This is a genomic window from Ravibacter arvi, from assembly GCF_039540405.1.
GTDB lineage: Bacteria > Bacteroidota > Bacteroidia > Cytophagales > Spirosomataceae > Ravibacter > Ravibacter arvi.
In genome coordinates, this window is record NZ_BAABEY010000032.1 from 115,344 (window position 1) to 161,189 (window position 45,846).

The 45,846-nt window shown below is 52.1% G+C and carries 27 protein-coding genes (1 of these 27 cut by a window edge); 6 read left to right on the plus strand and 21 right to left on the minus strand.

Annotated elements, in window-relative coordinates; genetic code table 11:
* The 6 genes from ABD852_RS18590 to ABD852_RS18615 all read right to left on the minus strand — a co-directional run.
* A protein-coding gene (locus ABD852_RS18590) for a GumC family protein (protein ID WP_345031613.1) crosses the window boundary here: on the minus strand, positions 1-1,578 show its 5' portion. It extends 825 nt beyond the left edge of the window; 1,578 of the gene's 2,403 nt are visible here — the first part of the coding sequence; the start codon lies at positions 1,576-1,578; the stop codon falls past the left edge of the window.
* A gap of 25 nt (positions 1,579-1,603) precedes the next feature.
* The gene (locus ABD852_RS18595; RefSeq protein WP_345031614.1) at positions 1,604-2,422 is read right to left on the minus strand and encodes a polysaccharide biosynthesis/export family protein; all 819 of its coding nucleotides are present in this window, start codon (positions 2,420-2,422) and stop codon (positions 1,604-1,606) included.
* A 347-nt stretch (positions 2,423-2,769) separates the two neighbouring features.
* Entirely contained in the window at positions 2,770-3,507 is a 738-nt protein-coding gene (locus ABD852_RS18600; RefSeq protein WP_345031615.1) for a tyrosine-protein phosphatase, read from the minus strand.
* 168 nt (positions 3,508-3,675) lie between these two features.
* On the minus strand, positions 3,676-4,560 hold the full coding sequence (locus ABD852_RS18605; RefSeq protein ID WP_345031617.1) for a S1 family peptidase: 885 nt from the start codon (positions 4,558-4,560) through the stop codon (positions 3,676-3,678).
* A gap of 73 nt (positions 4,561-4,633) precedes the next feature.
* Positions 4,634-5,311, minus strand: coding sequence for a type IX secretion system protein PorG (gene porG / locus ABD852_RS18610; RefSeq protein ID WP_345031619.1), 678 nt, complete (start codon positions 5,309-5,311; stop codon positions 4,634-4,636).
* Between the two features lie 19 nt (positions 5,312-5,330).
* The gene (locus ABD852_RS18615; RefSeq protein WP_345031621.1) at positions 5,331-6,365 is read right to left on the minus strand and encodes a hypothetical protein; all 1,035 of its coding nucleotides are present in this window, start codon (positions 6,363-6,365) and stop codon (positions 5,331-5,333) included.
* A 219-nt stretch (positions 6,366-6,584) separates the two neighbouring features.
* Here ABD852_RS18615 and ABD852_RS18620 point away from each other — a divergent pair, with 219 nt between their 5' ends.
* The 3 genes from ABD852_RS18620 (at position 6,585) to ABD852_RS18630 (ending at position 9,434) form a co-directional block, all read left to right on the plus strand.
* On the plus strand, positions 6,585-7,211 hold the full coding sequence (locus tag ABD852_RS18620) for an ABC transporter ATP-binding protein (RefSeq protein WP_345031624.1): 627 nt from the start codon (positions 6,585-6,587) through the stop codon (positions 7,209-7,211).
* Positions 7,212-7,242: 31 nt separating this feature from the next.
* A complete protein-coding gene (locus ABD852_RS18625) occupies positions 7,243-8,433 on the plus strand; it encodes an ABC transporter permease (protein ID WP_345031625.1) in 1,191 nt (396 codons plus the stop codon).
* Between the two features lie 296 nt (positions 8,434-8,729).
* Positions 8,730-9,434: a LuxR C-terminal-related transcriptional regulator gene (locus ABD852_RS18630; RefSeq protein ID WP_345031626.1), complete on the plus strand. Its 705-nt coding sequence runs from the start codon at positions 8,730-8,732 to the stop codon at positions 9,432-9,434.
* Positions 9,435-9,490: 56 nt separating this feature from the next.
* On the opposite strand, the gene ABD852_RS18635 is transcribed toward ABD852_RS18630, so the two are convergent.
* From ABD852_RS18635 to ABD852_RS18680, 10 genes are all read right to left on the minus strand, one after another.
* Complete coding sequence (locus ABD852_RS18635; RefSeq protein ID WP_345031627.1) at positions 9,491-10,411, minus strand: TIM barrel protein; 921 nt, start codon at positions 10,409-10,411, stop codon at positions 9,491-9,493.
* Between the two features lie 81 nt (positions 10,412-10,492).
* Entirely contained in the window at positions 10,493-13,525 is a 3,033-nt protein-coding gene (locus ABD852_RS18640) for a PVC-type heme-binding CxxCH protein (protein WP_345031628.1), read from the minus strand.
* Positions 13,526-13,615: 90 nt separating this feature from the next.
* Positions 13,616-15,088, minus strand: coding sequence for a neutral/alkaline non-lysosomal ceramidase N-terminal domain-containing protein (locus ABD852_RS18645; RefSeq protein ID WP_345031629.1), 1,473 nt, complete (start codon positions 15,086-15,088; stop codon positions 13,616-13,618).
* A 23-nt stretch (positions 15,089-15,111) separates the two neighbouring features.
* On the minus strand, positions 15,112-16,578 hold the full coding sequence (locus ABD852_RS18650) for a hypothetical protein (protein ID WP_345031630.1): 1,467 nt from the start codon (positions 16,576-16,578) through the stop codon (positions 15,112-15,114).
* Positions 16,579-16,642: 64 nt separating this feature from the next.
* Complete coding sequence (locus ABD852_RS18655; protein ID WP_345031631.1) at positions 16,643-18,094, minus strand: hypothetical protein; 1,452 nt, start codon at positions 18,092-18,094, stop codon at positions 16,643-16,645.
* A 29-nt stretch (positions 18,095-18,123) separates the two neighbouring features.
* Positions 18,124-19,725, minus strand: a complete 1,602-nt coding sequence (locus ABD852_RS18660) for a hypothetical protein (RefSeq protein ID WP_345031632.1) — start codon at positions 19,723-19,725, stop codon at positions 18,124-18,126.
* Between the two features lie 120 nt (positions 19,726-19,845).
* Positions 19,846-21,474, minus strand: a complete 1,629-nt coding sequence (locus ABD852_RS18665; protein WP_345031634.1) for a RagB/SusD family nutrient uptake outer membrane protein — start codon at positions 21,472-21,474, stop codon at positions 19,846-19,848.
* A gap of 202 nt (positions 21,475-21,676) precedes the next feature.
* Positions 21,677-25,132, minus strand: a complete 3,456-nt coding sequence (locus tag ABD852_RS18670; RefSeq protein WP_345031637.1) for a TonB-dependent receptor — start codon at positions 25,130-25,132, stop codon at positions 21,677-21,679.
* A 187-nt stretch (positions 25,133-25,319) separates the two neighbouring features.
* Positions 25,320-26,357: a FecR family protein gene (locus ABD852_RS18675; RefSeq protein ID WP_345031639.1), complete on the minus strand. Its 1,038-nt coding sequence runs from the start codon at positions 26,355-26,357 to the stop codon at positions 25,320-25,322.
* Between the two features lie 18 nt (positions 26,358-26,375).
* On the minus strand, positions 26,376-26,930 hold the full coding sequence (locus ABD852_RS18680) for an RNA polymerase sigma-70 factor (RefSeq protein ID WP_345031641.1): 555 nt from the start codon (positions 26,928-26,930) through the stop codon (positions 26,376-26,378).
* A 285-nt stretch (positions 26,931-27,215) separates the two neighbouring features.
* Here ABD852_RS18680 and ABD852_RS18685 point away from each other — a divergent pair, with 285 nt between their 5' ends.
* The 3 genes from ABD852_RS18685 to ABD852_RS18695 all read left to right on the plus strand — a co-directional run bounded on the left by ABD852_RS18685 (position 27,216) and on the right by ABD852_RS18695 (position 34,479).
* A complete protein-coding gene (locus ABD852_RS18685; RefSeq protein ID WP_345031643.1) occupies positions 27,216-30,293 on the plus strand; it encodes a DUF7133 domain-containing protein in 3,078 nt (1,025 codons plus the stop codon).
* A 67-nt stretch (positions 30,294-30,360) separates the two neighbouring features.
* The gene (locus tag ABD852_RS18690) at positions 30,361-32,676 is read left to right on the plus strand and encodes an alpha/beta hydrolase family protein (protein WP_345031646.1); all 2,316 of its coding nucleotides are present in this window, start codon (positions 30,361-30,363) and stop codon (positions 32,674-32,676) included.
* Between the two features lie 360 nt (positions 32,677-33,036).
* Complete coding sequence (locus tag ABD852_RS18695; protein WP_345031649.1) at positions 33,037-34,479, plus strand: enolase C-terminal domain-like protein; 1,443 nt, start codon at positions 33,037-33,039, stop codon at positions 34,477-34,479.
* A gap of 154 nt (positions 34,480-34,633) precedes the next feature.
* On the opposite strand, the gene ABD852_RS18700 is transcribed toward ABD852_RS18695, so the two are convergent.
* Genes ABD852_RS18700 through ABD852_RS18720 form a run of 5 tightly spaced genes read right to left on the minus strand, consistent with a single transcriptional unit; the run spans position 34,634 to position 45,405 of the window.
* A complete protein-coding gene (locus tag ABD852_RS18700; protein ID WP_345031651.1) occupies positions 34,634-35,689 on the minus strand; it encodes a DUF5627 domain-containing protein in 1,056 nt (351 codons plus the stop codon).
* Positions 35,680-37,446 carry a RagB/SusD family nutrient uptake outer membrane protein gene (locus ABD852_RS18705; RefSeq protein WP_345031654.1) on the minus strand — a complete coding sequence of 589 codons (1,767 nt, stop codon included), beginning with the start codon at positions 37,444-37,446 and terminating at the stop codon, positions 35,680-35,682. Before ABD852_RS18705 ends, ABD852_RS18700 begins: the two co-directional genes overlap by 10 nt.
* 20 nt (positions 37,447-37,466) lie before the next feature.
* Entirely contained in the window at positions 37,467-40,283 is a 2,817-nt protein-coding gene (locus ABD852_RS18710) for a SusC/RagA family TonB-linked outer membrane protein (protein ID WP_345031656.1), read from the minus strand.
* A 26-nt stretch (positions 40,284-40,309) separates the two neighbouring features.
* Positions 40,310-42,121, minus strand: coding sequence for a RagB/SusD family nutrient uptake outer membrane protein (locus ABD852_RS18715; protein WP_345031658.1), 1,812 nt, complete (start codon positions 42,119-42,121; stop codon positions 40,310-40,312).
* 14 nt (positions 42,122-42,135) lie between these two features.
* Positions 42,136-45,405, minus strand: coding sequence for a SusC/RagA family TonB-linked outer membrane protein (locus tag ABD852_RS18720; RefSeq protein ID WP_345031660.1), 3,270 nt, complete (start codon positions 45,403-45,405; stop codon positions 42,136-42,138).
* Positions 45,406-45,846: the final 441 nt, after the last annotated feature.

A 45,846-nucleotide genomic window follows, 5' to 3' on the forward strand; every position in this document is an offset into this window, starting at 1 on the left:
AAGTCGCTCTACTTCTTCACGACTCTGCACCGTATTGTTAAGCATCATCAGCAGGTTAATTAACAATATCGGAATTGCCATCCCGGCCAACAGAGCTCCCAAACCAATAAGGCTCTTTTTCGGCTTTACCGGGATATTGCTTCCCCGGGGTGCGTCAACCAACCGGCTGTCCGTCACGGTCGAGGCAAAAGCCAGGGCTGTCTCCTCCCGCTTCTGGAGCAGGTAAAGGTAAAGGTTCTCTTTGATCGTCTGCTGCCGCTTGATACCCACATATTCGCGCTCCTTTTGCGGAAGGCTCCGCAAGCCGGCCGAGAAGCGGGTATTGATCCCCTCCAGGTTCTGCCGCGTCATGTCGAGACCGCGGCGCATGTTCTGAAGGTTTTCCCGGATCGATTGCCGCGTTTGCGCCACCTGCGTATTCACCGTCTCCATAATGGGGTTATCGGGCTGCAGCGTACGGGCATATTTCTCCTTTTGCAGGTTAAGCTCCGAATACCGGTTGAGCAACGAAACCAGCATAGGATCATTAATCAGGTAGGTGGCGGGCGCCACAGCGCCATCACCGCTGCGACTGATATAACTTTCAACTCCCTCCAATACCCGGATCTGGGTATTGACCTCGTTGAGCTTGGAGTCATTCTCCTTCATATTTTCGAGGAAAAGCTGCGATTCGGCACTCACATCGGTAAGCCCCTTTTGACTCTTATACACCTCCACGTCCTTTTCAACGTCGCCCAACTCGCTGGTAATAAGGCCCAAACGCTCTTCAATGAAGGCCAACGTATTGCTTGCTTCCGTATTTTTATCGGTAATGGAAGAGCCTACGTACACGTCCAGCAGCTTATTGAGGACATCGATACCGCGCTGCGGTGAGGTATCTTCAAAATCCAGCTCCAGTACGGTACTGTTTTTGTTCGACTGCGCAACCGAAAGATTTTTCAGCATATTTTCTACCAGCCGCTCCGGCTTCCTGAAATGCACCGTTACCTCGTCGATTTTTGCATCTCCCGTGCTGTCCCGGAATACCCGTAAGGTGCCCCAGTCCGTATAATAGAGCTTGCCGAATTCGCGCAGCTCGTCATCCTGAGGAATGTTGTAAAAGTCCTTATCCACCAATTCGATCTCCATAGGATCTTCGTAGGCCTTCTCGCTTACCACCTCGGTTACCACCCGGAAAGGACTCTTCTTATAGATATCTATCGTCTTGAGGCCGCTTGAAATGCTATAGCTTACTTCCAGTTTGAGGTCTTTGATCACTTGTTCCATCAGGTTGCGGGAACGGAGAATCTCAATCTCATTTTCCACCAGCTTATTCCCTGAAAAAGAGCTCAGTTCCGAAAGAATATCGTCGGCGCCGGCCCGGACTCCCTTTTTCTCGTCCTTAATCAGAAGCGAGGCTGTACTTTTATAGACCGGCTGCGTAACCTGGAAGTAATACCAGGCCGCTGCCGCCGCCAGGCCAATAAAAAAGGGAAAAAGATACCAGTATCGCAGGTAACGCTGGACGTACTCCCCCAGGTTAAACTCTTCTTCTGTAGAATTGCGCTCCTCGAAGCCGTTCAATTCGGTTGTATTCATAACAGGCTAATGATACGGATTAATGCTATAAAACGCGGGTCAGTATAATGGCGATCACCGAAAGGCTGCTTAATACAAGCGGTAGGATCTGCAGGGTACGATCAGAACTGGTAACCCTGGCTTTGGTCGGTTCTACATAAATCACGTCGTTTTTATGCAGGTAGTAATACGGTGAATCGAATAGTTCCCGTGAGGTAAGATTAACCTTGCCGTAGGTCCGGACCCCATTCTCTTCCCGAATCACCATCACGTTGTCCCGCCGGCCATAAATAGTCAGATCTCCGGCCAGGCTGAGCGCCTCAGGCAACGTGATCCGCTCCTCCGGCACGACAAAAACAGACGGGTTCTTCACCTCGCCCAGCACAGAAATCTTATAGCCTACAAAACGCACCGCAACCGTCGGCTCCTTGAGATATTTCTCCAGCATGGTGCGGATCGTTTTGCTGGCCAGATCGGTCATCAGGCCATCCACCTTAACTTTGCCAATGAGCGGCACATCAATATTGCCCTCTTCGTCTACCACGTATCCGATCGGCTGGATTCTTCCTCCCGCCCCTCCTGCAGCACCGTAGTTCAAATGCGCAGCCGTGGCCATATTCCTTACGTTAAAAATCTCATTCGCCTCGGGGTTTAAGCTCCCGACCACCACAGATAGCACGTCGCCGGACTGGATCAGCGGAATATAGGCCTGCATCCCTTTTCCCCGCTGCGGATTATCGGGAGATTCCTGGAAATAGGTTACCTCTTTTTGAGAAATACAGGAAGCAATGAATAGAGAATACGCCAGCAATACTGGTAATGCAGTCAGGTGACCCCTGAAGTACGGCCAAATTTTTTTTTTCATGTAGGTACTCAATCGATGTGGATGACAAAGCTCTGGATCATCCGGGCGTGGGAAACCCGGAGCCGGCTTTGCTAAAACAAGTAAAATTACAAAAAGTCATGTTAAGGACAACATCCGCCCACGACGGCAATCTTTCCGGAAACTATCGGGACACGCGCAAACCCGTACCACGGCAGCCCCGGGTAATCTTTAATAAAATGCACTCTGTTTCGATGTCGACTATAGAATTATTTCGAACACACATAAACACTTTCTCCGGTATTGAAAAGATTCATCAGTCAGTTAAAGTACAATTATTCGACTCAACAATAGTGCAAACATAACAGATGCAACCGATTTCCCCAGTGTCAAAGTAGAGAAATTTCATTATTAAAAAAAACATAATCCCTTAGCTCCTGCAACTCCATCGCCTTCGCCAGTGCCTTTACGTGGCGAAGATCATGCGCGTCGCTGCCGACAAACGTTACCAATCGTTGCTTCAGGAGCCAACGGGCCATTTTCCGAACCCCCGAGCCATACTGACCCGTCAACGACAGCGCATTGAGCTGCAGCTCGCAGCCCTGCTCTTTCAGCTGCTGGTAGATCTCCGGGGTAGCATGAAAGTAGGTATACCGTTCGGGATGAGCCAGCACCGGTCGATAGCCATAGCCTATAACGGAAAACAGGGTGTCTGTGGTATTCATTAGCGGTGTGGTATAAGGCAGCTCCACCAACAAACGGTTGCCCGGTAAGGTAAGCAGCTCTCCATTCCCGCGGAGGAGCTCCATGAAATGCTCGTCGATAAAGTACTCTGCTGCGGCATCCAGCCTGATATCAATCCCGTTCTCGATACAGGCTTCCCGCACTTCTCCCAGGCCCTTGGTGATTATTTCGGGTGTGTTCTTATAGCTGTCCCACATGATATGCGGCGTGGTAACCAGGTGGTTAAACCCCTGGGCGGCCATCTGCCGGACCATCTCCACCGAATCGGCCATCGTCCGGGCCCCGTCATCAATCCCCGGGATCAGGTGCGAATGAAGATCAAAAGTCACCCTTTCTTGTTGCGGAGCTTTTTTTTGCCCCCAGGAGAAAATTTTATGAAACATTGTTTTTGTAAAATGATACATCGACCCATCCCCGTCATCACATCTCCTCATCACCACACCTCCCTACCCACATCATCGGAGCCCGCAACTTAGCAAATAAATATTTCCCGGGAATAGGTACCCTCAATTTTTCCCATACCCCGATCAAAACGCACAACCAGGGCCGTCCTACTCCTCATAAAAGGGAATGTCATGCATGCGAAGGAACTCCTTGATGACGCGGACGTGCACGCACCTGCCCACATTTAAAAAAGGGTAATTCGATACACGTTTCCTTACGCCGTCGGAGATTACCTCGCGGTTTACCTGGTCAAAGCCCAGGTGCAGGTGTTGCGTAGCACTCTGCATGCCGTATACCACCCCCCTGGTGTCAAAGAGAGGGCCGCCGCTTTGGCCCCGCAGGCCGGGGGTGCTCATTTCTATCCCGAAAATCCCATTCTGATCGGCCACCTGTCGTGTAATGATTCCGTCTATGGGAAAGCCGGGAGTAGCTACACGGCCTTCCTGAGACCATTCTATATCGTCGATTTCGCGGTTGAGCCGGTAGTTTGTAAACTCGGGGAACGGATACCCCAACCGGCATAAGCTTCTGCCGGGACGGACTTTCTGCTCGTCTTTCAGAAACCTGGCAAATTTCCTGTACCTGATTTCCGAGTAACCCACAAAACGGATGATTGCCAGATCATACACAGGATGCCGGTGGATAACCAGCCTGTAGTCGCCCGAAACACTTTCGGGGAAACTGTTTTTTACACGAATCAGCACATCGTGCTTCAGACCATATTTCTCCTCGAGCCGGCGCTTCTCGAGTTGGGCGGTGCGTTCCCGCTCAAACAGCCGGTATTCCCGTTTAAAGCCCAGGTACTTCCCATACACGGCTTCACCGTTTACAAGGTTCTCGGCAACGTGGCGGCATGTCACAGCACAGCCCTGCTCATTCACGAAAAACATGGTCGCTGTTTCGGGAATAATCTCGGCGCTGCCGTAATAACGTGAAATAAAATGGATGGCTCGGGTAAACTGGTCTACTTGCTCTAACGCGTCAACAAACATAAGGTATTCCTGCTGCAGGGCACAAATAAACCTCTAAGATAGGCGTTCGGAAGGGGCCGGCAAAACAGAAATCCTAGGGGCAGACAATTTTATAGAAGGTATAGCTGACATTAACGCCCAGGAAATAATAGATATCTTTCAATGCCGGGTTTCCATTTCCGAATTTGTCGGGTACCACTTCTTTTCCGCCAAAGTTGTCGAGATAGTCGGTAAAAGTTTTTCTCGCACTGAATTCCACACCCACCCCCCAGGGCCTTTTTACCTGGTATTTCAGTCCTACCCCAAAGGGGATAACCAGGGTTGACGTCTTGTAGGAGCCGTTATCCGGCTTGGGCCTGAAGAGCGCATACCCGATTCCTCCCATTACGTACGGTGTCCAATTGAGCGCTTTCCTGCTGTCCCGGTAGTCCAGGAAATTATATTCCGTGGCCAGGTTTCCCTCGAGAACCAGGGTTTTGAACGAAAGGTCACGCTGCTGCTGAAACGCATTGTCGGCATTGCGGTCGGCGGCGGCGATACCTCCGCCCAGGAACTCTGCCCGGAACGAGAATCCGTTTTTCAGGTTATAGCGCGCAAAGAGATTGCCTGCTGGGCGAAAATTTCTGATTTGCAGCTTCCTCGCTATGTCCCCGGTGTAGTTCATGCCGCCCACACCGGCCCCTACTTCCCATTTCTGCCCGAAAACTGTCGGCAAAGGGGCTATCAGAAATCCGGCAAGAAGAGCAAAGAGGAGGTATATACGGTGAAACACAACAAATATGAACTTATCTCTATTTCAAAGGCGGACATTTAACCGACGGACCGAGCACGTAAATCAGTTTGATGGTTCCGGTCATGTAGGAATCTCTCTGCTTACTGTTATTTCCGCGGGTAACCAGGCTCGGATCAGCTCTCAGTTGCGCATACGGATCTTCCGCCTCGGTCAGGCCGAGATACTCGCGGAGGAGAGCCGTCCGGTCCCGCTTCGGGAAACGCGCCGGGTTTACCTCGAACGCGCGCAAGGACATCTGCCGCGCCTGGGCCGGGTCTGCCCCGGAAGCCCATACGGACGGATCCGGGTAAGGCTTGGAAACATCATCCAGATAGTCGGTTGTCGTAAAACGGAACCCCAGCTCAGCCGCAATATCAAACTTCGGATTGATCTTATAACGCAGGCCCACACCCACCGGGATGGCAAGCTTCACCAAAGAATACAATTTTTCCTGCCCTTCTCTTCCCTGTCCTTCCGTACCGAGGGGCTGCAATGCCACCCAGCGCTGTTTTTCGGTAGATCCCGCCTCCACAGGCAGTCGCGCCTTGGGATTATGCGCGAACACTGCTATACCGCCAAAAAGGTAGGCTCCGAATTGGGGACGGCGGTCGTAGCTGCGGCCATCCGGTGTAAGCTTATAAATACCTACTGCCGCCAGTTCCTTCACATCATTCCTGAAATGCAGGTTTCTGATAAAAAAACTCTGGTTTGCATTCCCGCTTTTATTCATTGTATAATCATCGCCCGCAATCCGGATCCAGCTGAGTGAAGCCCTTGCTGCAAACCGTGGTGAAAAATGTCGCGTATATTCCCCGGTCACACTCCAGCGCATCATTCGGAATGTGGAACCAATTACACGCCTGTAAGGCGCGAAATCACCATAATAATTGGCCGTTCCGATCCCGAAACCAACCGTTGAATAGGGTACAAACTGGTTGCGATAACCCTGTCCCAAGGCTTGATTCCCTATAGCGAAGGCCCAAAAACCCACCGCCCATGCGACGATTCTCGTGAACTGAATCTTTTTCTCAGCCTTCCCAAATACTACTTTCATAATTTTCCCTGTATCCCATGGTTTGCCAAATACTTGACTACAACGATATATCCCGAAGCTCTATTGCATTGAAAAAACACAAAGTCGGGATAATCCTTTCGCCCGGGGGCATGCGGTTCTGAAAACGCTGTCCCTGCGGTTGACACGGAAAAAGCCATGCCAGAATGGCCCGGTTTATAGGGATTTGATTAATTTTGACTAGACCAATCCGAATCCGTAATGCTTGAAGCAAAAAGCCTGCAATACGCCTACCAGTCGGCGAGAAAATTCACTTTCCCCGATTTTGCGTGCCCAAACGGACAATCCTTACTCATCCTGGGGCAATCCGGCAAAGGCAAGACTACACTTCTCCATTTGCTGGCAATGCTGCTGAAGCCCGAGAAAGGATCGATTTCCGTGGACGGGCAGGAAGTTACCTCCATGTCACCCCGGTCGTTGGCAAAATTCAGGGCGGAACAGATCGGGATTGTGTACCAGAAAGCCCATTTTGTGAATGCGCTTACCGTACGTGAAAACCTGCTGATTGCCAACTATCTCGCTGATAAAAAAACCGACAGCGCCAAAGCCGAGTTTCTTGCCGGCGAGCTGGGTTTTGCCGAGCATCTCTCGAAAAAGACTTTTCAGCTCAGCCAGGGTGAGCAGCAGCGTGTTTCCATAGCAAGGGCGCTGATGAACGGCCCCTCGGTCATCCTGGCCGATGAACCTACCTCCAACCTCGACGACCTCAATTGCGAGCGGGTTATCCGGCTTTTGAAAGCACAATCGGAAAAAATCGGGGCCAGCCTCATTGTGGTTACCCACGACCAGCGTTTGAAAGACACTTTTACCGACAGGATCTTTCTCTAGATCGACGGACTGTCACAAGCTTTAATTCATTATGAACCTATTGAACCTGAGTTGGGCCAATCTTAAGGATAAAAAACTAAATAGTTTCCTGAGCACGCTCCTGCTTACCCTGGGCATTGGCATTATTTCGCTGCTGCTGCTGCTAAACAAACAACTGGAAGATCAGTTCCGCAAGAATCTGCGCGGTATCGACATGGTAGTCGGCGCAAAAGGGAGCCCCCTGCAGCTCATTCTGTCATCCGTATACCAGATTGACGCACCGACCGGGAACATCCCGCTTGCGGAGGTTCAGAAGCTGTCACGCAACCCGATGGTCAAAACCGCGATTCCACTTTCCATGGGCGACAACTATCATGGCTTCCGTATTGTAGGGACGAATGAAAAATACCCGGAGCATTTTGCAGCGGAGCTCGAAGCCGGCGATCTGTTCGAAAAATCAATGGAAGTAACAGTCGGCTACAAAGTCGCGGAGGGCGCCGGGCTGAAAATCGGTGATTCATTTGCCGGCTCTCATGGATTCGACAAGGAAGGCGAATCTCACGGGAACCACCAGTATACCGTAAAAGGAATTTTCAAACCGACGGGATCGGTACTTGACCAGTTGATTCTTACCCCCATCAGCAGCGTATGGGATATCCACGCAGATCACGAAAACCATGCGGAAGCCGATACCGCCGAAAAAGAGGTAACGAGCGCCCTGATCTCGTTTCGCAATCCGATGGCCATGATGATGCTGCCCCGTATGATCAACGAAAACACCAAAATGCAGACGGCTCTGCCCAGCATTGAAATAAACCGGCTGATCGAACTGCTCGGGGTAGGAATCGATACGCTCCGTGCACTCGCGCTCCTCATCATGATAATTGCGGGTGTAAGCGTATTCGTATCACTGTACAACTCGCTTAAAGAAAGAAAATATGAGATGGCGCTATTGCTTTCTATGGGTGCTACCCGTACCAAGCTCTTTCTTCTTCTCCTCTTCGAAGGCCTTCTCCTCTCTCTGATCGGCTTTTTTGCGGGTACAGGACTGAGCCGGCTCGGCCTGTGGCTATTCAGCCAGACCGCAGAACGGGATTTCAACTATTCATTCCGGAACTTTTCTTTCCTCCCGGAAGAGATCTATCTTTTAGCTGCTGCCATAGCTATTGGCGTAGTCGCCGCTGCAATTCCGTCTATCGGGATTTACACCATTAATATTTCCAAAACCCTGGCTGAAGACTAAAGCTGAAAAGCAAATTTTCCGGTATTTTCCCGACTCGCTTCACTGCCGGCCGGCATATCCATGTCCCTCCTATCCGGCCTTTCATTCAATAAAATCTATCCCGATCAACATAATTGGAGTGATGCTCTATGTCTTCAGGATAAACATATCGTCGGAAAAGTTCATTTTTATCGTAAGACAAATTCTACATTTTATATAAAAAACTCCTATTTTGCCTTATAATTATATAAACAGTTACATCAGAGCGTCGACGACGTTCGTTATACCCTCAAAGACATTAATTAACGACAACAACCATGCGCAAAAATACCCCGGGAAACACCCGTGATCCGGCGAAGCTGAAAATGGCTATTGTTGAAGCAAGGCCAATATTTAGAAAAGGCCTGTTGACCGCGCTGAAAGAAAGCTATACGGAGGTTTCGTCTTTTGAAGCAGACGAAATTGAAGCGTTAAGCGGGCTCGCCAAAGAACAGGCGCCGGAGTTGGTATGGATCGGCATCAACAGCCATGACCACCCGAATATCATCCAGCAAATCGCCGGCCTAAGCGCCCGGTTGCCTTCGGCCAAGGTTATTCTTTACGATTATAAAAGTGACCTGAAAACCATTCCGCGCCTGCTGCGCCTGGGTATTGCCGGCTACCTGGTCGCCGATTTTGACGTGCCCGAGCTCCTGTTATGCGTCAATACAGTCCTCGACGGGAAACGATATATCAGCAACGAGATAATATGGAAATACCTCAATAATGAGTCGGAAGAAATTGAACCGCCAAAAACAAACCTTTCAAAAATGGAAGAGGTAGTGGCCAATTACCTTACGCAGGGCATGAGCGTTTCGCGGATAGCAGAGGTCATGAACAGGCAGATTTCGACCATAAGCACGGTAAAAGCAAAGGTGTTCAAGAAAATGAACGTGGCCAATGTATTGGATCTGAAGGATAGGCTTCATAGAAGCACGACGTCGGATGAGGCAGCTGCACCATTCAATCCGGACGTGCGCTGATAATCAAAAGAACGCGTCTCCGAAAAGCCCGGAAACGCGTTCTCTCTGGTCGCTCTCTATTTCGCGTCTATTTGCCGGTAAGCATTGAGCGTAATCATTTCTCCCTCCTTCCCCGGCTTACTTGTTCCGTGCTCCATCCCGACAAAACCCCTGTAGCCTTTGTCGTAAACGTGTTGCAGGATATTTTTAAAATTCACTTCTCCTGAGGTCGGTTCGTTTCTCCCGGGTGTGTCCCCTATCTGTATGTAGGCAATTTCATCCCAGGCGTAGTCAAGTGTCGGAATAATATTTCCTTCCTGGATCTGGACATGATAGAAGTCGAACAGCACCTTCACGCTCGGGCTATCAGCACCTTTGGCAAGTGCATAAGCCTGGGGAATAGTATGCAAAAACATACCTGCATGGTTAATCTTATGGTTCATGGATTCCATCACCATTACCATACCATGCGGTTCGTAAATCTCGGCCGCACGCTTCAGCAGCTCAATCGCGTTGGCCATCTGAAAATCCCACGGCAGGTTGGGATCGGCTTTACCCAGCACATTGTGGATAATTTTGGTATTCATCCTTTTGGCCACCTCCACTGACGCCCGCATATCGGCCAGTACTTTTTCGCGGATAGCCTTGTCCCGGCCGGCGAAAGAAACCGCATCAAAAGTAAAAACGCCTACAAACTGGCCAAATTCCATGCCCAGTTTCTGTACCGCCTGGCTGATCCGCTCCTGCTCCGCCACCGGTCTCCGGATCAGGTAAGTATTTTCCCAGGCCCTGAACCCGTTGTCAAAACCCCACTTGATCTGGTCGACCACATCGTTTCCGGCCGCGTCCGCAAAAATGCCGAATTCAGGCGAAAACTTGGTTTTAAAGGGCTGAGCCACCGGCGCCTGCCTTGCAGCAGCTGCTACTTTGTCGCCCAGTCCCGTAAGTACCGCCCCACCGGCCAGCAAACCGGTCTTCAAAAATGCCTTCCTGTTCATTTGTTTAATAGGTTTGAGGTGTGAGGTTTGAGGTGTGAGGGTAAAGCTCATGCCTCACACCTCACCGCTCAAACCTCATAGCTATTTATTTTGCTGCCTGCTGTTTCTTAAAAACGCGATGAGGTCTGCCATTGCCTGTTGTTCAATCTGTCCGGCGAAGCTTGGCATCGGCGACATTTTCAGGGTCTGAATCGACTGAATATCCTGGCGGTTGACCGTTCGCTCCACACCGGGCGCCTGCCTGAGCTGGATGGCCGAGGACGTTTCGCTGGCGATGGTTCCCTGGATGGTCTCGCCGGTGTTGAGCGTGATCCCCCAGTAATCGTAACCCGGCGCCATAGCCAGTGCAGGATCCAGGATGTTCGCAAGGAGGTCTTTGGGCAGCCAGTTGTGTACTGTTCCGAGATCAGGACCGAAAACCACGCCCATTTCGCCGCGCACCTGGTGGCAAATGGAACAATGTTGCACAAATACCTGCATCCCTTTGTTCGGATCTCCCGTCAACTCCAGTGATTTCTGGTACTCTTTAATCGCTTTTTCTTTATCTTCCCCGCCGGTCAGCAAGGCGCGCGCCCTGTCCCTGAGCGCGTCGTCTGAATGGCTCATCAACCGCACGCCACGCAGGTACCCGAGCCCCGAAGATTGTACCTTCCCGGTCTCAATCGCGTCAAGCAACAGCGGTACCCGCTCTTTGTCTGTAATGAAAAGATCCAGGGCCGCATCGCGGACATCAGGGGTCAGGCTCTCCCATTTCGACAAAACGAATGCCCCGGTTTCCTTTCCCGGCACTTTGTCAAGCATACGGATGGCCGCCATCTGGACTTCAGGCTCTTCTTTTGGTTGAATCAATTTCTTGAGGAAGTCAATATGGGCGGGAAGATTTTCATCCAATCCGAACAGACTTACGGCAAGGCTTCTGTCGGCAGCGGCCAGTGAGGTATTCCCGATCACCTTCTCCGCCCGCTGGAGACTGGCAGTCAGTAACGCCTTCGGCATGGGTTTTCCCGACTTCAACACGTCCAGCGCCGCCTTTCTGACCTCGCTGACAGGATGCGTCAACGCTGCGTCTACCAGGGAAGGAAGTTCCGAAGCCAGGATATTCGTCGCATCTTTTCTCCTTTTTACCCCCTGGGCCAATCCTTCCAACACGGCGGCTTCCCGCTGCTTGCCTTTCCCCGAGAGCGCCATGCGGACCAGTTGGTGCACTTCGCCCAAATCCCGGCCGGCCGCTACCATTGCGGTCAAACGCCGGACCAGCGAACCATATGCAGGCTGGGCCGCATCGTACCTGGCCAATACTTCTTTCAAAAGCGGTACCGTTTGCGATGAATCGGCCGAAATTGCAGCGATTTGCACCCATTCATCCTGAATATCCCTGAACAAAAGCCGCTGCCGCACTGCAGCCGCTTCACCGGAAGCAACGAAACCAAGGGTGCAAAGCAACTGGAACCTAACCTTATCGCTCGGGTCTTTTTCTAGGCCTACAAGTGCCTTTTCAAGCTCAGGCGCGGTTTTCAGATGCAGCTCCGCCAGCCTGACGGCATTTTCCCGGACCCCGGCTTCCCGGTCTGCCAGTGCCGCCGCAATCAACGGCGCACTCAGCTTGTTCAGCCCCTGAAGCGTCCAGAGTGCGTGCAGTCTCCCCTCGGGAACGGTCGAGCTGCTAACCATTTGCTCCAGGTCGGGCACGATTGATACATCCTGCCTGTCGACCAGCAACCGCTGAGCATTTTGCCGCCACCAGATATTTTTATCAGCCAAATGAGCAACAAGCGCTTTGGGCGAAGACTTGCCGAGCGAGACTCCCTTGGTCCAGTCCGGCTTCCCCGTGCCCGTCGGCGTAATGCGGTAAATCCTTCCCATATCGTGTCCATCGTATAACCCGCCGGCCTCGACCGCTTCATCGGACATCCATTCGGGATGCTCGATAATTCTACGGTAATAATCCAGCACATACAGGGCGCCGTCCGGACCGACATACATGTTAACGGGGCGTGACCAGGAGTCTTTCGATGCCAGGAATTCTTTCCCCGGATGCTGGCGGCCGGCAACGAATGTGGCTCCTTTTTCCTTCAGCACATCTACGTGGACCAGGTTACTGACCGACTCTGCTACGAAAGTTACATTTCCATCGTATGGCGCTGGGAACAATCCGCCCAGGTAGGCGGTAATCCCGCTCGAAGAAGTTGTAACCCCCACCGGTGTAAATAACTGGCGGTCGGGATTGGTCGTAATCTGGAAAACTTCGGTGGCATCTCCGTGGTCAGAAATCGGCTGTGTTGCGTTTGACACAACGAGCGAAGGGTTCCTGGCCAGGTAGCGCGCCGCAATTACTTCGTGGTAAATATGGTTTTGGTTGTGGGTAAGCAGGTGGCTCCCCCAGCGATCGAAAGTATGGCCGAACTGGCTCCTGGAAGAAGCCAGCTCCAGCTCACGGGAATCCGGCCGGAAACGAACGTTGTTGCTGCTCGCATTTTTGGGGAGCTGCGGCCCGCCGGCCTGGTCTGCAAAGTGGACTTCGCTCCCGGTATCGCCAAATTCGGTGCCGTATTTCCGGGTCCCGATAGCGCCAAGGTGCGAAAGATACACCCAGTTATCCAGCCCATAGATAGGGTTGTTGACGTTCACATGCGGGTTGGAGAGCGAAAAACCGGTCAGCAGCTTTTTTCTTACGTCCGACTTCCCGTCGCCGTCGGTATCCTCGAGATAAAGTACATCAGGCGCGTCCGTAACAATTACACCTTTTTTCCAGCGCATGATTCCGTTGGGCAGCGTAAGATCTTCAGCAAACACCACGCTTTTGTCCATCACACCGTCGCCATCGGTATCGCTGAGCAGCTTGATTTTGCCGGTACCACTTTTATCAAGGGGATACCCGGGCATTTCCACCACATACATCCGCCCATCTTCATCAATTTCCATATCCACCGGGCTCGCGACCAGCGGTTCGGACGCAAGTAACTCGATCTTAAAGCCGGGTTCCAGCTCGAAGGATTTCAGGGCTTCAGCAGGAGAAAGAGAACCTTCATGTGAGGTGACCTTTTCTTTTTTATTTTCGCAGGCGGTCCAGGTCAGGGAACACACCAGGGCAAGAGGCAAGAGGTACTTCGTCATCGGACATTATTTTCTGGCAGCCGCCCGGGGAGCCCGGGCGCACCACACTGACAAATTTTGATTGAGCAACTTAACTGGGGCGGACACCTGTCAACGGAGCGAATCCGAAAGCTTCGTCAGTTCCGCCACGATTTTCTCCGAGGCCGTCTCCTCGACTTTGGTCACCGTCAGCCAGGTCTCATAGCCGCCGAGCCGATGTTGCGCCGGTGGTGCGAGGTAGCCGTAACAACCATTTGCGAGGGAAATCGTAAAGCTGTTTTTAAAAGGGCTCGTCTTTTTCAGATCCAAGCCCGTTTCTGTAAAAACTTCGAAGGGAACCGCCCGTACCCCCCACTCGCCGATTTTGAAAACCTGTAGCGGAACCGCAATTTCGGCAGGCCAGTCTTCATAAATATGAATGGCCCGGTCGGCGAAAACACGCTCCAGGGAATGTTCAAATTTTTTGTCGGACGGGCTGTCTCTTACCGATTTGGAGCGTTCATAAAGCTCCCGGGAAGGCTTCCGCACCTTTATCGGTATCTCGGACCGGACCGAACGGAGCTTTACATGCGGCCTGTATTCAATATTCTGATATACACGCAACACTTCCCGCGCCACATCTTCAGCCACGATATTCATTTTTTCATAAGGCCCGTAGGCTTTGCCCTGTTTACTGAAATCGATATTATTGACATCACCGGAGGTTCCATTGGTCAGAAAGCCCACAAAAGGCGGAAACTGTTGCTGTTGCCCCAGGTGCCTGGCCAGCTTACCGGCAAACAGTGCAAAATAGTCTGCTGAAACATGACCGGTGGGCACGCCCCCCACATAGTGCAGCGAGTAATTGGCCAGCAGGCCGATGGGCCTTCCATTGACAGACTGAACCGAAAGGAAAGCTACTTCAGGGTCGGTAGTTCCTGCCGGCTCGGTTTTGTTCGCATTGTTCACCCCGGGATTGAACATTGCTGCATCCATCTGACCGAAGGGATTCCTGACTTCATTTTTCAGTTTCCAGCGCCGGTTAAACACATGCTGCGGCACGCTTCCGCTTCCCCACCCGATCCGCGCGGGTTCGAGGTTATTAACGGCGATGCGTACCCCATCGGCAATTCGCCGCGCCAAAAATTTCTGGTAGTCGTCAAGCAAAATTCCTTTCCGGTCCTTTCTGAACCGCTCGCCGTCACCGCTGGCGGATACGCCGGAATGGGTATGGGTGGCGGACATCAATACCTGGGCCGGGTTGATACCGGTTTCCTGCCGGATCATCTTGCCGGCTTCGTCGAAAACAGGCTGATCTACGCCCACATTATCTACCACAACAAAGACAAGCTTCGTCTCCCCGTCATCCAGCACCAGGCTGCGGGCCGAAAGCGGGTCGTGGATATGGGTAGCAGGCGGTACGATAAAATTACCCACTATTCCCTGACCAAGTTTGGGTGAAACATCTACTACCGAAGCTCCCGCCCTGAAAACCTGGGCCCGGCCGGGAATCGCCATAAAAAGCAACATCCCGACCGTACATGCGAACCGCCAACGGGCTGTTCCCGCATACAGGCTCCTGATATTACTGCGCATCTTTTTCATATATTCTCTCCGGAAGCGGCCCGCTATTTCCAGGCCTGATCAATGAACTCCAATGTTTTCTCTACCAGTACCTGGCCGCCTTCGGGGCTCACAATGTTACTTTGACATACCGCGCTGTACCCACCGCCCTTGACGGCTTTATCCGTAGCGAGGTAAGAACCCGGTCCTGCCAGCTGAACCACAAAAGTCTGGAGCGCTTTGCTCCTGGCCTGAATCCTGATACCGAAATCAGTAAACAGCTCGAACTGGTTGGTGCAGATAACAGCGTCTCCGATCCGGATCACGTGTACTTCTGTTTCGTACAAAGGGTTAGGATTGGTTTTCTGCCGCTCGTAGCGTTTTACCACATCATTGAACCAGGTCATTTTTGCGTTCAGATCATCGGTCTTCTTAGGATCTTTTGCGATTGCCTCCGCACATTCTTTCACCACCAGCTTTGATTCTTCATACTCGGCGTCGGTAATGATGCGCATAGGCAGCTGAATTTTGTTAGCGAGATGGACCAATTTAACATCCGAAGTCGCCTGGCTCCTGATCACTTCGTGCGTGCGGTCTACGGCCCGGTTGATCCTCCCCGCAATGTCTTCCATGCGGTCATACTTCCCGAGGGTACGCATTCTCTCCTCTGCTTTTTTGCGGTACATGGGGTGCGGCGACTGGTCACCGGCGGCCCCGGTCCATCCGAGTATACACAGATTTGCACCATACTTCTTACGCAAAGCAGTACGGGTAGGATGCCAGAAATCAGCGTTTACAAAAGAGCGGTGCTCCACCTCCTGGGCCGGGCAGGGAACATTGATTGCCAGCCCGATCAGCTTTTTACTTTTGTCCCAGAAAAAAAGCGTATTGATATCATGGTCTTCATAACCTTCCAGGTTGATAAAATCGGGTTGGTTGGTGTTTCCGTACATCACGGTCTTTCCGCTGCTGTAATGCGCACGGCGGTTATAGGCAACGGCGGCCCTTTCGAGACCCCAGGTAACTGAACCCTGTGCCCGGCTTTTCCAGGCTTTTACCACTGCATCCGCAACACGGTCGCTGAAAAACTCTTTGTATTGCGCGGGGCTGGTGACCCCCTCCTTCGGAACTGCATACAAAAAAGAATAGTCGTCGGTTTCGTCTTCCAGCACCGGCGCGGTGTGCGTATGCGTGGCGCTCAAAACCACTTTTGAAACGTCGAGGTCCGGAAGTTGCTTTTTCACTTTTGCCCGCACCCGGTCGCGTATCCCGGCAGAGATATAGACCAGATCGCAGGATACCATAATCGAAAATTCTTCGGTCTTCCCTCCATTCCTGTTCTCCAGCGCCAGCACGCTGGCGGAAATCGGCGTTTGCGCTTCCTTCGCTATTCTGAGGTTAAATTGTCCCATCAGTGCAACCGGCAGCGGGGGGGTGATATCGACTGTAGCCGTACCTACATACAACTCCGACCCGACCAGCCGGAGGCACAGCAAACAAAAAAAGGGGAGTAAGAACAGCTTTCGCATCATATTGATCAATAAAATGGGAGATACAAATACAAAACTCTTTTTATCGGGCACTAAAAAACAACACTTACTTCCACAGCTCATCCAGCAACTCCACAGTACGGTCCACCAATACCTGCCCGCCTTCAGGCCCAATCCGGCAGCTATGAATCACTGCGCTGTAGGCGCCGCCCTTAACCGCCTTTTCAGTGGGCAGGTACGATCCCCATTCCGGGCTTCCGGCAAGCTGTACAACAAAAGTCTGGAGCGCCTTGCTCCTGGCCTGCATGCGGATACCGAAATCGGAAAACAATTCAAATTCATTGGTACAAATGGCCACGTCGCCGAGACGGATTACATGTAGCTCCATATCGTAGCCGGGTTGCCGCTCTTTCTGTTGCCGTTCATAGCGACGCAATGTCTCGCCTTCCCAGGTCATACGCCGGTATAATTTGTCGGCTTCCTTCGGATCGGCCTCAATTTTACTTTTCGCCATTTCCACCGATGCTTTGGCGGCGAGGTAGTCACGCTCCGTTACCAATCGTTCCGGCAGCGTCAGGCGCTCGGTTTTGTGCACCAAAGGCAACGTATTGTGCCGATCATTTTTTACCGTTTCATAGGACTCATCGACCGCCAGCACAATCCTTCTGGCAAGCTCATCAAGGCGGTTCAGCTTACGGAGCTCACGCATGCGGTCGTCGGCTGCCTGGCGGTAGCGGATATGGGGCGTAAGATCGCCCGCGGCGCCAAGCCAGCCCAGCACACAAACCTGCCGGCCGTATTTGCCGTGAATCTCCTTTCTGACCGCGTCCCAATAGTCGGCGTGTACCGCTGCCCTGCCTTCAACTTCCTGCGACGGGCTGGCAACTCCAATCACCATAGCTATCAACTGTCCGCTTTTGTTCCAGAAAAACAGGGTATTGATGTCGTGGTCTTCAGGACCTTCCAGGTTCCTGAACTCGGGCAGGTCGGTTTTGCTGCTCATGCCCGAGGTGCCGTCTGAATAAGCTACGCGGCGATTGTAACCTACCACGGCATAGCTAAGCCCCCAGGCCACGCCGGCCTCCTCGCGCTGGTTCCAGGCCGCCGAAATTCCATCCGCAATTTTTTCGGCAAAAAATTTCCGGTATTCCTGCACCTGCGTTACCCCGTTTTTGGGGATTGCATATTCTCCTTCCCGTAGAACAGGCGCCGTATGGGTATGGGTAGCGTTTAAAACAATTTTACTTATATCGAGTCCTTTTACCCTTTTTGCTACTTCATCGCGCACCAGTTTGATCACATCGGTAGGTATGTAAAGCACATCGCAGGAAACCATAACAGCGAGGTCTTCTGACACGCTGCCCTCCCGGGTTTCAATTACCAGTATGTTGGCGGTAAGGGGAGTTTCGGCTTCTTTCGCAATACGGAGGTGAAACTGCCCGGTGACGGCAACCGGCAATTTGGGGGTAATGTCGACACTGCTCCTTCCGACATAAAGATTGGAAGCAATCGCACCTGCCGACAAAAAGGTCAGGAATAGAGTAAAAATACGTATCATTTTTTTTTGCTTGTTAGTATCCGATTTTCTCACCACAGCTCTTTCAGCATCGACACCGTTTTTTCAACCAGCTCATTGCCTGCTTCCGGGCCGAATAAAGTACTTGCGGGAACAGCGCCATAAGCGCCGCCATTGATGGATCGCTGCGTAGGCAGGTAAGTGCCCGCACCCGTAAGCTGCACGATAAATGTCTGTACGGCAGGGCTCTTCACTTTCATCTGGATACCATAATCGAGATAAAGCTCAAAAGGATTGCTGGCAATGGCCATATCTCCAATCCGGATTACTTTCAGCTCTACCCCCAGTTTGGCACTCTTTTTTTCCAGTTCGTATCGCTCCAGAACGGATTGTCCCCGGCGAAAGCGGGTATTGGCAATGGTGATATTGGTATACCAGCGCGGCTTTTTGGTCATCTCGGGATTTGCCCGGGCCTCTGCCAGCATTTTTTCATATTTGGGCTGCCACTCGGCTATTTCTTTCCTGGCATCCTCCAGATCCTTTTCCCCCAGCAACCGCCTCGACAGCCGGACCGTTTCCGTTTTTTGGGACAAGACCGGGTTCCAGTCGATATTCGCTTTCATGTAGGGCAAAATCGCCTTCACCCCGTCGGTAACGTAGCGCGCAAGCTGGCGGCGTCTGGCCAGGCTTGAGCGCCCGACCCCTTCATTACCTATCCCCATAAGCTTCTGCATCCGCTCTTCCGCTTTGGTTTCCCACATCAGGTGCGGCGACTGGTCGCCGGCGGCGCTTACCTGCGGCAGCACATAAAGCTCCTTCCCCAGTTCTTCCCGAAGCAGGGCACGGGTTTCGTTCCAGTAATCGGCGGAGATCTGGTACATACTCTCGGTAACCTGTGAGGGGACGGCGGCGTTTACCACCACGCCGGTCAGTTTCCCCGCCTGGTCCCAGGTATAAATCAGGTTCAGGTTGTGATCTTCGTAGCCTTCAATATGGCTGAACTCGGGCCTGCTCGTGTTGCCGTACATCAGCGATTTGCCAGTTTTGTCAACCTGGAGCCTGTTGTGACCCAGCACCGCTTTGCTCAGCCCAAAGCTGATCCCACCCGGTTTCCTGTTTTTCCAGGCTTTCACGACTCCCTCTGCTATTCTTTGGGCGGCAAATTCCATATAGTCCTTCGGACTCATCACCGGCTTTCCCGATGAGATCATTTCCAGCGGGACTCCGTAAATATCGTTTACATCTTCCGCCGACGAAAGCGGCGCGGTGTGGGTATGTGAGCCGTTGAGTGTAATATCAGTCCCGGTCAGCTCCGGCGCCTTGCCTACAACCAGCTCCCGGACCCTGTCGCGCAGGTTAGAGGCATCTCTCATTCCGTCCGGAATGCCGATCAGGTCGCAGCCAACCAGGATGGTACGGGTTGTCTTTCCACCCTGACCGGACTCAAGCGCCAGCACAGTGGCGTAGAGCGGGTCCATTACGCTTTCCGACAACCGCGCATGAAACTGCCCTGCGATTAGAACCGGTTTTTGTGGTGTTATATCAGTTGAAGACCAACCTATTTTAAGCGAACCTTCTGCAGGCCGGGTAGTCGCTAAAAGACCGGTCGGGCCAATTGTCAGGACACAGATTATGAGTCTGCAGGCCAACCTGATCAAACGATCATTCATCATATACAGCATGTTAATACGCCCGCATCCGGGATGCGGACAGGTTCTGAGTTTAGGAATCGGTAAAGGTAAGAGAAATCTTCCGGAGCATACAAGTGCATGCTCCGAAAGACACCGTCTATCTTACTCCCAACCCGGGTTTTGCTTGAACGACGGGTTCAGCGCAAGCTCCTGGGTCGGAATCGGGTACAGGTACAGGCGGTCGTTCCATGTGCGGGTAAAGCCGGGGTAAATGATGCGGTAATTCCCGGTTGCCGGGTCACGCGCTCCCTGGTAGGTCTTCGGGTTATCCAACAGCTTTCCTGCTTTCCAGCGTACCAGGTCATCCCAACGTTTTCCTTCACCAGCCAGTTCTATCCGGCGCTCACGCCTGATTTCGTTAATAAGCGGCGAAACCGCTACTTCCCAGTTCGGCCAGTTAGGGTCAACGAAACCCACTGTAGCTTTCAAAGCAGGCATTCCTACTCGTGCACGAAGCAGGTTCACCGATTTATCCAGCACCGCCTGGTCGGCTTCGCCCAGCTCTGCTTTTACTTCAGCATAGCTCACCAGTACCTCTCCGTAGCGGAAGATAAAGTTGTCGATCACACACTGATTCTGGAGCCGGTCTCTTTCGTGCGGCGAGAATCCTTTCAGAATGTAGTAGCTGGTAGTTACGTAGTTGTTATCAAATTCCGGCATCGGACGATACTCGAGCGATCCGTCACCATAAATCCGGTAGATGCGGTCTTTGTTGTAAACGGACTGCTGCATGCGCGGATCACGGCCTACGAATTCGTCTCCGAATACTTTGTCGCCTTTATAAAGCGGACTCAGCGCGATAGGCAACCCGTCTTTACAGAGGTACCCGTCCACGAAGTCCTTGGTATAACCGGTCCGTTGCTCGCCCAACGCCCGAACGTCATTGTGCATGCGTTTGGCTTCCAGGAAACGCTGTACCATGATCCCCTCCGGGTTCCCTTTCAATTCGTATTGTACAAAAAGGTCAAAATAATCCTGGTCCGGCTTACCGGTAGAGTAAACGCTGAACGCGCCCGAGGTGATGATTTCTTCGGCAGCGGCGGCCGATTCCCTCAGCAAAGGGAGGAACTCCCCGCCCACCCCGTGGTATTTCCTGAAGGTACCTTCAAAAAGTCCTACATCCACTTTCAGCGCCAGGGCCGCATATTTGGTCAACCGGTCGGCGGGCGAGACGGCCGGCAGGTTTTTAACGGCAAAATCGAGCTCTTTCATGATGTTGGCCACCACCAGCTGGCGGGTATCACGCGCTTTCTGCAAATCTGCGGAGCCTACTTCAAGCGAGGTGTCCAACCAGGGGACATCCCCGAACATTTTCACTTTTTTAAAGTAGTGAAAAGCTTTAAAAAACCTGATTTCCGCCTCTGCAACCAAAAGTGCAGGACTGGGCTGCATTTTGGCGATCCGTTCGAGGGCAAAGTTACAGTTGCGAATCTGTAGCCAGTCGCCTTTTCCCCAGCCGCCGCCGCTGGCCGGCAACGTATATTCATTCCACGAGACCGGGTTGCGCGAGCCCGGAGCATTGTTATCGGAATTGTCGTCAAGCCGCCAGTTTAAGTGCGGATCCCGGAGTGTGACATAAAACTGGTTGGCGTACATTTCCACATCGGAAGCACTGGTCCAGAAACTTGCGTCATTGATCTGATCCAACGGATACCTTTCCAGGAAATCGTCATTACAAGCGCCAAGCGCAGCAGCCAGAAAAATTATCCCTATATATTTCTTCGCTTTCATGTGACTAGAGTTGTGAGCCGTGAGGGATGAGGAATGAGCCGCAATGTCGGAAGGCTTAGGCTTTCGCGCCCGGCAACTCAGACCTGTTATCTCAAAGCTATTTCATGATATTTTATAAAGTTGTCAGGTGTGAGCCGCGGTATCAGCGTATGTAGCTTTACCTGTATACCTGCTACCTTGTGGCTCATACCTTCTCTTCAAATCAAAACCCGATGTTTGCCCCTACTGAGAACGCCCGGTTGAGCGGGTAAGACATTGCGCTTGACTGCTCCGGGTCGGCAATGCGGATCATCTTTGTAGCTTCCCACATGTTGTTGCCGGAGAAATAGAGCTGCATGCGCTTCATACCCAGTTTTTCGGTAATAATCGCCGGGATCGTGTAACCAAGCGTGAGCTGCTTCAGCCGGAGGTAGGCGGCATTCTGCAAATAGCGGGTCTGCGTGGTAGTGACGTCAGTACCACCGGTGATAAGCGGGCGGGGAAAATAGGCGTCGCGGTTGGTAGGCGACCACCAGTCCGTCCCGACTTTCCCTTGTACACTCCACTCGTCGTTATATTGTCCCACAAAATAGTTACCGGCGATCTGCATATCACGTTTTGCCACTCCCTGGAAGAAGATATCCAGGTCGAAACCTTTCCAGGACAGGTTCCCGCGGAAGCCATAGCTATAGCGCGGCGTATTGTTCCCGATAATCTTCATATCACCGTGGTCGTCAAGCGTCTGTTTTCCCCGGGTAATTTTTCCGTCTCCGTTCTGGTCCACGAACCAAAGGTCACCGGCCTCGCGCTTCCTTCCGGCAATCTGGGACTGGTCTAGTTTGGCGGCTTCTTCGTCGGTCTGGAAAATACCACCGGTCTCCAGGCCCCAGATTTCACCGATGTTACGGCCCACGTAGTGGTCAGCGATCAGGCCGGCCGGGTTGCTGAACCTGGTGATGCGGGCTTTATAGTCGGACAAAAGCAAGGTGACGCCGTAACGTACCTTCCCTACCTGGTCGTTCCAGTTAAGGGTCAGGTCGAAACCTCTTGTCCTGAGGTCTGCGGCATTCGCCCTCGGTTCACCTACCGCCAGTACGGCGGGGAGCGTAACAGATTTGGTCAGCATGTCTTTGGTATCCCGCTGATAGACGTCGAAAGTGGCATTCAGACGGTTTTCGAGCACCGCGAAATCAATGCCGATATTTTTCTGCGTTACCGTTTCCCAGGTAAGGTTCGGACTGACCAGTCCCGGGGCATACACGGCCATCTGGTTGTCGCCGGACAGCAGGTAGCCGCCCAGGCCGGCTCCATAGGTAGCGATGTAAGGATAGTAACCCATCCCGTCGATGTTCTGGTTACCCAGGTTTCCTACGGACCCTCTCAATTTCAAAAGATTGAAAGTGTTCCTGATCCCGGACAGGAAATTCTCATTGTCCAGACGCCAGCCCAGAGAGATGGACGGGAAAAAGGCAAAACGGTCTCTTTTCGGGAATTTAGAACTGCCGTCGTAGCGGCCATTGAATTCAAGGAGATATTTGTCGGCGTAGCTATAGTTCAGGCGGCCAAAAGCTCCGCGTATCGCATATTCCGTTTGCCCGTCATTTGCAAAACGCTCGCCGTATGCCAGGTTCATAAAGGGCATGGTTTCAACGATCAGCTTTTCTCTGCGGGCAGAATAAAGGCGATTGGAGGCATTCTCCTGGTTGAAACCAACCATTACTTTCAGGTAGTGCTTTTCAGCAAATGTATTCGCATAGTCTGCATAAGCATTGAATACATAGTACCGGTTGTTTTTATTGGTCCTCTGGACAGAGCTCGGGTTGGTGTAAGGGTAATAACCGCTGAGACCGGCGCGATCGTACATAGGCAGCCTTCTCCGGTAATCCACTTCGAGGGTGTCCTTGAAGTTGAATGAATAATCGAGGTTAAAGGATACGTTTTTGATGGGTGTGAGCTTTACCAGCCCGGTCATCCAGGCGTCAAACACATCCCGGTCGCGGTACCCGCCCTCTTTGTGCATCTGCACCACGTTGGGTACTGATCCCAGCGAAGCATATTTGCCGTCGGGCAGATAAACCGGCCAGTTCGCCCACTGATGCACCTGGAACATGTTCCGGTTTTCATCGAAATTATTGACATTGTCGTTCGGCGGATAGTGCTTGTTGCTGGCATTTACCGATATTTTGGCACCGACACGCATCCATTTCGCCAGATCATAATTCAGGTTGCTCATCACGTTGTACCGTGAGAACTTCTCGTCAAAGTTGCGCGTAATACCTCTTGCCTTGAAATACCCGACAGACGTATAATAGTCAAACCTGTCTGACCCGCCGGATATCGTCGCGTTGTACTGCTGCATGGGATAGTTGTCACGCAGCAATATTTTAGGCCAGTTTGTGTTGGCCGAAAAGGCATACACGTTGGGCCCTTCATTGGGGTGTTGAAAAGTTTCCGGCTGGCTGGGATCATTGTAGTGCGCCCGTATGGCAGCCTCGTAATACTCGTCGAACTGGTAATAGGGGCGCCCGTTGACGCGGTTATTGGCCTCGTTCATATAGGTCATCCGTTCCATAGCGTCCATCGTCTCAAACTTCACCACCGGCGTATTGACCGAATAGTTCATGGACAGCGAAACCTGTGGCCGGGTATCCTTCTTGCCGCTTTTGGTGGTAATCAAAACGACGCCGAAAGCCGCCCTCGCGCCGTAAATGGCTGCTGACGCGGCATCTTTCAGCACGGTAACACTTTCTATATCATTAGGATTGAGCTGATTGACATCCATCGGAATGTTGTTCACCAGGATCAGCGGCCCGCCGCCGTTCAATGACGTATTTCCGCGAATATTGAAGGCAGTACCGCCACCCAGCGCACCACTGGACTGGGAAACGTTCAGGTTCGCGATAGTTCCCTGCAGGGCCTGGCCGAGATTACCGACCGGCCGGCTTTGAATTACTTCCGATCCTACCGTCGCCACCGCGCCGGTAAGGTTTACTTTTTTCTGCTCACCATAACCCACCACCACGACTTCTTCCAGCGATTTGTTATCGACCGTCAGCGATACGTCCACGCGGGTCTGGTTCGCCACCACAATTTCTTTCGTAACAAAACCCACGAAAGAGAAGACCAGGGTAGCGGTGCCATCCGGTACATTGAGCTGGTAGTCTCCGTCGCTTCCGGTGATGGTACCCTGCTGCGTTCCCTTGATAACTACGCTAACACCGGGCAATCCTACGCCGGTCTCGTCTTTCACGACTCCCCGCACCTCCCGGTCCATAAACGCGATCTTGGCGGCGGTTGCTTCCCCGGTCTTATCGAAAGCCCTTTTCCTGAGCAGGATCCTTGAGTCAAGCACCTCGTACTGAACGTGCAGCGGGTTAAGCAGCTGGTCGAGCACATTGGAGAGTGAGCGGTCAATCGCCGTCAGCGAGGCACGTTGCTGAACCTGTATACTTTGCGAGCTGTATACAAATTTAACCTTCGCCTGCTTTTCTATCTGGCTCAGGATTTTTCTCAGTTCGGCGCCCTCAACTTCCAGTGAAATCTTCTGAGAAAGCACTTCCTGGGCCTTCGAAACATGCCCCAGCGAAACACCACAGAACGTTATGGCAATTACAAGCTGAATAACAGTCAACTGCATAGCTTTCAGAATTAACCGTTGTAGCGGTATACTTTTTTTCATACTTTTAGAAGTTTTTGTTGTAAACAATGGCAAAAGCAAATCTTGCATTCCGGAGGCGCTGGCACGCTTTCGGAATGTTTTTTTGACAACAACCGGGCGATTCAGTTGTCTGTCTCAGACATCTTCTTTGTTTAAAGCATAGGCTCGGGATGGGTTAAGGTTAAGGGGTTCGTGTAATCGCTGAATTTTATTTTCCGTTATCACCACAGCCTTCGCCCCTGAGAAAATACTCGTTTCCCAGAAGCTCTACATTACCATTGATAGACCTGCAAATCAGGTTCAGTTGATTATGGAGCGGTAATCCATTTAAATCGCCGTTAAAAACGCAGCCGGCGAACGCGCTCGAATCATATTGTATCTTTACCTCGAAATGCCGGGAAAGCCGCGTCACTACCTCCGTGATGGGACTGTCCTCGAAAATAAAATCGGAAAGCCGTTCAGGCGGGTTGATAAATACGGGTTCCTCGACGAGTTCCGTATGCATGACCCTTTTTGCGGGCTCAAAAGTTATTTTCTGGTTGGGTGTCAGAATCACCGCATCCTGAAGCGACTGCTTTTTGTTATTCTCGTAGACCGAAACACTTCCTGAAACTACTTCTACCTCCACCTTCCCGCTTTTAACGGAGGACTTGACGTTGAAACTAGTTCCCAATACCCGGGTGATCAACCCTCCGCTATATACGAGAAAGGGTTTTTTCTCATCCCGCTTTACCTTAAAAAAGGCTTCTCCTTCCAGGTAAACTTCCCGTAAATGATCATCAAACTTCGCCGGGTAGCGGATACTGCTCCCCTTGCCCAGCGTAATCAGGGTACCGTCGCCCAGGGTCAGGCTTTGGGGCTTGCCTTCTGTTTGAAAAGTGATAATTCCCTCCTGGGTATTCGTCGTCAGCTCGCCTGAAGCTCCCCGATCCCCCATCTTTTCCTTCGGGTGCTGCCCGTAATAGCTAAAGATCCCGAATGCAAGCAATCCCGCCACCAAAACAGAGGCTGCTATCCCCTGAGGAAAAAAAAATAGGCGTCTCCAGAGCGGTTCTTTTCCGAGCACTTCAGACGAAATCCTTTTCCAATACCGGCGCTTCATCCGGCTTTTCTCGGCCTCATCAAGCCGTATCTTGCTATTTGATAACACATTATCAGACCACATCTCCACCTGGCGGGCCTCCTCCTCGTTGCAGTCTCCGGCAAGATATTTCTGGAGCAGTCTGTCAAAATCGTGTCTGTTCATCTAATACACCTCAACGGGTTAGTTATTTGTTTGATAGAACCTAAGCTGTTCCCTCAGAACCTTTAGCGACTGCGTAATATGATACTCCACTCCTTTTTCCGTAATGTTGAACCTGCTGGCAATTTCCTTGACCGGCAGGTTTTCAAAACGGCTCATTCTGAAAATCTCTCCTGTTCGTTCCGGCAGTTTCTTCATTACCTCGTCAACGGCTTTTGACAAATCCGAAAAAAGCACGATTTCCTCGGTTGCGTACGTTTGCTGGATTTCATTCAGGATCAGATACTCCTGGTACTTCCGGTGGGTGATGCATGACTTGATATAATTGGTCACCCGGTGTTTGATTGCCACCACCAGGTAAGCGCTCAAATTCCGGATCGTCACTTCTTCGCGCCTGGTCCACAGACTTTCAAAAACGTCGTGAAGAATCTCTTCCGCTTCCTCTTTCGTCCCTACCTCCTGGTATGCAATTCCGTACAGTCTGAACCAGAAACGGTCATAGATCGCCTCGAAAGCCCTTTGGTTTCCATTGATCAGATATGCAACCAGTTCCTCGTCTGACAGCCTTTTGTACATGGTTAATTACAGGTTTAGCAGGTAGTCTGATCCTATAGTCAAGAAAGTGCGGAATATCCCTAGTAAATATTTCATTTTTTTCAGGATCCTTCAAAAAATCCTCCTGTTACCGGACACCGCCGGCTATGAATTTAACGCTACCGGGCCGCCCCGGTCAAACGGAATAAAATCCTGAAAAAATTTCAGTCCCGATCAGTATATCACTCTAAGAAAAGGCATTAATTGTAACCTGGGTTCACCTTTCGAAGCCCCGGGTCACTAAACTCTTTCATCCATATTTCAAACATGACGTTTGCAAGATCCTGCTCACTTTTTCTTTGCGCTTTCCTGATCGGCCTCAACAGCTGCGGTCCTCAAAAACCGGGCAACACGGACGTGGGGAAGCTTGGCGTAAACGAGGAAGTTTCCGAACACCTGCGCCGGTTCGAGGGCCGCGGAGCGCTGACCGACGAGTCTCAGCCGCTCAAACCGGAGGAAGCGCTTCAGAAGTTCAAAGTAACGCCGGAGCTGAAAATCGACCTGGTATTGGCCGAACCACGCATCTTCCAACCGGTAGAAATGAAGTTCGATCACAAAGGACGTCTCTGGGTAGTACAATATAACCAGTACCCCTACCCGAAAGGCTTGAAGATAGTCGGGGTAGACAATCACCTGCGGCTGCAGTTTGACAAAGTTCCTGCTCCGCCGCCCACAGACCAGAAAGGAGCAGACAGGATCACTTTCTTCGAAGACAAGGACGGCGACGGCCACTACGAAAAATCCACTGACGCAATTACCGGGCTGAACATCACTACCAGCGTGCTGCCCGGAAAAGGGAAAATCTGGGTGCTCAGCCCCCCCTATTTACTGGCTTATCACGACCGCGACGATAACGGCATCCCGGAAGGCGATCCTGAAGTACACCTTTCCGGCTTCGGTCTGGAAGATACGCATGCAGTAGCCAACAGCCTTCGCTGGGGACCTGACGGCTGGATTTACGGCGCGCAGGGAAGCACGACAACGGCAAATATTTCTTCCAAAGTTTCTAAAAATGTCAAATTCAGCGGCCAGGCAATCTGGCGCTACCATCCCGTCAGCCAGGTCTTCGAAATCTATGGCGAAGGCGGCGGCAATACCTTCAACGTAGAAATAGACGCAAAAGGCAGGGTTTTCTCAGGAACGAACGGCTATGGAAGAGGGCCTTACTTCAAACAGGGTTCGTACTTCAAAAAAAGCTGGGGAAAGCACGGCCCGCTTACCAATCCCTATGCCTTCGGATACCTGGAAGACATGCCGCTTGAGGGAGAGAATACCCGGTTTACCCACGCGCTGATCCGCTATGAAGGCGGAAATTTCCCGGCGCGGTACAACGATCAGTTTATTGCGCTCAACCCGCTTCAGGGTAACCTTATGCTGACAGGAGTAGCCCCCAACGGTTCCTCTCTGAAAAACAAAGACATCGAAAAAATCGTGGATACCCCCGACCGGTGGTTCCGCCCGATTGACATCAAAACGGGTCCCGACGGCAATGTGTATTTCACCGACTGGTACGACAGCCGCCTTTCGCACGTAGATGCACGCGATACCTGGCACAAAACGTCCGGGCGTATCTACCGCCTCTCTCCCGCCGGGAAAACGGCCGGGAAACAAAAGCCTGTAGACTACTCCAGGATGACCTCCAAATCACTTGCAGACCAGTTTTACAGCGCCAACCGGTGGATACGTTTTACCGCTGTGGAGGAGCTGGGTCAGCGGAACGACCGCTCGATAGCCCCCGTATTGCAGGCGCTCCTGAAGTCGGACACTACCACCATAGGACTGGAATGCCTCTGGACCCTGAACTGGATGGGCCTGTTCGATGAAAAAACCGCCCTCACCGCGTTGAATCACGCCGATCCGTTCGTGCGAGAATGGGGAGTACGGCTGATAGGTGACCGGCGGAATGCGTCACTCCGGGAGAAAGAGGCGCTGCTGCAGCTTGCTCAAAAAGAAAACAACCTGTCGGTTCGCAGCCAGCTGGCGGCCTCGGCCCGCAGGTTGCCTGCGGATCTATGTCTCGGCCTTGTCAAAAACCTGGCGATTTACCATGACGACGCTGCTGACCCCGACATTCCCCTCATGCTTTGGTGGGCGCTGGAGTCAAAAGCCGAGTCGGCCCGCGGCCCAATGGCGGCGTTGTTCCAGACCTCTGCCTTTCTTGAAAGACCCGTCACCGCCAACGTGCTGCTGGAACGGATTATACAGCGCTACGCTATGCCAGGTGACGCAGAAAATTACGCCACATGCGAAAAAATTATCAACCAAAAGTTGACTGACGCCCAAAAGCTTCAGATGCTGGTGGGCCTGGAAGAGGGTCTGCGCGGCGTTCCGTTTGAAAATTTACCGGAAGGCATTAAAAAATCGCTTGCCCTTCTCAGGGCGGCGAAAGGCGAGCCGCCCCTCGCCGCCGGCCTCCGGCAGAAGTCCCCGGAAGCCGTAAAAAAAGCGCTTGAAGTCATTGCAGATCCCAAAAGCCCCGTTATCGACCGGCTCACTTACGTTCGAATGATGGGTGAAAGCGACTTCCCCGAAAGCATACAGCCGCTGCTGCGCGTAGTATCAGCATCGTCGTCAAGCGAAGCATTGAAACAGGCCGCCTTGTCTACCCTGACCCGCTACGACAAGCAGGAAATCGGAGATCGCGTCGTGCGGCTGTACCCGGACTTCCTCAGGGGGGACCCCGACGTAAAACTGGCTTCGCTTTCATTGCTCACCAGCCGACCAGGCTGGGCCAAAGCTCTGCTAGCTGCTACCCAGGGCATCAAGAGCATCAAACCGGATGATCTGCCGATGGAAATGGTCAACCGGATGAAACTCCTGAAAGATCCCCAGATAGAAAGTGAGCTCTATACAATTTGGCCCCAGGCGCGCGAAAGCAGCAGTTCCGAACGCGGTACAAGGATTGCCGCGGTACAGAAAATATTAAAAGATGGCCAGGGGAACGGCGTAAAAGGTAAAGAAGTATTTACAGTCCTTTGCGGTTCCTGCCACAAAATGGATGGAGAAGGTGCGGATATCGGACCTGAGCTGACAGGTTATGACCGTCGCGATGTCAACTATTTCATCATGAATACTGTTGACCCGAATGCCGACATCCGTGAAGGGTACGCCACCTATACACTGAAGGCCAAAACCGGTCAAACCGTAGTAGGCAGGCTGCTCGAGCGCACCGCCCAAAGTGTGAAAATCAAACCCATGGCAGGCGAAGAGCAGACTTTCTCGATGCAGGAAGTAGAAGAACTGGAGCCGCTGCCGGTTTCATTAATGCCGGAAAGATTGCTGGATGCGCTAAGCGACCAGGAGGTCCGGGACCTGTTCCGCTTTATACAGGAAGGCGCACGATAGGTATGAGGTGTGAGGTATGAGCTCACCCCTCACACCTCACCCCTCACACCCCATACCCACCCTACCAATGAAACAAATCCTGAAAATATCGGTTATTGCCTTCCTGTTGTCGATACACTCGTTTTTTGGGGTACGGGGTCAGGATGTATTTATTCGTGACCATCTGAAAGGACGCGACCTGGATTGGCGGGGAGACCTGTCCAACCGGATGGTGACGCAAATCGACACCTTTCTTTCCCGGAAGACAGAATTGACGCGGCGGGAGCGGCAAGAGCGGTGGCTGACCGCAATGAAGGGAAATGAACTTTCCAGGCACCTGGAAGTTAGTCGCGGGCAGCTCAAGAAAATCTGGGGAATGACCGGCATGCGAAAAAAACCGCACCTGGAAATTGAAACAGCGCCTGCGACGCTGAAACAGGTACGGGTAACCGCCGGCGACATTGATATTTTCCCGGTAACGCTGCAAGTCACTGAGGGGCTGGAAATGAAGGGACTTTTGCTCCGGCCTAAAGCCATAAAGGCCAGGGTGGTGATGGTCCCCGACGCCGATCAGACACCGGAAGAACTGGCGGGCATTCCTGCCGGTGGAGGTGCCGCCCCTGCTTTGCAGCTTGCGAGGCAGGGTGTGCAGGTGCTGGTGCCGGCTTTGATCTCCAGGAAACAAGTGCTTTCCGGCAGCCCTTCACTCGGAATTTACACCAACCAACCACACCGCGAATGGTTGTACCGGCAGAGCTTTGACCTTGGTCGTCATGTAATCGGCTATGAATTACAGAAAATTGCGGCCTGTATCGATTGGTTTGAACTTGAAAATGAGCGGCTCCAAGCCCCGAAACCAATTGCCATTGCCGGGTATGGAGAGGGAGGTATGCTCGCTCTTTTTACCGCTGCAGTTGACACCAGGCTATCCGGGGCGTTGATCAGCGGCTATCTTGAGAAGTCGGAATCTCTCTGGCAAAGGCCCATTTACCGGAATCTTCACGGAAATCTGCGGGTTGCCGGAAACGCCGAACTACTCGCCTTGTCGTCACATGCAAAAACGGTGATCGAATACACGGAAGGTCCGCTGGTGACCCATCCGGCACCGGTAGAGGGGCGGCGTGGCGGAGCCGCGCCCGGTGTCATCACAACGCCCCCGCTTAGCGAACTGAACGAGGAAATTGCGCAGGCTGTAAGTTATGGCGCACAGGCGGTCAAATTGGTCACCAATGACGGAAAACCTTTCCAAAAGGCTTTTTCGACACAAGCTCTGAAAGAACTTGCCGATGTGCTCCGGCTGGGTGCGCCCTCCCGGATACCTGAAATACAACACCCCGGGTATTGGGTCGAATCCGGAGCGCGCGAAAAAACGCTGTTCCTGCAAATGGAAAATATCTCGCAACAGACGCTTGACACTTGCGAAAAAAACAGGAACCGGTCATTTTGGTCCGGCATCCGGCATCATCCCGAACGGGACATCGCTTTTAAATCGGACCAGAGGGAGCGGCTTCACCAGTTAATCGGCAAAATAAATGACCCGCTGCTTGCTCCCTCGCCACGCGTCAGGCTACTGGAAAGCAACGATAAGTGGCGGCAATATGAAGTCGTACTGGATGTTTGGGAAGGTGTTTTTACCTGGGGAATCCTGACGGTTCCGGTTTCTGCCGGAGAGGGCGCCCCCCTTCCGGCGGTGGTGTGCCAGCATGGCCTTGAGGGCTTGCCCCGCGACATGATCACACGAGATCCTGCAGACCGCCTGTCAGGCGTTTACAAGGCGGTAGCCCTGGGACTTGCGGAACGCGGCTACGTCACTTTCGCTCCGCATAATCCTTACCGCGGCGAGCACCTTTTCAGGACATTGCAGCGAAAAGCCAATCCCATCGGCCTCTCTCTTTTTTCGGTCATCGCCGGCCAGCATCAGCAGATAGTCAATTGGCTGGGCTCCCTTTCCTTTATTGACAACAAAAATATTGGCTTCTACGGCCTCTCCTACGGGGGTAAAACCGCCATGCGAATCCCCGCCCTCGTAGAAGGATACGCGCTTTCAATATGTTCAGGCGACTTTAACGAATGGATCCGGAAAGTGTCCACTACCAGGGCGCCGTTCAGCTACCAGTTCACCAAGGAATATGAAATTTACGAATGGGACCTGGGGAATCAGTTCAATTACGCCGAAATGGCTGCGCTTATTGCACCGCGTCCTTTTATGGTGGAGTATGGCTACAAAGACGGGATCGGGACAGCGGAATGGATCGGCTACGAGTTCGGGAAAGTGAGAAAGCACTATGACATTTCCGGCCTGGGCGACCGCCTCGACATAGATTTATTCAACGGCGTCCATGAAATCAATGCCGTGAAAACCTATCCCTTTCTGGATCGTCATCTAAAAAAACAAAAGCCGTGATCGGCAAATCACCGCAAATGATATCGAATACAGCTGTGATCCGGCTTCAGCACCGGCCCCTGCTGCCCAACCGGTAACCCGGGTTTACATTTAACGGTTAGCCCGGGGAGCGTCGTAACCGGTAACCTGATCGCCCGCCCGGATAAAAAAAAGGAAATTGTGAGTATGAAGGGCGATTCCCGCGGTTCTTATGTCAGGGACAACCTTGTCCGAGATTAACCTATCCCTCCGTCGAACCTGCCTCTGTATTTGTGGTTTCGCGGAAAGAACCGTTCTCTTACGCCGGTACAAGGAATAGAAGTATATTTGTTTTCCGCCCAGCGACGCTGTGCGATTATATCGACCACGTTAGTACTACTCATGAAAAATCTGAATCGTCGCAATTTTGTCAGACTCTCCGGGGCGCTCGGGGGAATTAGCTTTTTAGGCGCCGCTCAGGGTTGTGCCCCCGAGCAAAAGCAAGCGGATGAAACAACATCGGACAAACCGGCAATAGACAAACCTGTGATGAAAGGGAAAATCAAGATCAAGGAAGTAAGCTCAACCTTTGAAAGAGAGCCGTTACATCCCTACCGGTTCAAAGGAAGCGCCGTTACAGAAGCCTGGCAGGCACTGGCGTTGCTGGAAAGTGAATCCGGTCACCGGAAAATAGGTGTCGGTACACAAAGCGTATTATGGTCTGACGCAAGCGTTTTCTTCGAACACTCCGAAACCGGTGGGAACGCACTGATGTACGCCCTGACCACCCAGGCTTTGCGCATGATGAAGGGCTTGTCGTTCAACGACCCGATTGAGCTGCTGGATTATATTTTCCCCGAGGTATGGGAATACGGCAAGAAAATAACCGGTCACGAGAACCTCCGGAAAACATTTGCGCTCAATGCTTTGGTGGCAGTCGATAACGCCGCCTGGTTGCTTTACGCCGCCGAGAACAATATCAATTCTTTCGACGACCTTATTCCGACAGCATTCAAAGAAGGACTCTCCAACCGGAACAGCAAGGTGGCGGGTATCCCGTCTTTTGCCACCGGAACGCCGGTTGAAAAAATCAAAAAGGCCGCTGATGAAGGATATTTCATCATGAAGCTGAAGACCGGTTCCCCCGGGACCCAGGCAGAAATGCTGGAAAAAGACAAAGCGTTTCTAACCGGAGTACATAAGGAAATCGGTCATTATGAAACGCCGTACACTGAAAATGGCAAGATCCCTTATTACTTCGATGCCAACGGCCGCTACGAGAAGAAAGAAACCCTTCAGCGCTTCCTGGATCACGCCAAGGCAATCGGCGCGTTTGACCAGCTTGCCGTCATAGAAGAACCATTCGATGAAAGCAACGAGGAATTTGTCGGCGATCTTGGCGTGCGTGTAGCTGCTGACGAAAGCGCTCACACGGTAGAAGACGCAGCACACCGCATTGAACTCGGCTACAGCGCCATTGCGGTGAAGGCCATTGCCAAAACCCTGAGTATGACGATGAAAATCGCGCAGCTCGCCTACGAAAAGAAGATCCCCTGTTTCTGTGCAGATTTAACGGTGAACCCGATCCTGGTTGAATGGAACAAAAACGTGGCAGCACGCCTTCCGGCCTTCCCGGGTATGAGCACCGGTCTGCAGGAAGCCAACGGGCGGCAATACTATAAGAACTGGGCCAAGATGGCTTCATTCCACCCCTACCCCAACGCAGGCTGGGTAAACCCCAAAAAGGGTGTATTTGAAACCGACGCCGACTACTACCAGAAAAGCGGTGGTATATTCGAGCCGGTGAAGCATTATGAAGAGTTGTTTAAGAAGGTGGAGGAGTAGGGGTGAGGGATGAGGTGTGAGGTGTGAGGTGTGAGGTATGAGGGGTAGTAAGTGCAAAAAAGGGCCTGTTTCGCTGAGGAACGGGCCCTTTTTTGCATATTGTTTGCGGCTAACATGTGGTTCAGGATTTCGCCTGTTTCCACTTTTCTTAAATCTAGTTATTTCTGTTCACAACCGGGTTATACAATTCCATCACAACTGCGCGGTCACGAACTACCAATTCGTCTTTGGCTTCGTAAATATTCACTTTGTCCGAGACCTTGTATTCCAACGTAATCCCGTTGCGTTTCTTGTTGCCCCACTCGAAGGCCCCCTTTTTAAATTGTCCCGTGCCGGTAATGACGTAATTGGTGTCGGCAGAGGTAACGGTACACTGGTCTCCGTTGAAGGACAGCAGCATTTTTATCTCGCCCGACATCACTTTCGACTGAAGGTGCGTGGTAAACTCTACCTGGTGGCGGGCGGTTGTTTTCAGGAGCTTTACATCGTTGATTTCGGTATAGGCCTTCTTATAAGTCTGCTCGTCCAGGCGGTTGCCTGCTGCATCGGAAGTATTGGCCTGGCCGTAATGGAAATAATTGCCGTGAAACTCGTTGATGTACTTTACTGCGAACATCGTAAAATCTTTGGGGACTTTGATCCAGTCAGAAGTTATCCGGCGATCGGGGTTGGTCCGTCCGGCACTGCCTGCCAGGATCGAATCCACGTCGTTGGATCCCGTCAGCACCAGGGGGACCACATACCCGAGGGTAATGGATTTGGGGTCATCGAAAAACGCATCCGTCAACTGCACTTCCACGCCGCCGTTGATTTTCCCGCCGGGTATGACAATCGTGCCCGGAGAGCTGAGGCTGTAGTACCCCGCAGGAAGTGGCTGTATGGCGGCTCCTGCCGCGCCGAACGATACGTTGTTACAAAGCGATTCGTCCACGCTGAAAGTGAAGGACCGGTCTCTTTCATTTTCATACACCCCGCCCATAGTCGCCGAAATGACGAATTTATGAGCATTGTCGTTCGTATTGTCATAAATATCCTCACCGAGGATCAGTGTTCTGACCGGATATTGGTAGGGAAAATACCCGGTCGTATAGTCAAAATCCGGGTGGTCAATCTCTGCATTTTTACAGCCGTGGAGTACGGCGATGACAACCAATGCGCTGAATAATCGCTGCGTATAACCTTTCATGGTAGTTCGTGTTATTAATTCCATCCTTTGTTCTGGACCAGTTGAAACTTCGTGATTTCCTGGTCGGGTATAGGCCCGTAGTGCATGAAGTCATTGTTATAACTCCGTGCTTCCACGTCGAAATACTCATAGCTACCAGCCTGTATCCTGACGCCCCTTACCGGTTTGGTAAGGTCCAGCTTCCATCGTCTCATGTCCCAGAAACGGAAACCTTCAAAGCAAAGCTCCAGGCGCCGCTCATTGCGGATCAACTCCCGCATGTCTTCTTTGGTCAGCGTTGCGGCAAGATAAGCGTCCGGCTGACCTATCCCGGCCCTTTTCCTGACCGCCTCTATCACGTTTCTCGCGGAAAATGCGTTGGTTCCCGTGCCATCCGGTCCCCAGGCTTCGTTCGCAGCTTCGGCATAGTTGAGGAAAAGCTCCGTATAGCGGATATGGGTATTGAAATGCCGCTGGTTGGAAGCCGATGCCGGGTCGACATTGACATCTTCGCGGAGGAGCTTTTTTAGGTAATACCCCGTCCTGGTAGACGTCGGCAGTGCATCAATGCCGTTGTCGCCGGTACCGGGACCCGTTCTGATTTCCGTATTCCTGAGCTTGCTGCCGTTGAACACGATGTACTGGCTCAGCCTGGGATCGCGCTTTGCATAAGGATTTGCCGGGTCAAACCCGGAATTGGGATGGTCGATCGGGTAGCCGTTCGCCATGGGAAAAGCATCGACCAGGTTTTGAGAGGGGTTCACCCGGCCCGTGCCGTAGAGCGAAGGCGGATAGTTAAGTGTTTCCCTATCCCGGTCGGTTGTAAACGGCCTTCTCCACATGATCTCCGACAGATCTTTTTTGTCGCCGGTGGTAATGTCGGCCTCGTCGACCTGGGCTTTCAGGTAAAACAAATGCCCTTTGGGGTGCAGCCCGCCAATACCGTTGACATCGTTCAGCAAGGCTGCCGAAAAATTGGCGGCATCGGTCCAGAGCGTTGCATTACCGGTATTGTTGAAGGCCGGACTGGCAGCAAGCAGTGCTACCCTGGCCTTAATAGCCAGCGCGTGCCGGCCTGTCATACGCTGTTGTTGAAAATCGCCGAAAACATCGTTGTAATCCTCCACCGAGAGAACATCGCTGTAAGGGCCGCCCGAAAGCTCATCAGCCGAGGATATATTCCCGAAGTCGAGGGGTAAATACTTCAGAGCTTCGTCGATGTCGGCGTAGATACTTGCTACTGATTCCGCAAAAGAAGCTCTGGGAATCGAAAAATCCTCCCTGTTTTCGAGGAATTGGTTGTAAATGGGTATTCCAAGGGCGGCGCCGCCACCATCCATCCCGCCGTGATGGCGCAGGAGATAATATTTGAAAAGGGCCCGCATGGCCAGCGATTCTCCCCTGAAACGGCGCTTGTACAGCTTTTCAACATCGGCATTTGTCCGTTTCCAGGGGACTTCATCCAATATTGAAATAAACTGGTTGATGTACATAATGGCCGAATTGGCATCCACCCACATACTCTGAGGATCAAAACGGGCGGTCCACTCGCCGGTAGCCATCCTCAGGTACTGGTCGGTACGGCTGTTGGTCACCGCGTCGTCGGTAGCGACTTCGTCGTATGCATAGGCATTGGTAGGGATCAGCGTGTAGGCGGTCAACAGGAGCCCCTCAGCAAAGGCCGGGTCGCGGAACATCCTGTCTTTCGTGTTATAGTTGTCGTTTTCCGGTTCCAGCATCTTGCAGGAAAACACGCCAAGAACCAGGAAAAACGCTGTTGCTGTCGTTAAGTTCAGTTTCATCCTTTTTTCGATCTTAAGAATTAGAAATCAGCCGTCACCCCTACCGAAAAGGAATGGTAGGCGGGTTCTGACTGTATCCTCATTTTCCGGATTTCCTTGTTGGCCGCAAACTGGAACAGGTCGCCCGCGTTGACAAAAGCCCTGAGGTTGCGCATACTCAACTTGCCGGCGAAAGCCGGGCTGAAGTCGTAGGTCACCTGCATCCGGCGCAGTTGAAAGTAATTATCGCTGTACAGCCAGTAAGTGGACCGACGGTGATTGTTACTGTTGGTAGCTGAGCTGAGCCGCGGGTGTTCGGCGGTTTGGGCAGTTTCAGGCGTCCATGATTTGAGCGCCATTTCCGAATACTTCTTGTTTCCGTCCAACCAGAAATAGCTGCTTTCACGGAAATTTTTCACCCCGAAACGCGCCTCACCCAGCAAGAAAAAGTTCAGGTTTTTGTACCCGACCCTGAGCTGCAATGCGCCTGATACGGGCGCCTGGTAGCGGCGCAGGTATACCTCGTCGTTGGCGGTAATAAATCCGTCGCCGTTCTGGTCCTTGTATTTGATATCGCCCGGGCGTACGGTGCCGAACATCTGGCGGGGACTATTGTCGATTTCCGCCTGGCTCTGGAACAAGCCGAGCGCTTCAAGGCCAAAAGTTGCATCTTTCGGAAGGCCCTTTCTGTTGAGGTATTCGTAATCGTAGGTCTCGGCCACGATCATGCGCTTCGAAGTAACCAGGAGCAGGTTTGCCCCGGCGCCGATGCGCCAGTCGCCAAAAGATTCGTCGTAAGTGACGTTCAGGTCGGCGCCCGTATAGCGGTCCGCCTCAAAGTTCTGGTACGAAATAAAGTCGTTGTAAAAGCTCGGAAATTCCGATGTCGGTCTCGTAACCAGCTTGTTATAATAGCTATAGAAAAGATTGGTCTCAAACCCGAACCGGTTGTCGAGCAGGCGTGTCTCTATCCCGAGATTGAGCTCATCGCGGCTGGCAAAACCGAGGTTCACGTTACCAAACATGGCGGAACGGACGCCGCTGCGGCTCCTGCCGCCCTCGAACCAGTTGTAGCTGCCGGAAGTATTGTAACGGCTGTCGTAGTAAAAAAACCCGCCTATGGGCTGGTCAGACTTCAGCATCCCGGCTGACAGCCGCACCTTAAGATAGTCGATCACAGAATTCCCGGCGAGAAAGTCCTCCGAAGACGCTATCCAGGCCAGTCCGACGGTGGGGGAAAACCCTATCCGGTTTTCCTCGGCAAGCTTAGTGGAATTCACCAGTGCCCCGCTGAAATCGATCGAATAGCGCCGGTCAAAGGTATAGGCTGCCTGGAAACCAAGGTGCGCCTGCTTCACGCCCTGAAAATCGCCTGTCTCTTTGAACTGGCTGCCGAAACCGACGATCCGTCCGCTGAAATGGTGCAGGTCGCTGAAAGTACGGTCGTAGACGAGCTGCCCGTAAAAGCCGAAGCGACGCCGGAAAAAGGCGTTTCCCACCACCTGTGTCCCGGGACGCGTGTCCTGGCCGTGTTGCGTAAGACTTACGATACGATCTTCGGTATCGGACCAGGTCGGCGTATAGACAGAATACTGGTTGGGCACGGTCTGGTTGTAGCCTGTCAGGTAATCAAAACTTACGTTGGTCTGGGCCGATAGTCCCGGCGTTATCTGAGCGAGGTCGAAATTGACCCGGTTGTTAAAAGAAAATTTCCTGTAAATCGCTTCGAAACTTCCCGCCGAATAAGAATCGGCGATAGCATTTGAAAGGAAATTAGTCGTACCGCCCAGGAGATATTTGCCATCTACATCGTTTTTCCTGCCTTTCAGGAGAACATTTTCGGGATCAATCAGGTCAAACGGGATCAACGGCGCAAATTCATGCGGGCGCACTGTGCCGGCAGCGGACCAGTAATTGCTCCGGGAATCTCTTCTCCTGCCGAAAAAAGCCGTAGCGTCAATAGCGGTGCTGATCCAGTCGTTGACTTTGAGGTCAACGTTCCCCCGAACGTTGAAAATATCGTTCCGTCCCTTGCCGCCTTCACCGAAATTCATCAGGCTGCCACTGGAATTCCACCCGACATTGGCATAAAAGCGCGCATTTTCATCTCCCCCGGAAAATTCGGTCATAATGTCTGAAAATGCTTTCCCGGAACGGAGATAATCGCGTGAGTAATAATCGACACTCGGATAGCGATACGGGTTCCCGGTACGGTAGTTGTTGATCATCTCGGCGCTGTACTGGGGGCTCAGCCCGTCGTTGGCCCTGGCGATATTGAAATACTCCATATAATCGGCAGAATTCAGGTATTTGGGCAACGATTGCGGGACGCCTACGCCCCGGTTGATGCTAACCGTCGTTGACGGCTGGTTGGCCTGACCGCGTTTTGTCGTGATCATGATAACGCCGTTCATCGCGGCGCTGCCATAGAGCACGGCGGCATTTACGTCCTTCAGTACTGTGATACTCTCAATCTCGGAAGTGCGCAGTCCCTCGATGTCCCGCGGAAGACCGTCCACGATATACATGGCATTTCCCGACAGCAACCCGCTTCCGGTCAGGTCGGCAATATCGATCCCGATACCGATACCCCGGATATTGTTGCTTCCGATCATGCCCGGTACCCTGCCATTCAGGAAGTTTCCGACGTACGGCACATAATCCAGGCGCGTGGCGGCTGTTGTATTGACAACACTGACCGAACCCGTAATTTCCCGGAGGTTTTTCCTCCCGAATGCAACGTTCACCAGGGAGTCCGGCGCGATACCATTTGCTGTACTGAGGCTATCGGTCTGCGCCGGGGAATCGACGGTATAACCCAAACAGGCCAGCATGAGCAACGTTATAACTAGTTTCATTTTTTCCTGTCTTAACATGTAAAATTCTACCAGCCGAAATTCTGCGGAAAACCCTTGAAGATCCGGGTATCGCCCACCTGTATCGGCAGCCAGTTATGCTTTTTTTCGACCGAACGCCGAACGATGAGCCGTTCCGTGATATTGATCGGCTTCCCGTTCGGCCCCCTGTCGAAATCGATGGCGGTCTTGTCGAGAAAGCGCGGATCGCCATTCAGGTTCCAGCGCCGGAGGTCACAGAACCTGGCGCCTTCAAAGGCAAGCTCAACTGCCCTTTCCCGTATGATTTCCTCGAAAAAAGCTTCTTTTGACGCAGTAAACTTGGCCGCAATGTCCGGAACCTGGGCCCGGTTGCGTATGACATTGATGGCGTCTTCGGCAGTCATCGTGTAATTGGAAGCGGCCGCTTTGGGTCCGCCACCGGTCGAAAAATTGACCGCTTCGGCATACATCAGGTAGATATCTGCCAACCTGAGATAAGGTATATACGCCTGCAGCCCGTTGGCCTTTGAAGTGGTAAATTCCGGTCCGATCGGGGAATACCGCTTGTGATAATAGCCGGTCACGCTGGGTGGGTTAATTTGTGACCTGTGAAAGCCGCCGGTATAAAGCTGAGCAAACTTATCCTGGCCGGAGGCGTTGTGGATCTGGTCGCCGTCAACCGCAATATCCTTGTAGAAACGCGGATCCCGGCCGGTCCAGGGATCAGCGGGATTGTAGCCGGAAGCAGGGTCGCTGATCGGCAGCCCGTTGGCCATTCCGTAATTCTTGGTAAAGCTATGGGTAGGCACGTCGGCGTCGCTTCCGCTGTTCATGGCAAAAGACGAAGGAACGGTAGCACCGAGCGTAGACCACCTGACACGTCCGCGATCAAAAATAATCGGCACCATAATGCATTCCGTACCGCCCGGCCTTTCGTTGTTCCAGCGCCAGAAATTGTCGGTCCAGCTTGACCAGCTTTGGAGCGAATAAATCCTGGTTTCGTCGGCCAGTTTCAACAGCTCCCCGAAAGCCTCCGCGGCCTGCTTTGCGAGTTCAGGGTCAAATGCGGCCGAACCTTTCGCTTCTTCGTTGATCATCGGGCTGGCGGCATACAAGAGGGCCTTACCGAGGTAACCGAGCGCATGAAATTTGTTGATCCGGTCGCGGTTGTGGCCGGACGTCGCCTGTCCCGGCCCGGAATTGTCCCAGTGATCGGGAAGAAGATCGGCGGCGGCCCGGAAGTCTTCTGCCATCTTGAGTGCCGTGCCCTGGAAAGTCAGCCTATTAAACTCTTCCAGGCTCATGTCCTCGCTGGGGTCGAGCGCCCTTGTAACGTAGGGCATCCCGCCCCAATAACGGCAGATCTCGAAATAAAACCAGCCCCGGAAAAACAGCGCCTGTCCCTTGATATGATTTTTTTCTTCCGCCGTTCCGTCAAACAAGCCCGGTTTGTCAATTTTCTCCAGCGCGGTATTCGCTTTCCGAATCGCATACCAGGCATATTCCCACACCCTTTTGGTCCTGGAATTGTTATCGGTGGTGTTGACGTTCTGCCCGTAGAAATAGCCTTCGTTTCCCCAGTAGTTCCCGTTGTCGAAAGCATAGGGGTAATTGTTCAGTGTTTCGTCGGCAAAGAGATATTTGTTCCATGCACCGCCTTTATTCGGGTCCATGATACAGTTGTACATTTCTTCGATGTATCCCTGGAAACTAATAAAATTGCCGAATGCGTCCTTCTCGCTGACATCGGTCTGAGGTGCTTTATTGAGGTAATCCTCGCAGGAATTCAGTGGGATGATCAGGATGGCCAGCGATAAAAGGAAGGCCCTGTGCGACCATGATTTCTGAAAATATAGCATTGGTATCTTCTTTTTTAGAATGAGAAATCGATCCCGAGGTTAATTCTCCTCATGGTCGGATAGGCGCCCTGGGTTGCGCTTCCGCCCGAATAGGTGGTTTCCCTGTCGTCCGGAAGCTTCGACCAGAACATCAGATTGGTCCCGTTCAGGAATACGCGCATATTGGATATTTTCCTTTTGGCGAAAAAGGGAGATCTGTCAAAAGCATAAGACACTTCCACATTTCTGAGTCTCAGGAAAGAGGCGTCATAGACATAGTAGTTGCCTACATTTTCTCCCTGTGTTTTCCAACGCGGCAGGAAAGAAGTAGCATTCTGGTTGTCTTTGGACCAGTAATCCATTGCATGCCCGAAAACGATGTCGGTGTCGTTCATAAAGTTGTTGAACGCGATCACCCGGTTGGCGTTGTTTACGCCGTAGAGCTGGAAAGAAAACCCGAGGCCCTTTCGATTCGCGCCGAGCGTAAGTGTCCCTGTGTTCTGCGGCACTTCGGAGTAACCGTAGGGCGCCACATCGTCGGCAGACTTAATCACGCCGTCCCCATTGAAATCGATCATATTGTAATAACCCGGAAGCTTCTGCGCATCGTTGGTTTCTGTCGGTACGGAGGCGTACACTTCGTCCCAATTGTTATAAAAACCGGCGCTGATAAGGCTCCGGGTCTGGTTGATCGGGTACCCCGCCTGCTTGAGATAATTTGCCTGGAGCGGCGCGTCGTCACGCGCGATGATTCTGTTGGTATTCCTCGCATAGGAGGCATTTCCCCAAATATGCCAATCGGCGCCCAGCTGCTTGTTGAATTTCAGCTCCAGTTCGAAACCCTTTGATTTTACGCGGCCCAGGTTGGAGCTGGGCGGGGTTGCCCCGAAAAATGACGGGATAGCGCGGCTACCGCCCGACATCAGGATATTGGTTCGGTCTTCAGTATAAAAGTCAAAATTAACGTTGAGCGCATTTTGCCAGAAACCCATTTCCAGGCCGTAATTTGTCTTCAGCGCGGTCTCCCAGTGTATGTTGGGATTGCCCACCACCGACTCCCTGTAAAACCGGTATGGGCTGCTTCCGTTCGACTGGGCATTGAGCCGGGAAGTACCGCCAAAAGCATATTGCGATGCATACAACCACCTCCCGCCGCTGATATTGTCATCTCCGACTTTACCGACACTATACCGCAATTTCAGGAAATCGAACGCGCCGGCTTTAAAGAACTTTTCGTTTGAAACGACCCATCCCACCCCCAGCGAAGGGAAAAAATCGAAGCGGTAGCCAGGTCCGAATTGTTCCGAACCGTTGTAAGCTCCGTTTACTTCAAGAAGGTAGGTGGTCTTATAATCATAAGTCGCACGGAAAACCCAGTCTTCCCGGAAATTTTTGAACATACTGCCTTCGGCAAATTCCTCACGCTTCATCAACCCCATCCCGGTAACGTTATGCTGGCCGAATTTGCGGGCATAATTAAGCTGGAACTGGTACATCAGGCGCCTGCTCACCGGGATTTTGGTATCCCAGTTGGCGGCCTGGATATTTTCCTGGCGGATGGTCCACGGCCTGATGACCCAGTCGTACTCATCGTCACTGATCGGGAGGTAAGCGGTGTACTCGCTCGGGTCTTGCTCAGGCCCCTTGTACAGCATCGGATAAATTTGCTTGAATGCAACATTTGTGGCTGCCTCCGCGGGACGAACGGAATTGGCATTATCGTAAATCCCTCCTTCCGAACGGATGGTATTGTCATAAAACAACATACCCATCGCTTTGAGCCCTTTCGTGAGGAATCCAAGATCCTGCTCGAGCGTAAAATCAGAATTAAGCTGGGTCGAGCGGGTCTGCCTGATCCCGATGTTGTAGATCACGACGAGCGGATTCACCGTATTGTTGGCCCCTTCCTGGTAGGCCCCCCAAAAGCCGTCGCTGTATTTGGGCAAAAACAGGTTCGGAGCAAGGAAATACGCCGATGACCACATCCATTGATCGGCCCGGCCCGTGCTACCTTCGTTGTTGAAATTGGTATTTTTCTGACTGTAATACCCGGCCAGGTTTACCTTGAGCTTGGTGGTCTTCGTAACCTGTACGTCTATATTGCTCCTGAAATTAAACCGGTCAAAATTGTAGTTGGGCGTATACCCTTTGCCATTGTCGTAGTCCCTGAACATATCTCCTTCATGCAGATAAGCGAGAGAACCAAAATACTGGACTGCCTTGCTCCCGCCCTGGGCGCTCAATGTCGCCCGGTGGGAGAAACCTACATCCTTGAAAACTGCTTTGGTCCAATCTACATTGGGATAGATCTCGGCATACTCTGCTGATTGCGGCAACTTATACCGGCTAATGATATCGAAGGGCACATAAGCGTTCCACGATGGCTGGTTCAAAACCCCTTCCCGCTCAATAATCTCCGATTTAAGGCGCATCGCCTCATAGGAATCAAGCTTTTCGGGCGTCTTTGATACCATCTTGGCGGTCGTAGTGTAATTAACGCTAAGCTTTGTTTTCCCCTGCTGGCCGCGTTTTGTGGTGATCAAAATGACTCCGTTGGCGCCTTTTACACCGAATACGGCTGTTGCCGAAGCATCCTTCAGAACAGAAATTGTTTCAACCTCATTGGGGTCAATGTTGTTCATACTCCGCTCCACGTTATCGACCAGTACCAGGGGTTGTCCGCCGTTCCAGGTGTTCTGCCCGCGGATAAAGATATTGGTGGCGCTCTCACCGGTAGTAATCCCGCCCGGCTCGCCCGAAGACGTCAGAACGTTGATTCCCGGCAACTGTCCGGCCAGTGCCTCGCGAAGGTCTGTTACGTTTCCATTTCTTTTGATCACATCCTGCGACATCTGGACAATTGACCCTACAACACTTTGCTTTTTCTGAGAGCCAAACCCCACCACCACTACTTCTTCCAGTATTTTTTCGTCGGCCTGAAGCACAATGTCGAATACGGTTTTGGTATTTACCGGAATCGATTGCGATAAATAACCGATATACGAAACTTTTAAAACCGATTTACTGGAAATCCTGCCAAGGGAGAAGCGCCCTTCTACGTCGGTGGTCGTACCATTTGTGGTGCCTTCCACCATAATGTTGACCCCTATAAGCGCCTCGCCCTTGCTGTCTTTCACCGTTCCTTTTATTTCGGAAACGGTGTCAGCCTGCGCCCGGAGCTTTTCCGATTTTCCGGGGTTCGTTTTAAATGCTTCCGCAAAACCGGACGGGGGATCGGCAGAATAGCCTGGCAGATGAATTGCAAATGCAACCATGACAAGCAAAAACGTAAATTTTCGTGCCATCTTTTTTGGGTTATAGAATATAAAATCCGATTCCCCCGAAGCGTGCGTACACACAGACGCATGAGCCGGACGGGAAGTCTGATCAGTTAAACTGAAAGAATTATTGGTATTTTAAGCTTCGGAGAGCGTACTCCTATTTTGATCGCGAAAAGCAGCAGACTGCAGGATCAGGGAAAGTAAATAGTTTGTCCATAGGCATGAGTCGTATCGAATTAGGTTAATAAAGTTGGCCGGGAATGCCGGCTTGTCTGTACTATTCAAAGCAAAGAACTCCCTATTCTACTTGTTACATTCAATTATTTATTAAAATTATCCCAATACAAGCCAGAAACGCCTAAAAAAAATGTAGACCAAAGAAAAAGGGCGCTGTATGGCAGTCGTGGTCGGAAGAAATTCCGACCTTTTTTTATGTTTTAAAGACTTTTTGTGGATCTCCTCCAG

What these genes read in the sequence shown, in the direction of transcription:
- ABD852_RS18595 (WP_345031614.1), bottom strand. Translation starts at nt 2,422, where the DNA reads ATGAAAAAAAAAATTTGGCCGTACTTCAGGGGTCACCTGACTGCATTA.
- ABD852_RS18600 (WP_345031615.1), bottom strand. Translation starts at nt 3,507, where the DNA reads ATGTTTCATAAAATTTTCTCCTGGGGGCAAAAAAAAGCTCCGCAACAA.
- ABD852_RS18605 (WP_345031617.1), bottom strand. Translation starts at nt 4,560, where the DNA reads ATGTTTGTTGACGCGTTAGAGCAAGTAGACCAGTTTACCCGAGCCATC.
- ABD852_RS18615 (WP_345031621.1), bottom strand. Translation starts at nt 6,365, where the DNA reads ATGAAAGTAGTATTTGGGAAGGCTGAGAAAAAGATTCAGTTCACGAGA.
- ABD852_RS18620 (WP_345031624.1), top strand. Translation starts at nt 6,585, where the DNA reads ATGCTTGAAGCAAAAAGCCTGCAATACGCCTACCAGTCGGCGAGAAAA.
- ABD852_RS18625 (WP_345031625.1), top strand. Translation starts at nt 7,243, where the DNA reads ATGAACCTATTGAACCTGAGTTGGGCCAATCTTAAGGATAAAAAACTA.
- ABD852_RS18630 (WP_345031626.1), top strand. Translation starts at nt 8,730, where the DNA reads ATGCGCAAAAATACCCCGGGAAACACCCGTGATCCGGCGAAGCTGAAA.
- ABD852_RS18635 (WP_345031627.1), bottom strand. Translation starts at nt 10,411, where the DNA reads ATGAACAGGAAGGCATTTTTGAAGACCGGTTTGCTGGCCGGTGGGGCG.
- ABD852_RS18640 (WP_345031628.1), bottom strand. Translation starts at nt 13,525, where the DNA reads ATGACGAAGTACCTCTTGCCTCTTGCCCTGGTGTGTTCCCTGACCTGG.
- ABD852_RS18645 (WP_345031629.1), bottom strand. Translation starts at nt 15,088, where the DNA reads ATGAAAAAGATGCGCAGTAATATCAGGAGCCTGTATGCGGGAACAGCC.
- ABD852_RS18650 (WP_345031630.1), bottom strand. Translation starts at nt 16,578, where the DNA reads ATGATGCGAAAGCTGTTCTTACTCCCCTTTTTTTGTTTGCTGTGCCTC.
- ABD852_RS18655 (WP_345031631.1), bottom strand. Translation starts at nt 18,094, where the DNA reads ATGATACGTATTTTTACTCTATTCCTGACCTTTTTGTCGGCAGGTGCG.
- ABD852_RS18660 (WP_345031632.1), bottom strand. Translation starts at nt 19,725, where the DNA reads ATGATGAATGATCGTTTGATCAGGTTGGCCTGCAGACTCATAATCTGT.
- ABD852_RS18665 (WP_345031634.1), bottom strand. Translation starts at nt 21,474, where the DNA reads ATGAAAGCGAAGAAATATATAGGGATAATTTTTCTGGCTGCTGCGCTT.
- ABD852_RS18670 (WP_345031637.1), bottom strand. Translation starts at nt 25,132, where the DNA reads ATGAAAAAAAGTATACCGCTACAACGGTTAATTCTGAAAGCTATGCAG.
- ABD852_RS18675 (WP_345031639.1), bottom strand. Translation starts at nt 26,357, where the DNA reads ATGAACAGACACGATTTTGACAGACTGCTCCAGAAATATCTTGCCGGA.
- ABD852_RS18680 (WP_345031641.1), bottom strand. Translation starts at nt 26,930, where the DNA reads ATGTACAAAAGGCTGTCAGACGAGGAACTGGTTGCATATCTGATCAAT.
- ABD852_RS18685 (WP_345031643.1), top strand. Translation starts at nt 27,216, where the DNA reads ATGACGTTTGCAAGATCCTGCTCACTTTTTCTTTGCGCTTTCCTGATC.
- ABD852_RS18690 (WP_345031646.1), top strand. Translation starts at nt 30,361, where the DNA reads ATGAAACAAATCCTGAAAATATCGGTTATTGCCTTCCTGTTGTCGATA.
- ABD852_RS18695 (WP_345031649.1), top strand. Translation starts at nt 33,037, where the DNA reads ATGAAAAATCTGAATCGTCGCAATTTTGTCAGACTCTCCGGGGCGCTC.
- ABD852_RS18700 (WP_345031651.1), bottom strand. Translation starts at nt 35,689, where the DNA reads ATGGAATTAATAACACGAACTACCATGAAAGGTTATACGCAGCGATTA.
- ABD852_RS18705 (WP_345031654.1), bottom strand. Translation starts at nt 37,446, where the DNA reads ATGAAACTGAACTTAACGACAGCAACAGCGTTTTTCCTGGTTCTTGGC.
- ABD852_RS18710 (WP_345031656.1), bottom strand. Translation starts at nt 40,283, where the DNA reads ATGAAACTAGTTATAACGTTGCTCATGCTGGCCTGTTTGGGTTATACC.
- ABD852_RS18715 (WP_345031658.1), bottom strand. Translation starts at nt 42,121, where the DNA reads ATGCTATATTTTCAGAAATCATGGTCGCACAGGGCCTTCCTTTTATCG.
- ABD852_RS18720 (WP_345031660.1), bottom strand. Translation starts at nt 45,405, where the DNA reads ATGGCACGAAAATTTACGTTTTTGCTTGTCATGGTTGCATTTGCAATT.